The 57,671-nt window shown below is 71.8% G+C and carries 38 protein-coding genes (1 of these 38 only partly in view); 25 read left to right on the top strand and 13 right to left on the bottom strand.

Going from position 1 to position 57,671, the window contains the following annotated elements; all coding sequences use genetic code 11:
• Positions 1-302: 302 nt before the first annotated feature.
• Positions 303-1,571, top strand: a complete 1,269-nt coding sequence (locus EL266_RS12790; RefSeq protein ID WP_051280997.1) for a DUF418 domain-containing protein — start codon at positions 303-305, stop codon at positions 1,569-1,571.
• Positions 1,572-1,709: 138 nt separating this feature from the next.
• On the opposite strand, the gene wecB is transcribed toward EL266_RS12790, so the two are convergent.
• Complete coding sequence (gene wecB / locus EL266_RS12785) at positions 1,710-2,789, bottom strand: non-hydrolyzing UDP-N-acetylglucosamine 2-epimerase (RefSeq protein WP_026426502.1); 1,080 nt, start codon at positions 2,787-2,789, stop codon at positions 1,710-1,712.
• 86 nt (positions 2,790-2,875) lie between these two features.
• Between wecB and EL266_RS12780 the strand changes: the two genes are divergently transcribed.
• The 4 genes from EL266_RS12780 (at position 2,876) to EL266_RS12765 (ending at position 8,001) form a co-directional block, all read left to right on the top strand.
• Positions 2,876-3,997 (top strand): glycosyltransferase family 4 protein, encoded by a 1,122-nt coding sequence (locus tag EL266_RS12780; RefSeq protein ID WP_026426503.1) that lies wholly within the window; start codon positions 2,876-2,878, stop codon positions 3,995-3,997.
• Positions 3,998-4,011: 14 nt separating this feature from the next.
• Entirely contained in the window at positions 4,012-5,271 is a 1,260-nt protein-coding gene (locus EL266_RS12775; protein WP_232012042.1) for a glycosyltransferase family 4 protein, read from the top strand.
• A gap of 321 nt (positions 5,272-5,592) precedes the next feature.
• On the top strand, positions 5,593-6,897 hold the full coding sequence (locus EL266_RS12770) for a nucleotide sugar dehydrogenase (RefSeq protein WP_026426504.1): 1,305 nt from the start codon (positions 5,593-5,595) through the stop codon (positions 6,895-6,897).
• Positions 6,898-6,999: 102 nt separating this feature from the next.
• On the top strand, positions 7,000-8,001 hold the full coding sequence (locus EL266_RS12765) for a glycosyltransferase family protein (RefSeq protein WP_026426505.1): 1,002 nt from the start codon (positions 7,000-7,002) through the stop codon (positions 7,999-8,001).
• A gap of 102 nt (positions 8,002-8,103) precedes the next feature.
• Here EL266_RS12765 and EL266_RS12760 read toward each other — a convergent pair whose 3' ends face one another.
• A complete protein-coding gene (locus EL266_RS12760; protein ID WP_051280998.1) occupies positions 8,104-9,681 on the bottom strand; it encodes an asparagine synthase-related protein in 1,578 nt (525 codons plus the stop codon).
• A gap of 96 nt (positions 9,682-9,777) precedes the next feature.
• Between EL266_RS12760 and EL266_RS12755 the strand changes: the two genes are divergently transcribed.
• The 4 genes from EL266_RS12755 (at position 9,778) to EL266_RS12740 (ending at position 15,958) form a co-directional block, all read left to right on the top strand.
• On the top strand, positions 9,778-11,091 hold the full coding sequence (locus EL266_RS12755; protein WP_051280999.1) for an oligosaccharide flippase family protein: 1,314 nt from the start codon (positions 9,778-9,780) through the stop codon (positions 11,089-11,091).
• A gap of 90 nt (positions 11,092-11,181) precedes the next feature.
• Positions 11,182-12,477 (top strand): glycosyltransferase, encoded by a 1,296-nt coding sequence (locus EL266_RS12750; RefSeq protein WP_126412384.1) that lies wholly within the window; start codon positions 11,182-11,184, stop codon positions 12,475-12,477.
• Positions 12,474-13,673, top strand: coding sequence for a glycosyltransferase (locus EL266_RS12745; protein WP_232012041.1), 1,200 nt, complete (start codon positions 12,474-12,476; stop codon positions 13,671-13,673). Before EL266_RS12750 ends, EL266_RS12745 begins: the two co-directional genes overlap by 4 nt.
• Before the next feature lie 92 nt (positions 13,674-13,765).
• Complete coding sequence (locus EL266_RS12740; RefSeq protein ID WP_126412382.1) at positions 13,766-15,958, top strand: DUF6541 family protein; 2,193 nt, start codon at positions 13,766-13,768, stop codon at positions 15,956-15,958.
• A 53-nt stretch (positions 15,959-16,011) separates the two neighbouring features.
• Here the strand turns inward: EL266_RS12740 and EL266_RS12735 are convergent, their stop codons facing one another.
• Complete coding sequence (locus EL266_RS12735) at positions 16,012-17,193, bottom strand: glycosyltransferase (RefSeq protein ID WP_026426508.1); 1,182 nt, start codon at positions 17,191-17,193, stop codon at positions 16,012-16,014.
• 310 nt (positions 17,194-17,503) lie between these two features.
• Between EL266_RS12735 and EL266_RS12730 the strand changes: the two genes are divergently transcribed.
• From EL266_RS12730 to EL266_RS12700, 7 genes are all read left to right on the top strand, one after another.
• A complete protein-coding gene (locus EL266_RS12730) occupies positions 17,504-19,330 on the top strand; it encodes an ABC transporter ATP-binding protein (RefSeq protein ID WP_051281002.1) in 1,827 nt (608 codons plus the stop codon).
• Positions 19,327-21,978 carry a glycosyltransferase gene (locus EL266_RS12725; RefSeq protein WP_084500535.1) on the top strand — a complete coding sequence of 884 codons (2,652 nt, stop codon included), beginning with the start codon at positions 19,327-19,329 and terminating at the stop codon, positions 21,976-21,978. Before EL266_RS12730 ends, EL266_RS12725 begins: the two co-directional genes overlap by 4 nt.
• Positions 21,975-23,294 carry a glycosyltransferase family A protein gene (locus tag EL266_RS12720; protein WP_051281003.1) on the top strand — a complete coding sequence of 440 codons (1,320 nt, stop codon included), beginning with the start codon at positions 21,975-21,977 and terminating at the stop codon, positions 23,292-23,294. The genes EL266_RS12725 and EL266_RS12720 overlap by 4 nt, the downstream gene beginning before the upstream one ends.
• Positions 23,261-24,934: a glycosyltransferase gene (locus EL266_RS12715; protein WP_026426510.1), complete on the top strand. Its 1,674-nt coding sequence runs from the start codon at positions 23,261-23,263 to the stop codon at positions 24,932-24,934. The genes EL266_RS12720 and EL266_RS12715 overlap by 34 nt, the downstream gene beginning before the upstream one ends.
• 144 nt (positions 24,935-25,078) lie before the next feature.
• Positions 25,079-27,037, top strand: a complete 1,959-nt coding sequence (locus EL266_RS12710; RefSeq protein ID WP_026426511.1) for a DUF6541 family protein — start codon at positions 25,079-25,081, stop codon at positions 27,035-27,037.
• Complete coding sequence (locus tag EL266_RS12705; protein WP_026426512.1) at positions 27,037-29,055, top strand: DUF6541 family protein; 2,019 nt, start codon at positions 27,037-27,039, stop codon at positions 29,053-29,055. Before EL266_RS12710 ends, EL266_RS12705 begins: the two co-directional genes overlap by 1 nt.
• 131 nt (positions 29,056-29,186) lie before the next feature.
• Entirely contained in the window at positions 29,187-31,145 is a 1,959-nt protein-coding gene (locus EL266_RS12700; RefSeq protein WP_034514702.1) for a DUF6541 family protein, read from the top strand.
• 79 nt (positions 31,146-31,224) lie between these two features.
• Here EL266_RS12700 and rfbB read toward each other — a convergent pair whose 3' ends face one another.
• Positions 31,225-32,220, bottom strand: a complete 996-nt coding sequence (gene rfbB / locus EL266_RS12695) for a dTDP-glucose 4,6-dehydratase (RefSeq protein WP_026426514.1) — start codon at positions 32,218-32,220, stop codon at positions 31,225-31,227.
• A 389-nt stretch (positions 32,221-32,609) separates the two neighbouring features.
• Here rfbB and EL266_RS13930 point away from each other — a divergent pair, with 389 nt between their 5' ends.
• From EL266_RS13930 to EL266_RS12670, 5 genes are all read left to right on the top strand, one after another.
• Positions 32,610-35,393, top strand: coding sequence for an N-acetylmuramoyl-L-alanine amidase (locus EL266_RS13930; RefSeq protein WP_126412381.1), 2,784 nt, complete (start codon positions 32,610-32,612; stop codon positions 35,391-35,393).
• 174 nt (positions 35,394-35,567) lie between these two features.
• Complete coding sequence (locus tag EL266_RS12685) at positions 35,568-36,398, top strand: ABC transporter permease (protein ID WP_026426516.1); 831 nt, start codon at positions 35,568-35,570, stop codon at positions 36,396-36,398.
• 1 nt (position 36,399) lies between these two features.
• Positions 36,400-37,626 carry an ABC transporter ATP-binding protein gene (locus tag EL266_RS12680; RefSeq protein ID WP_034514703.1) on the top strand — a complete coding sequence of 409 codons (1,227 nt, stop codon included), beginning with the start codon at positions 36,400-36,402 and terminating at the stop codon, positions 37,624-37,626.
• Positions 37,623-39,029, top strand: coding sequence for a glycosyltransferase (locus tag EL266_RS12675; protein ID WP_197719249.1), 1,407 nt, complete (start codon positions 37,623-37,625; stop codon positions 39,027-39,029). Before EL266_RS12680 ends, EL266_RS12675 begins: the two co-directional genes overlap by 4 nt.
• Positions 39,026-39,958 carry a glycosyltransferase family 2 protein gene (locus EL266_RS12670; protein ID WP_026426517.1) on the top strand — a complete coding sequence of 311 codons (933 nt, stop codon included), beginning with the start codon at positions 39,026-39,028 and terminating at the stop codon, positions 39,956-39,958. The genes EL266_RS12675 and EL266_RS12670 overlap by 4 nt, the downstream gene beginning before the upstream one ends.
• 49 nt (positions 39,959-40,007) lie before the next feature.
• Here EL266_RS12670 and EL266_RS12665 read toward each other — a convergent pair whose 3' ends face one another.
• The 3 genes from EL266_RS12665 to EL266_RS12655 all read right to left on the bottom strand — a co-directional run bounded on the left by EL266_RS12665 (position 40,008) and on the right by EL266_RS12655 (position 46,480).
• Positions 40,008-43,190, bottom strand: a complete 3,183-nt coding sequence (locus EL266_RS12665; RefSeq protein ID WP_126412379.1) for a tetratricopeptide repeat protein — start codon at positions 43,188-43,190, stop codon at positions 40,008-40,010.
• Between the two features lie 245 nt (positions 43,191-43,435).
• Positions 43,436-43,639 carry a hypothetical protein gene (locus tag EL266_RS12660; RefSeq protein ID WP_026426518.1) on the bottom strand — a complete coding sequence of 68 codons (204 nt, stop codon included), beginning with the start codon at positions 43,637-43,639 and terminating at the stop codon, positions 43,436-43,438.
• 252 nt (positions 43,640-43,891) lie between these two features.
• Positions 43,892-46,480: a glycosyltransferase gene (locus tag EL266_RS12655; RefSeq protein WP_051281024.1), complete on the bottom strand. Its 2,589-nt coding sequence runs from the start codon at positions 46,478-46,480 to the stop codon at positions 43,892-43,894.
• A 120-nt stretch (positions 46,481-46,600) separates the two neighbouring features.
• Between EL266_RS12655 and EL266_RS12650 the strand changes: the two genes are divergently transcribed.
• The 4 genes from EL266_RS12650 to EL266_RS12635 all read left to right on the top strand — a co-directional run bounded on the left by EL266_RS12650 (position 46,601) and on the right by EL266_RS12635 (position 51,821).
• Entirely contained in the window at positions 46,601-46,993 is a 393-nt protein-coding gene (locus tag EL266_RS12650; RefSeq protein WP_026426519.1) for a hypothetical protein, read from the top strand.
• On the top strand, positions 46,990-48,468 hold the full coding sequence (locus tag EL266_RS12645) for a glycosyltransferase (RefSeq protein ID WP_026426520.1): 1,479 nt from the start codon (positions 46,990-46,992) through the stop codon (positions 48,466-48,468). The genes EL266_RS12650 and EL266_RS12645 overlap by 4 nt, the downstream gene beginning before the upstream one ends.
• A 115-nt stretch (positions 48,469-48,583) precedes the next feature.
• A complete protein-coding gene (locus EL266_RS12640) occupies positions 48,584-50,026 on the top strand; it encodes a sugar nucleotide-binding protein (RefSeq protein ID WP_026426521.1) in 1,443 nt (480 codons plus the stop codon).
• Positions 50,019-51,821: a DUF2142 domain-containing protein gene (locus tag EL266_RS12635; RefSeq protein WP_051281007.1), complete on the top strand. Its 1,803-nt coding sequence runs from the start codon at positions 50,019-50,021 to the stop codon at positions 51,819-51,821. Before EL266_RS12640 ends, EL266_RS12635 begins: the two co-directional genes overlap by 8 nt.
• On the opposite strand, the gene EL266_RS12630 is transcribed toward EL266_RS12635, so the two are convergent.
• The 6 genes in view from EL266_RS12630 to EL266_RS12605 are tightly spaced (at most 37 nt apart) and all read right to left on the bottom strand, a layout consistent with a single transcriptional unit that may run on beyond the window.
• On the bottom strand, positions 51,791-52,900 hold the full coding sequence (locus EL266_RS12630) for a glycosyltransferase family 4 protein (RefSeq protein ID WP_026426522.1): 1,110 nt from the start codon (positions 52,898-52,900) through the stop codon (positions 51,791-51,793). The genes EL266_RS12635 and EL266_RS12630 overlap by 31 nt on opposite strands.
• A 37-nt stretch (positions 52,901-52,937) precedes the next feature.
• On the bottom strand, positions 52,938-54,185 hold the full coding sequence (locus EL266_RS12625) for a lipopolysaccharide biosynthesis protein (RefSeq protein ID WP_026426523.1): 1,248 nt from the start codon (positions 54,183-54,185) through the stop codon (positions 52,938-52,940).
• Positions 54,182-55,057 (bottom strand): LicD family protein, encoded by an 876-nt coding sequence (locus EL266_RS12620; RefSeq protein ID WP_026426524.1) that lies wholly within the window; start codon positions 55,055-55,057, stop codon positions 54,182-54,184. Before EL266_RS12620 ends, EL266_RS12625 begins: the two co-directional genes overlap by 4 nt.
• Complete coding sequence (locus EL266_RS12615; RefSeq protein WP_051281008.1) at positions 55,054-55,959, bottom strand: LicD family protein; 906 nt, start codon at positions 55,957-55,959, stop codon at positions 55,054-55,056. The genes EL266_RS12620 and EL266_RS12615 overlap by 4 nt, the downstream gene beginning before the upstream one ends.
• Positions 55,952-56,992, bottom strand: a complete 1,041-nt coding sequence (locus EL266_RS12610) for a DMT family transporter (protein WP_084500537.1) — start codon at positions 56,990-56,992, stop codon at positions 55,952-55,954. Before EL266_RS12610 ends, EL266_RS12615 begins: the two co-directional genes overlap by 8 nt.
• Positions 56,989-57,671, bottom strand: partial view of a phosphotransferase gene (locus tag EL266_RS12605; RefSeq protein WP_084500569.1) — the end only. The gene runs 1,258 nt beyond the window's last position; only the last 683 of its 1,941 coding nucleotides appear in the window; the start codon falls outside the window, past its right edge; the stop codon is at positions 56,989-56,991. Before EL266_RS12605 ends, EL266_RS12610 begins: the two co-directional genes overlap by 4 nt.

The following is a 57,671-nucleotide window of genomic DNA, read 5'->3' as shown; positions in this document are numbered from 1 at the left end:
CAATCCGCCGCCTGCCCCATGCAGACGGCTTCCCGCCCCACATCCCACGACGTGACCGCGCTCTCGTCCTGAGGGAGGGCGGCTCGCCCCAACCCCTCCTCTGCGCGGTCGATGCTCGTCATTCCGGCGCCCGATGACACCGGTCTCAGGGCGGCGCGAGACTTGATAGCGCACCGGCTTCGCCCTGGGAGCCGCTCAGACTCCCGAGTCGGCGACCGATGCTGCGATCTGCTGATCAGCGCTGACGGCAGATCACGACGATCGATACCGACAGGCCGAACCGCCGGAATGAGGATGAAGCGATGAGAACGACCGAATTCACCGAGTACAAGCGCGTCATAGCCCTCGACGTGCTCAGGGGCCTGGCGATTCTCGGGACACTGCTGACGAATATCACGATCTTCGCCAGCATCGATATGGTGCCGTCCACTGACGATACGGTCAACACCGTGATCAGTCGCGCCCTGAGTCTGGTCACCGATGGCAAGTTCATCGGCCTGCTGACGATCATGTTCGGCATCGGCCTGGAGATCCAGAGGCAGTCGGCGATCCGGAAGGGCCAGTCCTGGCCAGGGACCTATCCGATTCGCGCGGGACTGCTGATACTCGACGGCGTGCTGAACTACGTCTTCATCTTCGAGTTCGACGTGCTCATGGGGTACGGGCTGACCGCGCTGGTCATCGCCGCCGTGACCGCTCGCAGCCCCAGGGCGCAGAAGATCTGGATGTGGGTGGCGCTGGTGGTTCATGTCTCAGCCATGATCGCCGTCGGCGTGCTGACCCAGATGAATCGAGAAGGGCTCAAGGAGGCCGGTCAGCAGGCCATGGCGGAATACACCCACTCCTCCTACTGGGGAGATGTGGCCTACCGGCTGGATAACTTCTTCCTCATGCGAATGGAGATCCCTGTCATCCTTCTCATGGGCGCAGCTCTCTACCTCGTGGGCGTTCACCTCTACCGCGCCGGGATCTTCGCCCCCGAGGGCGCCCGCCTGCGCAAGATCGTCATGTGCCTGTCCTTCGGCATCGGCCTGCCGCTGGACTGGACGCTGCGACTCCTCCAGGTCGAGGCGGCCGCTCCCCTCGTCAGGTACGTGACCTCGGCGAGCGTGTCCATCGGGCTCCTGGCTGCCGTCGCGGCCTTCTACGTGCGCCGTGATCGGCTCGGCCCGCTCGGCCGGATGCTCAGTGACGTCGGCCGGATGGCCCTGACCTGCTACCTGGCGCAGAACCTCATCGCCTCATTCGTCTTCTACGACTACGGCCTGGGGATGGCACGGGTGATCCAGGGCCCGTGGTCCCAGGTCTACACCCTGGCGATCTACGCGCTCATCGCCGCCTTCCTCGTCATGGCCAGCAGGTTGTGGCTGAGCTTCCACGCCCGAGGCCCGGTGGAGCTCGTGTGGCACCGGTCCTACGACCTGCTGGCCAGCAGGTACCTGCGCTGGAAGGCGGCGAGGTCACAGGCTCTCCCGGGCGGCCAGGGATCGCCGGATGACACCCATGATGCCGCACCTGACACCGCCCTGCCGCAGACCGCGGAATCGCAGCCGGCGAGCGCGCTGCAGTGACTCCGGTGACTCCTGCGACTCCGGCAACTCAGCGGGGCGGCCGGCGGGCTACTCGCCGGCCGCCGGCGGACCGCTCGCCCCACTGGTCACCGCGGGACGCGTGCCGGGCCCGTCAGGCCCGGTCCAAGGCCCGTCCTCTCACCCCAGGCGCTCGGCCAGGACCTGGGCGACGCGCTCAGCGGCCCGGCCATCGCCGTAGGGGTGGGCGCGCTCAGCCGGGGGCTCGGCGGGTCGGGGGCGCGAGGCGGCCTCCGCCAGCACGGGCCCCGGCTCGACCAGAGCGTTCCAGCCCAGCTCGACCGTCTCCACCCACTCGGTCTGGGGGCGCACGGTGGTGCAGGGAACCCGCAGGAGGAAGGCCTCCTTCTGCAGGCCGCCCGAGTCGGTGACGACCCCGCGCGCCTCCATGGCCGAGGCGATGAGCCCGGGGTAGGCCAGGGGAGAGCGCAGTCGCAGGCTGCCGGCATCGCTGAGGTCCAGGCCATGCTCGGCGCATTTGGCCACCAGGCGCGGGTGGGCCAGGAGCACCACCGGATGGTCGAGCGCCGCCAGGGACTCCAGGACGGCCCGCAGGCGGTCCGGGTCGTCGGTGTTCTCCGCGCGGTGGATTGTGGCCAGGGAGTAGCCGCCGGCCTCCAGGCCCATCTCCGCGGTGATCGGACCGGGAGCGCCGGCAACCTCGTCGCGCACCTGCATCAGCACATCGGTCATGACATCGCCGACCACCACGGTGCGCCCATCGAGGCCCTCGGCCCCCAGGTGCTCGGCGGCCGTCTGGGTGGGGGCCAGGAGCAGGTCGGCGGCATGGTCGGTCAGGACCCGGTTGATCTCCTCGGGCATGGCGCGGTTGAAGGAGCGCAGTCCCGCCTCCAGGTGAGCCACGGGGCGGTGCAGCTTGACCGCGGACAGCGCCCCGGCCAGGGTCGAGTTGGTGTCCCCGTAGACCAGCACCCAGTCGGGGCCGTGGGTCTCGATGACCTCGTCCATGGCGGCGAGCATCGCCCCGGTCTGGCGCCCGTGGCTGCCCGAGCCGACGCCCAGATGCACGTCGGGGGCGGAGATGCCCAGATCGGAGAAGAAGACATCGGAGAGCATCGGGTCGTAGTGCTGTCCGGTGTGGACGATGACATGCTCGATGCCCGCACGGCGGAAGGCGGCGTCGATGGGGGCGAGCTTGACGAACTGGGGCCGGGCTCCGACCACGGAGAGAACGCGCATGGCCCCAGACTAGCGGTCATCGGATTCCGCTCTCATGCGCCCGGCCTGCACAGCACGAGTACAGGAGGAGCCCGTAGAGTGCAGCCATGCGCGTGACTGTTGTGACCACCTGGCTGCCTACCGCCGTGGTGCCCTCCTCGGGTTCCTTCGTGGTCAGGGACTGCCGCGCCATCGCCGAGGCCGGCCAGGAGGTGCGCATCATCCACCTGGTGCCCCCTCATCAGGACGACGGAACCCGCCGCGTGACCATCGATGGCCTCCCGGTCATCCGCATCCCCATGCGCCCGGCCAACCCGGCCTCGGTGGCCCGGGCGGCGGTCGCGCTGCCCCGCCTCATCGACGGCGAGGTCCTGCACTCCATGGCCATGAGCTCCCTGCTGCCCCTGGGCGGGCTCAAGGCCGCCGGCATCCTGCGCATCCCCTGGGTGCACACCGAGCACTGGTCGGGCCTGACCAACCCGGAGACGCTGACCCCCGCCCTCAAGGCCGGCAGCATCGTGGTCGACGCCGCCCTCAAGCGCCCCGACATCGTCACCGCCGTCTGCGAGTACCTGGCCGAGCCCATTCGCCGCCTGCGCGCAGCGGCGCCCACCGTCATCGTGCCCTGCATCGTCGACCCCCAGGGCCTGGTGCCCCGGCGTCACGAGACCGGGCAGGACGACGCCGCACTGCGCCTGATCACGGTGGGCGGCCTGGTTGAGCGCAAGGATCCCCTGGCCAGCCTGGAGATCACCGCGGAGCTGGTGTCCCGGGGAGTGGATGCCACCCTTGTCCTGGTGGGCGAGGGGCCCCTGCGCGAGGCCGTCGAGGCCCGCGCCGCTCAGCCGGACCTGGCCGGGCGCGTGCGTCTGACCGGAATCCTGGGGGCCCAGGAGGTGCGCGCCGAGCTCGCCAAGGCCGATGTCTTCATCGGGCCGACCCGGGGGGACAACTTCTTCGTCTCAGCGGCGGAGGCCATCGTGGCCGGGCGCCCCGTCGTGGTCTCCGACGCCGGCGGGCAGGCCGAGTACGTCACTGAGGGCAATGGCGCCATCCTGCCGGTGGACGCCGCGCCCCAGCAGTGGGCCACAGCCGTCACGGCGCTCGCCGAGCGCCTGTCCGGTGCCACCGCGGCCGATATCGCGGCTACCATTGGCGAGCGCTTCTCCACCCCGGTGGTGGGCGCCGCCTACCGCGCCGTCCATGAGCGGGCCAGGGCGGGGGCGTGAGAGAGATGAGCACCATGACCAAGAGCCCTCTGGGGTGGCTCGCCGGCAGGGCCCGGCGCGGGGGAGTGCTGCTGGCCACGCGCATTCACCTCCCGGAGGCCGCGGCCGCCTCCTTCCGCCTCGACGGGGTGGAGCGCGCCCTGGCCGATCGCGGCGTCCCGGTGCGCGTGCTGACCACCACGCCGGGAGCCGGCCAGCACGATGAGCCCGCGGATGACCCGCGCGGGGTGAGCGTCTCGCGCTGGCCGGCGCTGCGCGACGAGTCCGGCTACCTGCGCGGCTACCTGCCCTACATGTCCTTCGACCTTCCCCTGGCCGGCCGCCTGCTCGCCCAGGCCCGCCCCGACGTCGTCCTGGTCGAGCCCCCTCCCACCACCGGGGCGGTGGTGCGCGCCATCGCCGCCCTGCGCCGCCTGCCCTACGTCTGGTACGCGCCCGATGTGTGGTCCACCGCGGCCGCCTCCACCGGCGCCCCGACGGCGGTGGTGCGGGCCGTGCGGGCCCTGGAGTCATTCGCCGTGCGCGGGGCCGCCGGCGTGGTGGCCATCAATGAGGAGGTGGCTCAGGAGGTGCGGGCCCTGGGCGCCAGGCGGGTGGCGGTGGTCCCCAACGGCATCGACACCTCGGTCTTCCGCGCCGACGGCCCGGCCCCCAGCGCCGCCGAGCGCGAGCGCCTGGGCATCACGGGCCGGTACTTCGTCTACGCCGGCACCGCCTCGGAGTGGCAGGATGCCGGGGTCTTCGCCCAGGCCATCGAGCAGGTGCGCACCAGGCACCCCGATGCCCAGGTCCTCTACCTGGGCCAGGGCTCCGACTGGCAGGCCATCGCCGAGCGCGCCGCGGCCATCGCCCCCGGGCCCGACGGCGCCCCGGCCGTGGTCATGCACGGCCTCATGCCCCCCGCGCAGGCGGCCGCCTGGCAGCGCGGGGCCGTGGCCGCCCTGGTGTCCATCAAGCCCGGGCTCGGCTACGACTTCGCCTACCCCACCAAGGTCCTGGCCGCCCTGGCCTGCGGCATCCCGGTGCTCTACGCCGGCGTGGGCCCCGTGGTCGAGGATGTCGAGGCCCACGACCTGGGCTGGACCAGCGACCATGAGCCCACCGCCGTGGCCGCGGCCATGTGCCGGGCACTGGAGGCCGGCCCGGGCGAGCCCGGCCGCGCCGAGCGCCTCCACCAGTGGGTCGAGGACAACCGCTCCCTGGCCGCCACCGGCAGGGCGGTGGCCGGCCTGCTGCGCAGCGCGGTCCTGGAGCGCCGCGCGGCCCGCAGGTGAGCGCTCGGTCCACGTGCTCGGGCCCAAAGCGCCCAGGCTCCTGAGCCCTGCCCCCGTGCCCACGGCCCGGCCCCTTTCGGGGGCCGGGCCTTTTTCTGCCCCGTGCCCGGCACCCACCGGGCGATCTGGGGTTAAGTCCGCGGCCGCTAAGCCGATCAACCCGCGCCCCGGCGCCCACCGGGCGCTCGGGCGATGCCGCGCTCGCGCACGGCCCGGCGCGTGGCAATGACGCCCGGCCCGGGTGATCCGGGACGGGGTCACGGATGGCTCGGGCTGCGGCTATCCTTGGCGCTGACGCAGTGTCTGAGGAAGGGAACGCATATGCGCATCGCCGTCGTCGCCCTGGGGAAAATCGGTCTGCCCCTGGCCGTCCAGTACGCGGAGAAGGGCCACGAGGTCATCGGGGTCGACGTCAACCCCGCCACCGTCGAGGCCGTCAACGCGGGAGTCGAGCCCTTCCCGGGCGAGGCCCACCTGGCTGAGAAGCTCGCCGCTCTGAGCCCGGCCACAGGCAACGGCGCCCTGAGGGCGACCACCGACTATGCCGAGGCCATCCCGGGCGCCCAGGCCATCGTGCTGGTGGTCCCGCTCTTCGTCGACGACGCCACCTGGGAGCCGGACTTCGCCTGGATGGATGCCGCCACCGCCTCCCTGTCGGAGCACCTGAGCCCGGGCACCCTGATCTCCTACGAGACCACCCTGCCTGTGGGCACGCTGCGCGGCCGCTGGAAGCCCATGATCGAGAGGATCTCGGGCCTTGCCGAGGGCACCGACTTCCACCTGGTCTTCAGCCCCGAGCGCGTGCTGACCGGCAGGGTCTTCGCCGACCTGCGCCGCTACCCCAAGCTCGTGGGCGGCCTGAGCGATGCCGGCACGCGCGCCGGCATCGAGTTCTACGAGCAGGTCCTGGACTTCGACGAGCGCGACGACCTGCCCCGCCCCAACGGCGTGTGGGACATGGGCAGCGCCGAGGCCGCCGAGATGGCCAAGCTCGCCGAGACCACCTACCGCGATGTCAACATCGGCCTGGCCAACCAGTTCGCCGTCTACGCGGACAAGGCCGGCTTCGATGTGGAGCGCGTCATCGAGGCCTGCAACTCCCAGCCCTACTCCCACATCCACCGCCCCGGCATCGCCGTGGGGGGCCACTGCATCCCCGTCTACCCGCGCCTCTACCTGTCCACGGACCCCGAGGCCTCCGTGGTGCGCACCGCCCGGAGCTTCAACGCCACCATGCCCCAGTACGTGGTCGATCGCGCCGTTGAGGTCCTGGGCTCCCTGGAGGGCCTGCGGGTGGCCGTGCTGGGCGCCGCCTACCGCGGGGGCGTCAAGGAGACCGCCTTCTCCGGGGTCTTCCCCACCGTGGAGGCACTGCGCGCCGCCGGCGCCGAGGTCGCGGTCCACGACCCGATGTACACCGACGAGGAGCTGGAGGGATTCGGCTGGACCCCCTACCGGCTGGGCGAGCAGGTCGACGCGGCCATCGTCCAGGCCGACCACCCCGAGTACCGCGAGCTCGGCCCCCAGGACCTGCCGGGGATCCGCCTGCTGCTCGACGGCCGCCGCGCCACCGACCCGGCCGCCTGGGCGGGCACCCCGCGCCTGACCATCGGCGGCGGGCAGTAGAGCCGACCCGAGGCCCTTCGGCCCCGGTCGCCGGGCGGATCAGCCGCCCGACGACCGGGGCCGATCTCGTGACGAAGCGCGGCCCTGTGCGAGAATGCGCCGGTGAGAGTCCTCCACGTCAATGACGTCGCCCGCATCGGCTCGGCCCTGGTCCGCCAGGCCAGGGCCGAGGGACTGGACTGGAGGCTCTACGACACCGCCCGCGTCGACCCCGCCTGGTCCCCGCGCACCCGCGCCGCGCGCCGGGCGCTGCGCGGCCTGGCGTGGGAGGCCGGACTGGCGCGCCGGGCGATGGGCGCCGCGCTGCTGGACATCCACGGCGCCACCGTCACCGCCCACACCCGCTGGCTGCGCCGGCCCTATGTCCTCCACCTGCACGGCACCGACATCCGGGTCAGGCGCTATGAGCCCGCCTACGCCGACCTGGTGCGCCGGGCCCTGCGCGAGGCCCGGGACGTCTACTACACCACCCCCGACCTGGCCGAGCACGTCCTGGACCTGGTGCCCCAGGCGACCCTGCACCCGGTCATCGTCGACATCCGGGAGGCGCCGCGCGCCAGCGGCCCCGCCGCAGGGCCCGCCCGCATCCTGTTCCCCTCCCGGTGGGACGAGGCCAAGGGCGGCGCCGCCCAGTTCGAGCTCCTGGCGGCCCTGCGCCAGGAGCTGGGGGACGACGTCGTCTTAGAGGGCCTGGACTGGGGAAGCGGCGCCGGCCGAGCGGCCGGCCGCTACGGCGTCGTCCTGCGCCGGCGCATGCGCCACGGCGACTACATGCGCTGGCTGGCCAGCGGGACCGTGGCCGTGGGGCAGATGACCGGCTGCATGGGCGTCTCGGAGCTGGAGGCCATGGCCACGGGCGTGCCCACAGTGATGGCCCTCAACGAGCGCTGGTACGACGGCGCCCACGAGACCACCCGTGATGTGCCCGTCCTGGGCGGCCCGAGTGCCCCGGACGCCCTGGTTCAGACCGCGGTGCGCGGCGTGCGCCAGGCCCTGGAGGGGGCCGGCGCGAGCGGGGCGCGGGCCTGGGTGGCCTCCCACCACGGCCCGGCCCGGGCGGTGGAGCGCCTCAGGGAGCGCCTGGAACGCCTGACGCAGTTGTGAGGCCCTGGGCCGCTGGGACCAGGCGCTGCGAGCGGCCGCTGGGACCAGCCCAGGGACCGGTCGGAGGGCCTGGTCGCAGGGGCCGCATGGGCCGACTCGGCCTCAGTCCTGCGGCACCAGGTCGGCGCCCCATCGGTTGGCCAGGAACAGTTCGCTCCACAGGCCCAGCGTGGTGGTGCCGGTGGCGAAGCGCAGCGCCTGGCGCGGACGGCTGATGCCCGTGGCGAAGGCCTCGAAGCCCATGGGGTGATCGAGCATCGCGCGCACCGAGCGGACGCGCGACAGCGCCCGGTCCCCGCCCGTGGCCCGCAGCACCGACAGCGCCAGGCGCTTGGGGACGGCGGGAAGACGAGTGCTCGCCGCCGTGTACAGCTCCTGGTCCTGCCCGGTGGCCTGGGAGAACCGCTGGCTGGTGTAGCGCGCGTACCAGGCGCGCGTGGCGGTCAGCTCCTGGGACCCGCGCAGCCAGCACTCCCAGACCTCGGTGTCGAGCATCGGCAGGGCCCAGTCGTAGCCCATGGCCTCGTAGGCCTTCATCGAGGCGTTGATGTACTTGGCCTGGCGCTCGCGGATGTTGAACCACTCGATGAGCTCCTGGGCGCCGCGCTCCCCGGTGACCGGGGCCAGCGCCTCGGTTCGCAGCAGCTCGCGGCGCAGGAGGGCGAGCCGGCCGGCGGCGCGCCCATCTCCCTGGAGAGTGGTGTGGTGGGAGGCGATGGCGGCCAGCACGCGGGCGCGGCTGGCGGCGGGGCCCAGCAGATGCTCATCGTGGGTGTTGCCCACGATCGTGTGGCCGGGCAGGATGACGGCGCCCTCATCGATGAGCGAGCGACGGCGCAGCGTCCGCAGGGCGTACCAGTCCTGGACATGCGGCAGCGAGGTCATGCCCCAGGTCTGCTCCTGGAAGCGCGCCCCCTCGGGGCCCTGCCAGACGCGGGCCATCTCGGCCACGTCCAGATCGATCCGCAGCCAGGGGATGTCCAGGGCCGCGGCGACATCCCGGGAGACGGCCCCCTCCCGATCCCCCGGCTTGCCGTAGGTGTAGGCCACGATGTCCGCGGCCCCCAGGCGCCGCAGCCAGGTCGCCAGGAGCCGGGAGTCCAGGCCCCCCGACAGCGGCAGGACGAGGCTGCGCCCGGCCGTGCGCTCCAGGAGCCGGCCGACGGCGCGATCCAGGGCCGCATCGAAGGCGGCGTCGAACTCGGCCTCGTCGGTGATCGGCTCGACGGCGTAGCGGTAGGAGTCCCAGGTGCGCTGCTCCCAGGACCCGTCGGGGCGCAGCACCACCGTGGCGGCCGACTCCGTGGCGCCCACCCCCTCGACCAGGGTCCGTGAGCCCGGGACCAGGGCCATGTGGGCGAAGGCCTCGGCGGCCTGGTGGTCGCGGCGCCAGGAGCCCAGGTGCGAGCGCATGTGCTGCGGGTCATCCGTGACGATCCACCGGGAGTCGGCATAGGCGAACAGCAGGTGGTGGGAGCGGGCCCGGTCGGTCTCCAGGACCAGGTCCTGGCCCCGGGGACGCACCACCGTCCACTGCCCGTCCCGCTGGCCGGGGGAGGCGGAGACGACGCCGGGGACCCGCTCGCCCGGGTCCCAGCCGCGCACCGGGCGCCACAGCCAGGACCCGTCGGCCGAGTTGGTCCATCCCGGGGAGGTGAGGGACAGTTGGACGTTATCCACGAGAACTCCTCCGTGCACTTGTGATGACTGCCGATGGGAAGGTGAGAGATGGCTCAGTGGGACGGATATCGGCGGGCCCCATGGTTCAATACTGGCATGGGACAGGCACTGCGCCGGCGCTGGGCGTCATTCGCGCAGGGCAGTCCCGTCGTCAGTGCCATTGTGACTCTGGTGACAGGCACGGCGGCCGGGCAGATCATCACCTTCCTCCTGCAGATCTTCATCGCGCGCGTCTACTCGGACACCGATAAGGGGATGTTCGGGGTCTACGGGTCCATCACGGGTTTCGTCGTCACCTTCGCGGCACTGCGCTTCGACCTGACGATCATTCTTCCCAAGGACGACCTCTCCGCGCGCGTCCTGGCCCGCCTGTCCCGGCGCTGCATTGTCATCGCCTCCCTGCTCACCTCCCTGGTGTGCACCGCCGGGGCGGTCCTGCTGCGCGACCACTACCACCATTCCGACACCCTCATGTGGTGGCTGATGGGCTCGGGGATCACCGTTTTCCTGGTCGCCCAGATCGCCAATGTCCAGTACTGGATGACGCGCAAGGGGCGGTTCGGGGATATCGCCCGCAACCGCGTCATCCAATCGGCCGCTGTGGCGGGCTTCCAGCTCCTGATGGGGCTGCTGCTGCACGGGGGCCTGGCGGCCATCATCATCGGAACCGTGATCGGCCAGATCATCACCCTGCTGCTGCTGCGGCGCCGCGCCCCCGAGCTGATGGCGCCGCCGGATCCGAGCGAGCCCACGATGCGGGCCATGGTGCGCCGCTACTGGAGGATGCCCCTGGTCAACGGCCCCAACGTCCTGGTGGACTCCATCCGCAACAACGGCATCAACCTCATGATCGGCGCGATCTCCCTGGCGGCGCTCGGCCAGTTCCAGCTGGCCTGGAGCATCCTGCAGGTCCCCGTGGCGCTGATCGCCGGCTCGGTGGCCCAGGTCTTCCTCAAGAAGCTCTCCGCCGTGGAGCCGGGCGACATGCTGCCCCTGGTGCGGGCGGTGCTTTGGAGGGCCATGCTGGTCAGCCTCCCGCCCTTCGCGGTGCTCTACGCGCTGGCCCCGTGGATCTTCCCCGTGCTCTTCGGGGCCACATGGGATGACGCGGGCCACTATGCGCGCGCGCTGACCCCCTGGCTGTTCATGAATGTGCTGACCTCGCCCATCTCCAACATCTTCGTGGTCACCGAGCGTCAGGGCAGGCTGCTGGCATTCGCCGTCATCTACTGCGCCGTTCCCCTGTCCTGGCTGTGGCTCAGCCCGCTTGAGATCATGGAGACAATGACGGTCCTGGGGGCGTTGATGGCGCTTCTGCTGGCGGGGATGCTCGGCATGTCGATTCTCACCGCGCGGTCCTATGATCGCGGCGCCGCCGTGGCCGGGAGCCGACATGATGCCCCGGTGTGAGGGTGCCGCCATGGCGCCATGCGATGATCGGTGCGGCAGGCCACCGGCATGCGCCGGGCCCTGCTGCAGCGGGTGGAGGAAAGGAGACCCGTGAGACCGTCGTCAGTACCGTTGGTGATTCTCACCGACCACTACCCCTTCGATGTCGGCGAGGAGTTCTTCGAGCAGGAGATCGGCTACCTGGCCCGGGCCTTCGAGAGGATCTGGATCGTGCCCATACGGGCCGGGGCGGTCAAGACTCGCCGCCTGCCGCCCCAGGCCACCGCCGTGCGCCTGCCCGGGCCCGCGCGCCCCTGGAAGCAGAGCCTGCCTCGTCTCCTTCCCCAGCTGGCCGCGGGCCCGGGCCGCATCGAGGTGGGCAATCTGCGCCGCAGCCCCACGGCCCTGGTGCGCGAGGCCCATTACGCCACCGATGTCCTGGAGCGGACCAGGGCGCTGACGCGCTCGCGCTTCTACCGTGAGGACCTGGTGGGCGGCCCCATGCTCGTCTACGCCTACTGGCTGCACACGGCCGCCGGTGTGGCCCAGATGCTCAAGGCCACCCACGGCGCCCCGGTCGTCGCGGTCTCACGGGCTCACGCCTACGACGTCGACGAGGCCGATGCCGCCGGGGGCCACCTGCCCGGGCGCCGGCGCCTGGTCCGAGGCCTCGATGAGATCTACCCGATCTCCCGCTACGCCCGCTCCTTCCTGGAGCCCTACCGCGCCGGTGAGGGCGGCGCCGGCATCGAGATCCGTCACCTGGGCGTGCCCGCCAGCCCCGCCGGCCCCGCCGGCGGGCAGGCGGCCGAGGGCCGGGACCCGGGGCTCCACCTCGTCAGCTGCTCCCACCTGGCGCCCTACAAGCGCGTCGACCGGCTCGCCGACGCCGTCGGGGTCCTGTCCCGCCACCGCCCCGTGCGCTGGACCCACATCGGCGAGCGCGATGAGGGGCGCCTGGATGCCATGAGGGATCATGCCGCCCGCGTCGCCCCCCGCGCCCGGGTCGAGCTCCTGGGCTACCAGTCCAATGAGCGCACCCGGGAGCTGCTGGCCTCCTCCGGCTTCACCATGCTGGTCAACACCTCCTCGGGGGAGGGCGTGCCGGTCTCCATCATGGAGGCGATGTCCGCGGGGCTGCCGGTGGTGGCCACCGATGTGGGCGGCACCGCCGAGATCGTCCGCGACGGGCGCAACGGCCATCTGGTCCCGGCGGCGGCCACCCCCGAGGACATCGCCCGCGCCATCGCCTCCATCGCCGACGCCCCGCCCTCCCAGCGCGCCGCCATGGGCGCCGAGGCCAGGCGCACCTGGGATGAGGAGTTCAACGCCGAGCGCCAGTACACCGCCATGGCTGAGCGCCTGGGCCGGCTCGCCGCCGCCCTGGAGGCAGGGGCCCGGTCATGAGCCCCTCCACGAGCGGATCCCAGTCCCCCGGGGCCCCGGCACCGGGCTGGCGGCTCGGGCCCGCGGCGCGGCGCCCGTGGATGGTCTTCCACGCCCCCTACCCCCTGGACCCCGATCCGACCTCGGCCTCCCGCCTGCGCCCACTGCGCATGAGGGCCGCCTTCAGCGAGATCGGCTACGAGGTCTTCGACCTCAGCGGCACGGTGCCCCAGCGGCGCCGCGCCTTCGCCGCCCTGCGCGCCCGGCTGGACGACGGGCAGCGGCCGGCCTTCCACTACATGGAGAACTCCACCCAGCCCAATGCGCTGGCCACCAGCCTGCGCAGCGGAGTCGCGCCCCACCTGGAGCAGGCGATCCTGGCGCACCTGCGCCGCGCCGGGGTGCCCCTGGGGGTCTTCTACCGGGACGCCTACTGGCGCACCCCCATGGGTCGGTCCACGGGCCTGCGCGGCCTCATCCTGCCCCTGCTCCAGCGCGCGGATCTGCGCGGCTACCGCCGCAAGCAGGTCCACTTCTTCCTGCCCTCCCAGCGGATGGCGGGGCTGGTGGGCCTCGATGAGACCGACTTCTTCTCCGCCCTTCCCCCCGCCGGGGACGAGGGCCGCATCCTGCCCCTGCCGCAGGCCGAGCAGGGCCTGCGCCTGCTCTACGTGGGAGGGCTGGGCGCGCACTACGACCTGACCGAGTTCCTCACCGCCCTGCCCGCCGCGCCGAGCGCCCACCTCGACCTGGTCACCCGCGCCGAGCAGTGGCAGGGCGCGCTGGCCGCCCAGCCCGCCCTGGCGGAGCTGGGCCTGGGGGTCCACCACCTCAGCTCCTCCGAGCTCGCCCCCCTCTACGCCCAGGCGCATGTGGGCGTCCTGGCCGTCAAGCCCTCCGAGTACCGGGACATCGCCGTGCCCGTCAAGCTCTTCGAGTACCTCTCCTACGGCCGGCCGGTCATCGCCACCCGTGGGACCGAGGCCGGGCGGATCATCGAGGCCAATGGCGCCGGCTGGGTCGTGGACCACAACCGGCAGGCCTTCATCGACCTCCTGCGCCACCTGGAGCAGGAGCCGGGCGAGGTTCGGGACAGGGCCGAGGCCGCGCGGGCCGCCGCCGCCGCGCACACCTGGGCGGCGCGAGCGCGCCAGGCCGCCCTGGTCCTGGCCCCCCAGAGCCTGGCGCTCGTGAAAGGCGGCACTCCCATCACCTGAGATCAGCGCATCCCAAGCACGTCTGGCGCCCCTGGCGACATCTCCCCGGTCACCCCTATGCCAGCGCCGAGTCACGACAGGGAGACTCCCTCATGACAGTTCTAGTCCTATGGCTCCCCCATCTGGGGCGGGCTCTGGCACTCCTGGCACTCCTGTTCCTGCCCGGTTGGGTGATGCTGCGCCTGGCCGGCATGCGCGGGCTCCTGCCCCTGGCCGCGGCGCCGCCGGTCACCCTGGCCGTCATGGCGCTGATCGGGCAGGCCTGCCACTGGATGGGGATCCGCTACTCCCTGGTGAGCCTGGGCCTCGGGCTGGCGCTGTGCCTGCTGGTGTCCTGGGGCACGGCGCGCCTGGTCCTCCAGGGGCTCCCGGCCCCGGTGCCCCAGGCCCTGCCCCGCCCCACGCGCGGGACCCAGGCCCGTGCCCTGGGCGCGGCGCTCCTGGCCGCGGTGCTCCTGAGCCTGCCCATCCTCACGCAGTGGGACCCCACCCTGCCGGCCCAGCAGATCGACTCCGTCTTCCACTACAACCTGGCCTGGACGATCACCCAGACCGGTGATGCCTCCCTGCTGACCGGCGCCTCCTGGTCCTTCAGCATGCGCGCGATCCCCGCCTACTACCCGCTGATGTGGCACGCCCTCGTCGCCACGGTGGCCAGCCCCGCCCAGGTGGTGGCGACCACCAACGCCCTGGTGGCGCTGGTGCCCCTCATCTGGACGCTGGGCATGGCGGCGCTCGCGGCCGAGGCCCTGCCCACCTCGCGCTGGGCCGCGGCCATCGCCCCGCTGACCATGGCCCTCCTGCCGGCCTTCCCCATCTACATGCTCGCCTACCGGCAGCTGTGGCCCAATGCGTTGGGCTACGCGGTGCTGCCGGCGGCACTGGCGCTGCTGTGCCGATCAGTCAGGCTCCTGCACGATACCGGGAACGCGGGGCGACGGCGCGCCCTCATCGCCCTGCTGATCTTCGTCGTGGCGCTGGGCGGTGCGGCCGCGACCTACCCCACGGCCGTCTTCTCCATCCTCCTGTCCGGCCTGCCCCTGCTGGCGGCCATCGGCATGAGCGTCAGCCGCTTCGTGGCCAACCGGATCGGGCGGCGCATCGCGGTGGGGATCCTGGCGGGGGCGGCGATCGCCCTGGCCCTGGTGTCCACGGTGGTGATCCTGGATCCCGGGATCCTGGCCAGGCTGGGGCGCGACACCTACGCGGGGACCTCCGGGCTCGGCCTGCGGCTCCAGGCCCTGGTCACGCTGTGGCCCATGGGCGGGGGAGGGGCCGGCTACCTCGTGGCCCTGGGACTCCACCTGCTGGTGACGGCGGGAGGCCTGGTCGTGGCCGTGCGCCGGCCGGGCCTGAGGTGGATCGCCTGGGCGTGGCTCCTGCCCATGGTGCTGCTGGCGGCCACCTACCTGCCGATGGGGCCGCTGTCCGCGCTGACGGGCCTGTGGTACAACGACCCCTACCGCGTCATCCCCCTGGTGCTCCCGGCGATCGGCCTGCTGTCGGCCACCGCCGTCGACGCCCTGATCGCCGCCCTGGGGGCGCGGGCCGATCGGCGGGCGGCGCTGCGGGCCGAGCCCGAGGGCGGCACTGACAGCGACGGCGAGGGAGCCCCGGGCCGCCCGGGGCTCAGGCGCCCGAGCCCCAGGGACGCCGTCGCGCTCCTGGCCTGCGCCGCCGTGCTGGTGGGCGGGCTGAGCGCGGGACCGGCCAGGCAGCGGGCCGGCCAGTCCTCCTACCCGCCCGGCTCCAGGGCCCCGGTGCACATGCTCACCACCGAAGAGGCCTCGATGATCATGTCCCTGCGGGGAAAGGCCGATCCCTCCCTCATGGTGCTCGGCGACCCCGCCGCGGGGGCCGCCTATGTCCAGCCCCTGGCTGGACTGCGCTCGGTCTTCCCACATGTCACCTACCGGTCCCTGGACTGGGATGCCCAGTACCTCGCCGAGAACTTCTCCCGCATCGGCCAGGACCCGCGGGTCTGCGAGCTGGTCAACCACTACCGGATCGGCTACTACTACGCCGATGAGCCCGGCACCGTCCCGGGGATCGATGTGCGTGAGCGCGCCCCCGGGCTCTACGGGGTGGACACCTCCCAGGGCTTCGAGCTGGTGGCCCGCGCCGGCTCGGCCTCGGTGTGGCGCATCACCGCCTGCGGCGCTCCCGACCCGGTCGGCCAGCGCGACCCGTGGGGGCTCAAGATCCCCTACGAGCCGCTGCTCGGGCCCCAGGGCAGGCCCAATGTCTTCAATGACAAGGGCGAGTTCCTCCGCGAAGGCGACTGATCCCCGCGATCCCTGCGATCCTCACTGCCAGGCCCGGCAGGCCCGGATGAGGCTCAGGCGCTTGAGGCGGTCGAGGCCTGGGCGCCGGTCAGGGAGCGGACGATGTCATGGATCGTCCCGCGCTCCTGCTCGAAGCTCAGCTCGTGCGCGGCCCGGTCGCAGGCCGCCTTGCAGCGCGTGATGGCCTCGGGCGTGAGCTCCTTGAGCGTGGAGATGATGTCCTGGACCTCATTGGTGCGGGAGGACAGCCCGATGCTGTAGGCGTCGACGACTTGCGCCATCTCGATGGTGGGCCCCACGGCGACGGCGATCCTGGCCTGCACGTAATCGAAGATCTTGTTGGGAAGGGCCAGACGCGCATTGGTGTTGAAGGGCGGGATCCAGTACATCCCGATGTCGTAGTGGTTGAGGGTTGCCGGCAGGTCCCCCGGTGGGACGGGGGCGGGGAAGTGGATCCTGCCGCATCCTGCGGCCCGGTCCTTGAGCCGGTCCAGGTAGGCCCCGCCGTCGCCCCCGGGGACCAGGTAGAGGTCCAGGGTGAAGCGCTCGTCCAGGGCGGCCACCGCATCGATCATCGCCTCGATGCGCCGCCCGGGCACCGCGCCTCCGGAGTGGACCAGGCGGATGACTCCCTGCGGCGCGGTGGGGGAGGGGGAGAGCCTGGCGTAGGGGGCGGCGTTGCGCACCAGGCGCGGGGTCACGCCGTAGCGCTCCTGGTAGAGGCGGGCGATCTCCTGGCCCACCGTCGTCACGGCCGCGCAGTGCGGCAGGTACTCGCGGCAGATGTGATCCATCAGGGGCGCGACGAGAAGGCGCCAGCTGGTGACATGCGCGCGCTCCTCGGGGGCCCACTCGTGCATGTCCGCCCACACCGGCGCCCCGTGGGCCACGGCGAAGGCGGTGGGGATGGAGCGGGCGTCGTTGGCCACGACCATGTCGAAGCGGCGCTCGCCCACCAGGTCGATGGCGGCGCGCGCGGCGGGGGCGGCGGTCTCGCAGGACCGCAGGCGCCTGGCCGCCAGGCGGGCCACGCCCGCGGGAGTCTGGGGCAGTGAGGGGGCGCCGTCGGGAACCCGCAGATGCTCGGTGACGTGCGGGGGCTGGGAACCGTACCCGATGCTCGTCACCTCGCCGACCTCCGCCAGCGCCCCGATCTCGCGAAGGACCCGGGCGTCCCGATGGATCGGGGAGAAGGAGATGACGAGAATGGACGGTCGTTGAGAATTGATATTCATGGGATCGCGATCTGCTTGTGGGAGAAGGATCAACTCCTGCCGGGGCGGTGCTCCCGGTGGACTGATCGTTGGAGCCGGTGGAGGCGTTGCGGATGCTGCCTAGCGTACCTGGCGATCAGGGGGATGCACTGGTCTCGGGTCGATAACCATGACGGCCGGGTTGACAAGGAGTATTGTTCTCGGGCATAAGCCTCCTGGGCGCGCCATCCGCCCGCCGGGCGTGTCATCCGACGGGCGCACGGCAGCGGCGCGGATGCCCGCACATCCCGGCCAGGGCGGGCGCGGCGCCGGTTAGACTCGCCGGGTGAGCATGCTGCTGCGTACCGTCAGGGACCTCCTCACCGTGCTGCCCACGGGGTCCCAGCGCTTCATCCTCACCTTCGCCGGGCTCTTCTCCGCCCTGGCACTGCTGGACATCGCGGCCCTGGGCCTGCTCGCCCTCATCCTGACCCCGCTGATGACAGGCGCGGAGATGACCATCCCGGTGGTGGGGCTGCGCGCCTCGGGAGCGGGGATGGTCTGGCTGCTGGTGACGGTCTGCCTGCTCATCGTCACCAAGGACCTGCTGGCCATTGTCATCCAGCGGGTCTCCACCAGGCGCTTCGCCGAGTTCGAGCAGGACCTGGGCGCCCAGCTCCTGGACTCCTTCTTCTACGCCCCCTGGGCGGACCGTCTCAAGCGGCACTCCACGGACCTGGTGCGCTCCACGGATGTGGGGGTGGCCTCCACGGTCTCGGGGGTCCTCATCCCCGTCACCCAGCTGGCCGGCGAGATCTGCACCTTCGGCGCCGTCATGGCGGTGCTCTTCGTGGCGCGCCCGGCGATGGCCCTGGTCACGGTGGTCTACTTCCTGCTCGTCGCGATCGTCATGTACCTGTGGGTCCTCAAGCGGGCCGTCCTGGCGGGGCAGGCCAATCGCACCTACTCGGTCAGGGCCGTGCGCCTGGTCACCGAGATGGTCCACTCCCTTAAGGAGATCACCCTGCGGGACAAGGCCGCCGAGCTCGAGCGCGTGGTCCTGGCCGAGCGGCGCAAGGCCTCGGTGGCCCGGGCGGACCAGTCCTTCCTGGGGGCCGTGCCCCGCTACATGCTGGAGATCGCCCTCATCGGCGGCCTGGCCATCGCCGCCGCCATGGGCCTGTCCCAGGGCGGTCTGAGCGAGGCCCTGTCCTCCCTGGCGCTGTTCGGGGTCTGCGGCTTCCGCATCGTGCCCTCCATCACCCGCTTCCAGACCATCATGGGCCAGACCGGCGCCAATATCCCCCACGCCGAGCGCGTCCTGTCCGAGATCGAGGAGGGTCGGGCCAACCGCGAGCGCCACGCCGAGATGCGCGCCGGCGGGGACCTGCCCGAGGGCGCCGGCGCGCTGGTCATCGACGATGTCTCCTTCACCTATCCCGGGTCGGCCGAGCCGGCGCTCAGGGACGTCTCACTGACCGTGCCCCTGGGGGCCTCCATGGCCCTGGTGGGGGCCTCGGGCTCGGGCAAGTCCACCCTGGTGGACATCATCCTGGGCCTTCAGGAGCCCACCCGCGGCCAGTTGCGGATCGATGGCACGCCCCTGAGCGAGGTGCTGCGCGCCTGGCGGGCGCGCGTGGGCTACGTCCCCCAGGAGGTCGCCCTCTTCGACTCCACGGTGGCCCACAACGTGGCCCTGTCCTGGGACACCGGGAGCATCGATGAGCAGCGGGTGCGCCGCGCGCTGCGCCGGGCCCAGCTCCTGGAGGTCATCGAGGAGCGCGAGGGCGGCATCTGGGCCGAGGTCGGCGAGGGGGGCATGCGCCTGTCGGGCGGGCAGCGCCAGCGCCTGGGCATCGCCCGGGCCCTGTACTGCGAGCCCCTGGTGCTCATCATGGATGAGGCCACCTCCGCCCTGGACACGGCCACCGAGGCGGCGGTCACCGAGGCGGTGGCCGAGCTGTCGGGCGAGGTGACGGTCATCGTCGTCGCCCACCGACTGGCCACGATCCGCCACAGCGACCAGGTCTGCTTCCTGCGCGATGCCCGTCTGGCCGCCAGCGGCACCTTCGACGAGGTGGTGGCCGCCGCCCCCGACTTCGCCCGGCAGGCGGCGCTGGCCGGACTGCTCGACGACGATGCCCCGGCCCAGGCCGGGGCGCCCAAGGAGGAATCATGACCGCGCCCACCGCTGAGCCGCAGCTGCGCCTGCCGACGATGGGCGGGCGAGGGCCGCGCGTGGCCATGCTCGTCTTCAACGACGCCCACAACGACTCCCGGGTCCTCAAGGAGGCCGCCACGCTGCGCGACGCCGGGGCGACGGTGAGGATCTTCGCCGTCTCCCGGATCCTGGCCGGCTTCCCCGAGGGGGAGGTGCCCGTGGCCCCCGGGGTGGATATCCACCGCTCGCGCGAGTTCTCCCTGGACATGATGGCCCCGGGGCTGGCCGGCCTGCGCGACCGCCTCAGCGGCAAGGAGGACCCCGCCCCAGCCCCCGCTCCTGGCGACGGCGACGGCGACGGGGGCGCGGCCCGGGCCGAGGCGCCCGGCAGGCCGGCCGGGCGGCTGCGCCGGGGCCTGGGGGTGGCGGCCTCGGCGATGGTGCGCGCCCAGGCGGACCTGGCCATGCGCGCCTACCGGAGCGTGTCCCTGTCCTCCTACTGGCTGCGCTGCGCCCGGGCCGCCCTGGCCTGGGGGCCCGATGTGGTCCACGCCAATGACGGCAACACGCTGGCCCCCGCCCTGTGGATCGTTGAGCGCTGCGGGGCCCGCCTGGTCTACGACGCCCACGAGCTGTGGCTGGACCGCAATGTGCGCGCCGACCGCCTCCTGGCCCCGCGCGTGGAGGCCGCCCTGGAGGCGCGGGGAGTGGCGCGGGCCGACGCCGTCATCACCGTCTCGCCCTCGATCGTGGAGTGGATGGCCGCCCAGTACCGCATGGCGATCCCTCCCGCCCTGGTGCGCAACATCCCCGAGGCCGGGCCCCTGCCCGACCCCGCCCGCGGGCGCCTGCGCGAGCTGGCCGGCCTGGGGGCCGACACTCGGGTCATCGCCTACGGGGGGCGCATCACCACCTCGCGCGGCATCGAGGAGACCATCGCGGCCCTGGCCCAGCTGCCCGAGAACGTCCACCTGGTCATGCTCGGCTACGGCGAGCCCGACTACCTCGAGCTCCTGGAGGACCACGCCCGCAGCCATGGCGTGCCCCACCGGGTCCACCGGGTGGGGCCCGTGGCCCCCGAGGAGGTCTCTGAGGCGCTGTCCGACGCCGATGTCTCGGTGGTCCATGTGCGCCCCACCTGCCTGTCCTACCGCTACGCCCTGCCCAACAAGCTCTTCGAGTCCATCCGCGGCGGGCTGCCGGTGGCGGCCGCTGATCTTCCCGATATCCGCGGGGTGGTCGAAGAGCTGGGTGTTGGCGAGGTCTTCTCGGGTGAGGACCCCGACGACCTGGCCGCCACCATCGCGCGGATCCTGGCCGATCCGCAGCGCTACCGCGAGGCGGCCAGGGCGGCCGCCTCGCAGCTGACCTGGCAGGGCGAGGCCGCCCGGCTCATCGGCGCCTACCGGCGGGCGCTCATGGGCCCGGCCCGGGCCCGCCTCCCCCAGGGGCCGGCCCCCGGCAGGCGCCCGCGCCTGCTCATCATCTCCTTCTCCCCGATCGCCTCCGACGCCCGGGTGCTCAAGCAGGTCCGGCTCTTCACCCCCACCCACGAGGTGACCACCTGCGGCTACGGCCCCGCCCCCGAGGGCGTGGCCCGCCATGTGCGCATCCCCGATGAGCTCATCTCCTGGCGCCTGGACCGCACCAGCCTCATCCTCAGGCGATTCGCCCACGCTCAGCGCAGCCAGGAGGTGGTCAGCTGGGTCAGTGGGCAGCTGGAGGCCGGCGCCTGGGACACGATCCTGGCCGACGACGCCGAGACCGTCCCGCTGGCCCTGTCCCTGGCCCCGCTGGGAGGCGTGCACGCCGACCTGCACGAGTACGCCCCCCGCCAGAAGGAGGGGGTGGCGCGCTGGAGGATCTTCGTCGCGCCCTATGTGCGCTGGCTGTGCCGCACCCATGTGGCACGGGCCGACTCGGTCACCACGGTGGCCCAGGGGCTGGCCGAGGCCTACCTGCGCGAGTACGGCATCCGGGCCACGGTGGTCACCAATGCCACGCCCTACCATGATCTGCCCGTCACCGAGGTGGCTCGGCCACTGCGCCTGGTCCACTCCGGAGCCGCCCTGCCGGACCGCCACCTGGAGATCATGATCGAGGCCGCCGGGGCCGCCTCTCGCGAGGTCGTGCTCGACCTCTACCTGACCCGCAACGACCCGGCCCTCATCGAGCGCCTGCGCGCCCTGGCCGCCGCCCAGCCCCAGGGGCGGGTGCGGGTGCTGGACCCGGTGCCCTACGCCGAGCTGGTCCCGACCCTGGCCCGCTATGACGTGGGGGTCTTCACCCTGCCGCCGGTCTCCTTCAACTACCGCCACGCCCTGCCCAACAAGCTCTTCGACTTCATCCAGGCCCGCCTGGCGGTCGTGGTCTCCCCGAGCCCGGAGATGGCCCGCCTGGTGCGCGACCACGAGCTGGGCGTGGTCACGCAGGACTTCACCGCCGCCTCCCTGGTGGCCGCGCTGGACTCCTTGTCCGATGAGCAGGTGGCCAAGGCCAAGCGGGCCTCGGCCCGGGCCGCCGGGGAGCTGTCCGCCGAGCGGCAGATGGACGGCTGGGTGCGGGCCATCGCCGCCCTGGACAGGCGCGCCGCCGATCACGACCGCAGCATCGTCCTGCCGCCCGCCCAGCCCCCGGCCGGGCCCACCGATGAGGAGGCCCGATGAGCAGCGCCGCGCCGACGGGCGCCCCGGTTCACCGCGCCGATCTGGGATCCCCCCAGGCGCCCGATGGCGCCCTGGTCGATGTGGTCATCGCCTGCCACAGCCCGCGGCGCCCCCTGGGGCGGGCCGTGGCCTCCGTCCTGGAGGGCAACGCGCCCGCGGCCTGCGTGACCGTGGTGAGCCACAACCTCGATGCCGCCGAGCTCGCCGCGGTGATCGGCCCCGCCCACCGCGACCGGGTCCGCTACCTGGAGCTGCACGACGGCATCCCCAGCCCCGCGGGCCCCTTCAACGCCGGCATCGCCCAGGCCCGCACGCCCTGGGTCTCCATCATGGGCAGTGATGACCAGCTGTGCCCCGGGGCGGTGGAGTCCTGGCTGGCCCTGGCCCGGGCCACGGGCGCCGAGCTCGTCATCCCCCGCCTGGCCCTGGGCGAGCCCGGGGCCACGGTCCCCACCCCCGCGGTGCGCTGGACCCGCCTGCTGGCCGCCGCCCTGAGCGGATCGAGCGGGACCGCGATGCGCCGCCTGGGCCGCCTGGACCGCCTGGGACGCCTGGCCCGCACCGATCTGGTGGCCGACCGCCTGTCCTACCGCTCCGCGCCCCTGGGGCTCATGAGCCTTCAGGCCCTGGGCCGCGAGGGCATCGGGGCCCTGGTGCCGGGCCTGTCCGTGGGCGAGGACGTGTCCTTCATGACGCAGATGCTCTCGGCCCTGCCCACGGCCTATGACGCCGTGGGGCCGGCCTACCTCATCGGGGAGGACGCCCAGGACCGCGTCACCTACGAGATCCGGCCCATCGACGAGCAGCTGGCCTTCCTGATCGACCTGGTCGCCCAGGACTGGTTCGCCGCCCTGGGCCCGGCCCAGCGACGGGCGGTGATCGTCAAGATGGTGCGCATCCACGTCTTCGGCGCCGTTCACTACCGGGATCGCCCGGAGCACTGGAGCCGGGGCGAGCGGCGCGCGCTGGCCGCCATCATCCGCGCCCTGCACCGCGCCGCCCCCGGATACGCGCGGGTGCTGTCCGTGGCGGAGACCGATCTGCTCGCGGCCTGCCTGGACCCGGGGGCTCCCGCGGCCGAGCTGATCGAGGCCTCCCGTCGCCGACGGCGCCACGGCAGCCTGCGGACCCTGGTGACCCCCGACCCGGTGTGGATGCTCGATCGGGAGGCGCCGCTGCGCTTCATGGCGGCCTCCGTGCTGACCAAGGCGCTGCCCGCGCTGCTGGCCGCAGTATCGTCAGTATCGTCGCCCCCGACGGTACGCCAAACCAAGGAGGTGCCATGGTCCGCAATGCCACCGGCGTCGTCGGCCTGATCTCCCGCGCCGCCACCACCGGCCCCGGCCTTGCCGCCCTGGAGGCGCTTGTCCTGGGGCGCCTGAGCCTGGCGCTGCGACGCGGGGCCGGCCTGCCCGGCGCGGTGGAGGTCGCCCGGCGGGCCCGCTTCCTGGCCGACCGCCAGCACTACTCGGCGGCCCGGCGCCTCCTGCACCGCGCCGCCGGCAGGATGGGCCAGCGGCCAGAGGCCGTGATCCTGCGCCTGGAGGACCGGATCGTGGACCTGGACCAGGGGCTGGTCGATCGGCGCCAGGATGACATGGTGCTGCGCGAGGCCCTCGACCTGGCCGACCAGTGCTGGGCCGTGGGCCAGGACAGCAGCGCCGTCGATCTGCTGGACGCCTGCCTGCGGCTCCTGTTCCACCCCTGCCTGCACTTCGGCCAGGGGCCCTCGGCTCTGGCCGAGGATCCCGTGGCCTTCCTGTCCCTGCTGCGCCAGAGCCGGGCCTGGCAGGAGATCACCGCCCCCATCGCCGGGGCGGACCGGGCCGGGCACACCGGACAGGCCGGGCAGGCGGAGGGCCCGGGCCCGCGCCGGGTCCTGTTCATCTCCCTGCGGAACTGGAACTTCATCGAGGACATCATCACCGACTACCAGGACGATGAGCGCTTCGAGGTGCGCCGCCGCGACCTGTCCGAGCTCGCCACCTTCCCCGAGCAGCGCGGCCTGCTGGCCGACCGGGCGGCCCTGCGCCGGGGAGGGCAGCCGCCCCGTGTTCCCGCCCCGATCGCCGAGGACCTGGCCTGGGCCCAGACGATCGTCGTCGAATGGGGCAGTGCCGCCGCCGTCTGGACCTCCCTGGTGGCTCCCTCCCATGCCCCCGGGGCGCTCCTGCTCATGAGGATCCACTCCTATGAGGCCTCCACCGCCATGCCCCAGCTCATCGACTGGTCGGCCGTGGACCGCCTCATCACCGTCTCTCCGCCCATCAGGGAGATCCTGCGCGCCAGCGCCCCCCTGCCGCAGGGCATGAGAGTCAGCACGGTTCCCAACCGCGCCCTTCTCACCGGATTCCGCCAGCCCAAGGAGCCGGGGGCCCAGCGGACCCTCGCGCTGGTCGGCTGGGCGGCACTGCGCAAGGACCCGGCCTGGGCCCTGGACGTGCTCGACATCCTGCGGGCCCAGGACCCCTCGTGGCGGCTCATGCTCATCGGCCCGGGATTCCCCCAGGACCTCACACCCTCCGAGCGCGCCTACGCCCAGGGCGTTCAGGAGCGCATCGATGACCTGAGACCGGCCGTCCAGATCACCGGCCGCACCAGCGAGGTGGCCCAGTACCTGCGCGGGGTCGGGGTGATCCTGTCCTCCTCGCGGCGCGAGGGCACTCATGAGGGCTTCATCGAGGGGGCGGCCTCCGGGGCGCTGCCCGTGGTGCGCGACTGGCCCGACGTCGCCCGCTGGGGAGGTCCGGGCCTGCTGTTCCCCTCATCCTGGGTGGTCCGCACCCCCCAGGAGGCGGCGCAGCGAATCTGGGAGCACTGCGATGACGCCGAGTACTGCCGCGCCCAGTCCCAGTGGATGATCGAGCATGCCGATTGGACGCGGGTCAGGCCCCTGTACGACGCCCTTCTCCTGGGCGAGCCCGCCGATGATCCGCCAGGCAGTGATTCTCAGTGATCAGGTGACCTCCAATGCGATCATCAAGGTGATCATGGCAACCCTTTGCGGTGTCCGATGGGGCAGTGGCCGGGGGCGGCGCTATCCTGATGCGGCACTGTCCCTCGAGTGAAGGCGCAACCTCTGGATTCTGCACCGTGGTTGATGGCACTGACCGTCCCCACTCTTCTGGTCATCCTCTACCTCCCCGGATATCTCGTTCTGCGGAGGCTGGCCGTGCTGCGCATGCAGGCGCTGGCGGCGGCCCCGGCGGTGGGATCGGCGATGATCGGCACGCTGGTCGTCGTCTACCACGTGACAGGACTGCCCTGGAATCTCCTGACCGCGGCCCTGGGCGCCGTGGTGCTGGTGGGGGCGGCCGTGGGCGCGGTGCGCCTGATGCACCGGATCCGCCCGCCGCGGCTCAGTGAGACCCGCACCCCGATCTGGTGGCCGGTCATCATCGCCGTGGGACTGGCCTTCCTCATCAGCGCCCAGGCCATGCTGCGCGGCTTCGACGGGCTGGACACCCCCATGCAGGCCTCCGACGGCGTGTGGCACCTCAACGCGGCGGCCTACGTCCGCCAGGACCAGAACGCCTACCCGGTGGGCAGCCTGGCCCCGATGTACTGGGGGCAGGTGCACTACTACCCCACCGGCTGGCACGCCCTGGTAGCGATCCTGCCCGCCGATGTGCCCACCTCGGCGAACCTGGTGGCGCTGATCGGCGCCTGCCTGGTCTGGTGCCTGGGCTGCGCCTCCCTGCTGTCGGCCTGCGTGCCGCCCACCTCCCGGCGGATCCGCGACGCCCTTCCCCTGCTGTCAGGCATCATCGCCTCGGCCATCGCCACCGCCCCCTTCGTCCTGCTGACCACCCTGTGGCCCTACGGCTGGTCGGTGTGCCTGCTGCCCGGGGTCATCGCCCTGCTCCTGGTGGCCCGCCCCCAGCGCGGGTACCGCCGGGGCAGCGTGTGGCCCCTGGGCGGCATCGTGGCCGTCGTCCTGGCGGCCATGGGCGCGGCCTTCGTGCACGGCGCCTCGGTGTTCAACCTCGCCGTCCTGGGCGTTCCCGCCATGCTGCTGGTGCTCCTGCACGAGGTGCGGCGGCGCTGGCGCCAGGGAGGGCGATCGCGCAGCGCCCTCATCGGGGTGGCCGTGGTCGTCTGCCTGGGACTCCTGGCCGGGGGATCGGTCTTCGCCGACCAGTTGGTCATGCTCGCCCGCTTCACCCGCCCCGGCGCCATGCTCGGCAACACCATGCTGGAGGCCTGGCGCGACAGCCCGATGATCTCGGCCATTCCCGACCGCGGCATGGGCGCCAGCGGGCTCAGCGCCCTGTCCGTGCTGGGGGCGCTGGTGGCCCTGGCCACCCACCGCCACCGCTGGGCGGCGCTGTGCGCGCCGCTGGCCCTGGTCATCCTGGCCGCCTCGGTGATGACCCATACGCCGCTGAGCATCCTGGCCTCCCCCTGGTACATGCAGAAGGCCCGCATCCTGCCCCTGCTGGAGATCCCGGTGCTCGTCCTGGCGGCCACCGCCGTGGAGTGGCTGTGCGCCCAGGCCCGCAGTCGCACCGGCCGCCTGCGGGTGGTGGCGGCGGCGCTGTCGGTGGCCTCCCCCATCCTCCTGGTGGTCAACACCCTGGGGCGGGAGGGCATCCACGAGCGCGTGACCGCGGTGGCCTACCAGCCCGCGCGCTCGGCCTGGACGGTCATGCTCGCCCCGGGGGAGGCCGACTTCATCCGCCGCTCAGCCGAGCTGATCCCCGAAGACGCCATGGTCCTCGGCCAGCCCACCAATGGCTCGGCCTACTACTGGTCGCTGACGGGCCGGCAGGTCGTCTACCCCTCCCTGCGCCCCTACGCCGAGCCGGATCGGCGATACGTCTCGGGGCATGCGGCGATGATGCGCGTCGACCCCCAGGTGTGCCAGGCCCTGGATCGTCTGGGCGCCCACTACTACTACACCGATGCCGACCGCTCTGAGGGCGGGGCGTCCGCCGGCGGCAAGACGCCCCAGTGGCCCAATCAGCTCAACTTCGTGCCCGAGTCGCAGCTGACCCCCGTGGCCACCGACGGGACGCACACCCTGTGGCTCATCTCCGGCTGCGGCTGGACCTCGTGATGCCCGCCGGGGCGGCCGCGCTCGTGGGGCTCACGGCCCTGGCCTTGGTCCTGCTCCTGGCGCCGGGATGGGTGATCGGCCGATGCGCGGGGCTGGGGCGCTGGGCCTCGCTGAGCGTGGCGCCGGGAGTGACCAGCGCGCTGGTGGCCGCCCAGGCCATCGCCCTGGGAGCGCTGGGGTGGCGCTGGAACGCCGCCGCCCTGCCCGTCCTGCTGGCGCTCACGGCGGCCTGCGGCCTCCTGGCCCGACTGGCCCTGCGCCGGGGATCCGGCGCGCCGATCCCGCGGGGCGGGCCAGGGTCCGTGCGCCGGGCCCTGGGCCTGCCCGTGCAGGGCCTGCGGGGCACGGCCCCGGTGATCTGCGCCGTCGCCCTGTGCATCGCGGTCATCGTGGCAGCCTGGTTGGCCGGAGTGGTCCGCGCCCAGTGGCCGGCCCAGGCCTTCGACGCCGCCTTCCACCTCAGCGCGGTGACGCAGATCCGCCAGGGCGGGGACGCCTCCCTGCTCGGAGGGCTGCGCGAGCTCTACCAGGGCACGGCCGTGTACTACCCCACGGTCTGGCACGCCCTGGCCGCACTGCTTCCCGGACCGGTCCCCCTGGCCGCCAATGCGGGCGTGCTGGCCATGGCCGTGGCCTGGCCCGCCGTGATGGCCGGCATGCTGCTGGGCGCCGAGGCCATGGCCAAATCCGCCAACCGAGCGGGGGCCGTGGCCCTGACCACTGCGCTCGTGGGCGCCCCCGTGTCCTTCACGATGCTCGTGACCTCCCTGGCGGTCTGGCCCTACGCCCTGTGCGTGCTGAGCCTGCCCGGCGCGCTGCTCATGGCCGATCGCCTGGTGCGAGGGCAGGGCAGCCGGCCGGCCACCGCCCTGCTCCTGGCCCTGACGGCGGGAGGCGCCGTGGCCGCGCACGGGGCGGGGGCCTTCTGCTTGCTCCTCCTGGCACCCGCCTGGCTGCCCCAGGCCTGGGCGGCGGTGGGGCGGCGCTGGCCACGGGCCAGGATCGGGCTCCTGGCGGCCGCGGCCATCATGGCCGGCGCGGGCATGTGGATCCTGCGCCTCCCCCTGGCCTCGGTGCTGGGCTACCAGCGCCCGGCGGGAGGCTGGTCGGGCGTGCCGGTCACTGCCGGCCAGGCCCTGGCGGACCTGCCGGCCTACGGGCGGGTCTGGAGCGCCACGGCACTGCTGGGGGCGGTGATCGCGGTGGCCACGATGGCCGGGGCGTGGATCGGCTGGCGAGTGCCCGCGGCCCGGCGCTGGGTGGCCATGTGGGCCACCGCCCTGGCGCTGACGATCATGGTGGGCGGGCCGGCCTGGTGGGGCCGCCAGCTCGGCTCGCCCTGGTACCTGCAGAAGGGCCGCCTGCTGCCCCTGGTGGCCATCCCCGCGGCCCTGCTCATCTGCCTGGCGCTGAGCCGCATGCTCGACCGACTGGCGCCCCCCGCCGGGGCGGGCCGCGGCTGGAGGCGCGCGCCCCGGCGCCTGATCCTCCTGGCGGCCGTGGCGGCACTGGTGGCCGTGGGGCGCCTGCCCCTGCATCAGGACCTGGTCGCCAGCGTCCACGATCCCGAGCGGATCCAGTACGGCACCCTGGCCACGGCCTCGGAGCTGGAGTTCATGGGCCGAGCCGCCCAGCACCTGCCGCCGGGCGCCGTCGTCGTCGCCTCGCCCTCCCGGGGAGGAACCCTGCTGTGGGCGGTCGGGGGAGTGGAGGTGGTCTACCCCGTGCGCTCGGTGCCGGCCAGCCACACCCCGCACTACCGCCTGGCCTCTGCCTGGCCCGATCTGAGCCAGGACGATGAGGAGCAGTGGCGGCAGGCCTGCGCCCTTCTCGACGGCCTGGGGGCCCACTACCTGTACACCGATTCCTCACCGGATGCCGAGGGCGCTCGTGACGGTCAGCCGCCCCTGCGCTGGGACAACGCCCTGGCCGACCGCCGGCCCGCCCGGCTCGAGCTCGTGGTCCGCCAGGGCGACTACGCCCTGTGGCGGATCTCGGCCTGCGATGGCCGGCCCTGAGCCGGGCCGCAGAGGGGAGCCGCTGAGCCGGGCCACTGAGCCGGGCCGCCGAGGGGAGCCGCGGCGAGAGTGTGGCGAGGAGTATTGGCGGCCGGTTACCGGCACTGCCGGGGGCGCATTAGCCTGGCGTCGTGTTGGAGTGGATAGGCGCGCTGACCCTGGCCGTACTTCTCCTGGCGGTCCTCGTGCTGCCCGGCTCCCTCGTGCTCGGCGCCCTGGGGGTGCGCACTGATATGGCCCTGGCCGCGGGCCCGGGGGTGAGCATCATCGTCATCACCGCCTCCACCGTCGCACTGGCCCGAGTGGGCGTGCCCTGGAACGGGGTGAGCAGCGCGCTGATCCTGGGCGGGATCAGCGCTATCAGCGCCATTGGCATGGTTGGGCGGGTGCCCGGCGCGGTCGGAGTGGCCCGGCATGCCCGCCTGCACCGCGCCGAGCACTGGCTGCGCCTGGTCATGGGCCATGCCGCCCCCATCGTGCTGGGCATCCTGCTGACGGCACTCCCTCAGCTCATCATCCTGGCCCGGGTCCTGCGATCGCCGGCGGCTGTTCTGCAGAACCATGACGCGATGTTCCACCTCAACTACATCGCCCAGATCATGACCTTCGGCAATGCCAGCCCCTTCGGCTCCTCCTGGTGGATCAACGGCGGCTCCTACTACCCCAACCTCTGGCACGCCGTGGCCGCCCTCCATTCCGGCACCCAGCCCACGGTGGCCTTCAACGTCATGGCCATCATGGTGTCCGCCCTCCTGGCGCCCCTGGGGTGCATCGTGCTGGCGCGCTCCCTGGGCGGGGGGCCACTGGCCCAGATCCTGGCGGGCGCGGCGGGATCGGGGACCGCCTGGTTCCCCGGCTACATGCTCTACCTCCACGCCCAGGCTCCCACAGCCCTGGCCATCGCCCTCATCCCCTTCTCCCTGGCTGCCGCCATACTCTGGCGCCGGGATGCCGCCAGCACGCCCATCCGCGGCGCGCTGGCCGTGGTTGCCTCCGTGGTGGGAACCGGCATCGCCCATGCCGGGGCAGGCCAGCTCCTGGTGGTCGTCTCCGCGGTGGGGGCCGTGGTGTGGAGCCTGCGGGGGCGCGCCAGCTGGCTGCAGCACCGACCCTGGGGCCCGTGGGTCCGGTTCCTGCCCGCGGTGGGCGGCGCGGCGGCGCTGGCGCTCATGGTCTCCTCCAGCATGCTGCGCCTCATGGGGGACTTCCCCCAGCTCGTCCTGCCGGTTGGGCAGACCGCCCTGCGCGCCCTGACCCTGGCCCCCATGGAGGCCGACGGCGGCGCCCTGGCCCACGCGCCCCTGGCCGTCCTGGCCCTCATCGGCCTGGTGCTCCTGGTGCGGCGGGGCCAGTGGGCGATGGTGACGGTGTGGGCCGGCATCGTCGCCCTGGACATCATCACGGCCCTGCCCCGGGGCTGGTGGAGGGCGCTGGTGGGCGCCTGGTGGAACGACGAGCACCGCATCAAGGCGGTCCTGGTGGTCCTGGCCGGCGTGCTGGCCGCCTACGCCGCTGATCGCCTCATGCGGATGTGCCTGGCCCTGGTCAGGCAGCGCTCCGTCGCCCGGCGCTTCCTGGCGGTGGGGGCTGCCGTGCTGGTGGTGGTGCCCCTGGTCGTCTCCACGGCCGGGTCCCTGCGCCTGGAGGCTCATTGGGCCCGGCTGGGATACGACCCCGACTCCCTCATCCACGCCCCCTGGGTCACCGATGAGGAGGTGGAGTTCATCAGGCGGGTGGCCCGCGAGCTGCCCGATGACGCCGTGGTCTACGGCTACCCGGGCTCGGGATCGGGCCTCATGCCGGTGCTCACCGGCACGCGCAGCGTCCACCGCGCCCTGGGCAAGGGGGGCCCGAGCGGCACCAGCGCCTACATGATCGAGCACTTCGACCAGATCGCCACCGACCCCAAGGTCTGCGAGCTCATCCGGCAGACGGGGGGAACGCCCGTCTACTACGCCGACCAGGACGTCGATGACTACGTGGTCAGCGCCGAGTACCCCGGCTATGACCAGGTGGACACCTCCCAGGGCTTCAGCCTCATCGACGCCCAGGGGACGGCCTCGGTCTGGCTGATCACCGCCTGCGACTGAGGGCCCGACTAAGGGCGCCTCTGCCCCGCGCCGCGACGCGGGGCAGAGGCGCCCTGCTGATCCTGCTTACCGGCCCTGCTTACTGGCCCTGGGCGGCGTACTTCGCCTCGACCTCCGCCTTGAGCGGGCGCCACCAGGCCTCGTTGTCCCGGTACCAGGCGATGGTCTCAGCGAGGCCGGAGCGGAAGTCGGTGAAGCGGGGCTCCCAGCCCAGCTCCTGGACGAGCTTGGTGTTGTCGATGGCGTAGCGCATGTCGTGACCGGGACGGTCGTTGACATGGTCGTAGTCGTCGGGCTCGTGGCCCATGAGCTCGAGAATGAGCTCGACGACCTCCTTGTTGTTCTTCTCACCGTTGGCCCCGATGAGGTAGGTCTCGCCGATGCGGCCCTTGTTCACGATGTCCCACACGGCGTCGTTGTGGTCCAGGACGTGGATCCAGTCGCGCACGTTCTGCCCGGCCCCGTAGAGCTTGGGGCGCACGCCGTCGATGAGGTTGGTGATCTGGCGGGGGATGAACTTCTCGATGTGCTGGTAGGGGCCGTAGTTGTTCGAGCAGTTCGAGATCGTGGCCTCGATGCCGAAGGAGCGCACCCAGGCGCGCACGAGCAGATCCGAGCCGGCCTTGGAGGCCGAGTAGGGGGAGGAGGGGTTGTAGGGGGTCTCGGGGGTGAACTTGGCGGGGTCGTCGAGCTCGAGGTCCCCGTAGACCTCGTCGGTGGAGACGTGGTGGAAGCGCGTCTTGTGGCGGCGCACGGCCTCCAGGAGGGTGAAGGTGCCCACGAGGTTGGTGCGGATGAAGGGGGAGGGGTCGTTCAGGGAGTTGTCGTTGTGGGACTCCGCGGCGAAGTGGACGACGACGTCGGCCTGGGCCACCAGCGGGTCGACGGTGTCGGCATCGGCGATGTCCCCGACCACGAGGGTGGCGCGCTCCTCCAGGCCCTCCAGGGAGCCCTGGTTGCCGGCGTAGGTGAGCTTGTCCAGGACCGTGACGGTGGCCTCGGGGAAGCGGCGCAGGGTCTGGTGGACGAAGTTGGCGCCGATGAACCCGGCGCCGCCGGTGATGAGGACGTGCATAAGAGCTGCTCCGATTCTGAAGGGCCTGGTGCAGCCGGGGCGCTGGGGGCGGGCCTGCTCGGTGCCCGGGCCGCTGGCTGGAGGATGACCGTCATCATGCCACACCGCGGCCCGTCGATGTCCGCTCGGCGGGCAGGTCCAGACAGAGACCGGATTGTGACTATCCGACACATCTGCCGGGCAAGGACCGAGATGGTGCGGAAAAGAGGGGGAGAAACATGCGGGGAGGCGCCGATGAGTGGCCCGATGGGGAGGATGGACGGTGGCCCTCGGGCATGACGGTCAGTACCGTGTCACTCGCGTACCACTCGTCCCATACGGCTCATCGGCCACCATCTGCGCGGAGTGATGCGCACCCTCACTCATCCCCGATCCGCGAAGGACCATCCATGTCGGCAACTCGCCTCCTGGGCGCAGCAGTGGCGGTTCCGCTCCTGCTCCTGGGCATCATCCCCACGGCCTCCGCCGAGCCCGACTCATCCGAGGACCCCGCCCCGGTCCAGCGCCTGAGCCTGACCACCCCCTCGGGGCAGGCCACCGACGCCGGCCGCTCCGGTCTCGATGACGCCGCGGAGCAGGACGGGGCCCAGGGCGCTGAGAATGAGGCCGAGGGGCAGGCGGATCAGGACGGGGCTGAGGAGGCCGGGAAGGCTGAGGGCGCTGAGGGCGCTGGGGGCACTGGAGGCACGGCCGAGCAGGCCGGCGCCGGCAGTGGTCCGACCATCCGCACCATCGCGGATACCGAGGTTCACGACCAGGACGACCTGGTGGCCGAGGCCGCGATCCTCACCGATCCCCTGGAGGTCAACGCCTTCGTCGTCGCCGGCTTCACGTGGTCGGGCGAGCTGCCCCAGGGCGCCCAGATCTACCTGCGCATGCGCGAGCAGGGATCCTGGTCCCCGTGGTACCCGGCGGAGACCGCTGATGGGAGCGATGAGGCCACCAGCGGCACCGCGGAGATCATCACCGGTGGGGCCGACGCCGTCCAGGCCTCCGTGGTCAGCGACGCCGATGCCCTGCCGGCCGACCTCCACCTCGAGCTCGTGCCCGCCCAGCCCGAGGGCGCCCAGGAGCTCGACCCGGCCTCGCTTCCCACCGTTGAGGCCGAGCCCACTGAGATCACCGAGGTCACGGGGGCCTCCATCGGCTCCCAGGCCCAGCCCCTCCCGCTGGCCGAGCTGCCGGACTGGGCCACCGCCAGGACCGCCCCCGCCCAGCCCGCCGATCAGGCGCCCGCCGGCCAGGCGCCCGTCGTGACGACGGCGGCCCAGACCGGCGCCGGCTCGGCGCCCTCGGGCGTCGCCACCGGCCTGCCCGTCAAGACCTGGGCCAATGGCCTGCCCGTGGGCGTGACCACCCGCGCCGAGTGGGGCGCCAACGAGGCCAACATGTCCTGGAGCCCCTCCTACGTCAGCGCCTCCCACGTCGTCGTCCACCACACGGCAGGCGGGAACTCCTACACGGCGGCGCAGTCGCCCTCCATCGTGCGGGGCATCTACCACTACCACGCCGTGACCCTGGGCTGGGGGGACATCGGCTACAACTTCCTCATCGACAAGTACGGCCAGGTCTTCGAGGGTCGCTCCGGCTCCACCCGGGCCGGGGCCGGCCAGATGGTCATCGGGGGCCACGCCCGCGGGGCCAACACCGGCACCATGGGCCTGTCCATGATGGGCGACTACTCCAACGTCACCCCCTCCTCCACCCAGATCGATGCCGTGGGCAAGATGGCCGGCTGGTTCCTGGGGCGCGCCGGGGTCAGCAACGCCAGCGGCTCAGCCAGCTTCACCATCAGGACCACCGACAAGTACCAGGCCGGCACCACGCTCTCCCTGCCCAGGATCATCGGGCACCGGGACGTGGGCGCCACCGCCTGCCCCGGCGCGAGGGGCTACGCCTCCCTGGGCACCATCCGCTCCATCGCCCAGAACCAGCTCCAGGGCGCCTCGCGCTGGGTCAACAGCGGGGGGAAGTGGTACTACCAGGACGCCAAGGGCAACAAGGCCACGGGCTGGATCTCCCACTCCGGCTCCTGGTACTACCTGGGCTCCGACGGCGCCATGGTGACCGGCTGGGCCAAGGTCGGCGGCTCGTGGTACTACCTGAGCTCCAGTGGCGCGATGGTCACCGGCTGGGCCAAGGTCGGGGGCTCCTGGTACTACCTGGCCTCCAGCGGCGCGATGGTGACCGGCTGGGCCAAGGTGGGCGGCACCTGGTACCACCTGGGCTCCAGCGGGGCCATGACCACGGGCTGGCTCAAGGTCGGGGGCTCCTGGTACTACCTGAGCTCCAGCGGCGCGATGGTCACGGGCTGGGCCAAGGTGGGCGGCACCTGGTACCACTTCGGCTCCAGCGGCGCCATGACCACGGGCTGGCTCAAGGACGGCGGCTCCTGGTACTACCTGAGCTCCAGCGGCGCCATGGTCACCGGGACCGTGAGCATCGGGGGCGTCAGGCACAGCTTCAACTCCTCGGGGGTGTGGACCGGCCAGGTCGCCCAGGCCGCCCAGGCCAGGCAGGCCGCCCAGACCGCTCAGGCCTCGCAGGTGAGGGACGGCTGGACCCAGGAGGGCAATAACATGGTGCTCCGCAAGAACGGCGCCGTGGTCGAGACCCAGGCCCTGCGCCCGATCATGTCCGGCCCCACGGCCTCCAGGGCCACGGTCATCAACAAGATGGTCTCGGTCTACGCCTCCTCGGGGCGGAGCTACCCCAGCGGCGTCATGGGCCGCGGCGGGGCGCCGACCCCCACCGCCTTCTTCACCATGGTCTACGACGAGGCCGTCGCCGAGGGCGTCAGCCCCGAGCTGCTCTTCGCCCAGGTGGTCAAGGAGACCGGCTGGCTGCAGTTCACCGGGGACGTCAAGGCCTCCCAGTTCAACTTCGGCGGCATCGGGGCGACCGGAGGCGGCGTGGCCGGCCACTCCTTCAAGGACGTGCGCACCGGCCTGCGCGCCCAGGTCCAGCACCTGCGGGCCTACGGCGACGCCAAGGCCTCGGCCGCCACGCTGAAGAACCCGGTGGTCGACCCCCGCTTCTCCTATGTGCGCAAGGGCTCGGCCCGGCACATCCAGCACCTGGGCATCCAGGAGAACCCCAGCGGCGGGGGCTGGGCCGCCTCGCGCCACTACGGCATCGAGCTGGTCCAGTTCATGACCCGCCACTTCGGCTGAGGACCCGGCTGAGCACCCGCCTGAGCGCCCGGCTGGGCCTGCCGTCGCCGCCCCGCCCACCTGCCGCCCCACCACGGGGCAGCCGGTGGGCGGGGCGTGCGCGCGGCCAGGGGCCTCGGCCTATGATGGGCGCGGATGCGCCGGCAGGCGGTGCCTCCGGACGAAGGATGTGTTTTGTCGATCATCAATGATCTGCGGGCCTCGCGTGAGCTCCTCTACAACCTCACGATGCGCGAGGTCAAGGGGAAGTATAAGCGGACCGCCCTGGGGCAGCTGTGGTCGCTGGCCAACCCGCTGGCCCTCATGCTCGTCTACTCCTTCGTCTTCGCCTTCATCATCCGCGTCCAGCCCGACCCCGGGGACCCCTCGGGCATGAACATCTTCGCGCTGTGGCTCATGTGCGGACTGCTGCCCTGGGCCTTCTTCTCCAATGTGGTCAACGGGGGGATGAGCGCGCTGGTGGGCAATGAGAACCTCATCAAGAAGGTCTACTTCCCGCGCTCGGCCCTGCTGGTGTCCAACTCCCTGTCCTGGCTCTACTCGTGGTCCATCGAGATGGCGGTGCTCGCCGTGGCCATCGCCCTGCTGGGCGGCATGCCCTACCTCTACATCATCCCCACGATCCTGCTCATGGCCCTGCTCACGCTCTTCGCCACGGGCGCCGCGATGATCATGGCCATCGCCAACGTGCACTTCCGCGACACCCAGTACCTGGTGGGCATCCTCTTCCAGATCTGGTTCTACGCCAACCCCATCGTCTACCCGGCCGCCATGGTGGCCAAGGTCTCGGACTCCCTGGGCTCCTTCCACGGGATCACGGTCCTGTCCGCCTACAGGCTCAACCCCTTCTACCACTTTATCGAGGCCTTCAGGAACCTCCTCTACGACAACCGGCTGCCCGATGCGAGCACCTGCGCCATCGTGCTCGTCCTGTCCCTGGGGGTCTTCCTCATCGGGTGGCGCGTATTCGACCGGTATCAGCCCCGACTGGCGGAGGTTCTGTGACATGACGGATGCGGCGATCACCATCGAGGGCGTCTCCAAGACCTTCCGAGTCTTCACCGAGCGCAACAACACCCTGAAGTCGGCGCTCCTGCGCCGGGGGGCCTCGGCCTACCGGGACTTCCACGCCCTGAAGGACGTCAGCCTGGAGATCCCGCAGGGCTCCACCTTCGCCCTGGTGGGGGACAACGGCTCGGGCAAGTCCACCCTGCTGAAGTGCCTGGCCCGGATCCTGGTGCCCGACTCCGGCAGGATCGAGCGGCGCGGGCGCATGGCGGCCATGCTGGAGGTGGGCTCGGGATTCCACCCCGAGCTCTCCGGGCGGGACAACATCTACCTCAACGGCTCCATCCTGGGGATGTCCAAGCAGGAGGTCGACGCCCGATTCGACGCGATCGTGGACTTCTCCGGCGTCGAGGCCTTCATCGACCAGCCGGTGAAGAACTACTCCTCGGGCATGTACGTGCGCCTGGGCTTCTCCGTGGCCATCCACACCGAGCCCGAGATCATGCTGGTCGACGAGATCCTGGCCGTGGGCGATGCCACCTTCCAGGAGAAGTGCGCCGAGAAGTTCGCCGACTTCCGGCGCGAGGGGCGCACCGTCGTCGTCGTCTCCCACTCCCTGCCCCAGCTGCGCTCCATGGCCGACCGCGCCGCCTACCTGGACCACGGCAGCCTGCGCGCCGTGGGGGAGGCCGGCGTCGTCCTGGAGCAGTACGCCGATGCGGCCCGCACCAACATCCGCACCGATGACAACGGCCGGGTCCGTTGGGGCACCGGGGAGGCCATGGTCGATCGCGTCGAGGTCCTGGGCCCCCAGGGCCCCATGACCGAGGAGGGCCTGCGCACCGGGGACCGCGTGGTGCTGCGGATCCACTACACCGCCCACTCCCGGATCCCCGACCCGAACCTGGGCATCACCATGGACACCGCCGAGGGCGAGCACCTGTGGGCCTGCTTCTCCCGGGACCAGGGGGCGCGCCTGCCCGACCTTCAGGGGCCCGGGCATGTCGACATCACCATCCCCAGCCTGCCCCTGCAGAAGGGCCAGTACTCCGTGCACGCCGGCATCGTGGGAACCGGGCCCGATGATGTGGTGGACTTCGTGCGCGAGATCGCCTGGCTGACGGTGGGCGCCGGCTCGGGGCTGGACTCCGGGGGGCCGGTGTCCATGTCCGCCCGGTGGCAGGTCCCGGCCGCAGCGGCAGTCACGGAAGGCGGGCAGTCATGAGCATGGATCAGAGCCTGGAGATGAGCGCGCAGCAGGCGGGCCCCGGCCCTCAGCGGATCATCGTGGCCACACTCGACACCCTGGGGGAGAGGATGGCCGGCCCGGCCATCCGCGCCTGGGAGATCGCGGCGCACCTCTCGCAGGAGGGCCACAGGGTGCGCCTGCTGACCTTCGCCGCCTGCGAGCGGCAGGGCGTGGGCTTCCAGACAGCCCGGGCCACCGTGGAGTCCTTCCGCGCCGAGGTCGAGGGCGCCGACATCCTCATCATCCAGGGCTACATCGCCGCCACCTTCCCCTGGCTGCGCACCAGTGGGTGCAAGATCGTCATCGACCTCTACGACCCCTTCCACTTAGAGTCCCTGGAGGTGGAGAAGTACGAGCCGATGGACCAGCGCGAGGCCGCCCTGGCCCGGGCCCTGGCCGAGCTGGGCGCCCAGGCGGCGCGCGGGGACTTCTTCATCTGCGCCTCGGAGAAGCAGAGGGACCTGTGGATCGGGCATCTGGCGGCCACCGGCCGGATCAACCCGGAGGTCTACGACGCCGACCCCTCGCTGCGCAGCCTCATCGACGTCGTGCCCTTCGGCACCTCCGACGCCGACCCCGTCCAGACCCACCACCCCATCCGGGGGCGCGTGCCCGGCATCGGCCCTGAGGACCCGGTGATCATCTGGGGAGGGGGCGTCTACAACTGGTTCGACCCGCTCAGCGTGGTGCGGGCCATCGACCTGGTGCGGGCCCAGGTGCCCACGGTGCGCCTGTTCTTCCTGGGCATGAAGCACCCCAACCCCGATGTCCCCCAGATGGACATGGCCACCCGGACCCGCCAGGAGGCCGACGCGCTGGGGCTGACGGGGACCACCGTGTTCTTCCACGAGGACTGGGTGGTCTACGAGGACCGCATCAACTACCTCATGGACGCCGATATCGGCATCTCGACGCACTTCGACCATGTGGAGACGGCCTTCTCCTTCCGCACCCGGATCCTGGACTACCTGTGGGCGGGCCTGCCCATCGTGTGCTCGCGCGGGGACTCCTTCGCGGATGTCGTCGAGGCCCGGTCGCTTGGCCGCACTGTGGAGGTTGAGGATGTCGAGGCCCTGGCCCAGGCGATCCTCGAGCTGCTCACCGACCCCCAGGAGTCCCAGCGCGTGCGCCAGCGGGTCAGTGAAGTCTCCCAGGAGTACAAGTGGCGCCGCTCCCTGGCGCCCCTGCGGGCCTACTGCGCCGCCCCCTACCGCGCCGCGGACCACGAGAGGGTGGCGCGCGGCGCCCATGCCGGGCGCATCCCCGTCATCTCCGCCGTGCGCCGCGACCTGCGCTCGACCGTCCACGTGCTGCGCACCCGGGGAGCCGGCGGCCTGGCGGAGAAGGTCCGCTGGCGCCTGGCCAGGCTGAGGCGATGACGGCGGCGGGGGGCGCCCCGGCCACGGGGGTGGCTGCCGTCGTGGTGACCTACCATCCCGGCGCTGAGGCGCCGGTGCTCATCGAGGAGCTGGCCCGCCAGTGCCAGTGGGTGATCGTGGTCGACAACGGCTCGGCGCCAGGCGAGCTCGAGCCCGTGCGCGGGGCCTGTGAGCGCGCCGGGGCGCGCCTCGTCGAGAACGGCGGCAACCGGGGGATCGCCGCCGCCCAGAACGCGGGCATCGCCGCGGCCCGGTCCCTGGGTGCGCGCTGGGTGCTGCTGTCCGACGACGACTCCGTGCCCGGGCCGGGCATGGTCGCTCAGCTCGTCGAGGCCTTCGCGGCCAGTGCCCGGGGGCGGCCGGCCCCGGTGGGGGCCGTGGGGCCGCTGGTGGGTGAGGAGCGGCAGGGCCGTGATCAGCTCGTCTACGTGGCCCGGCGCTGGGGGCCGCGGCGCGCCACGGCTGAGGAGCTGGCCCAGCCCTATCTGAGCGTGGCCTTCCTCATCGCCTCGGGCTGCCTCATCTCCATGGAGGCCCTGGATCGCGTGGGGCTGATGAACGAGGGCCTGTTCATTGATCATGTGGATCTGGAGTGGGGGCTGCGGGCGCGCCGAGAGGGCTATGAGCTGATCGTGGCCACGGGCACCGCGATGGCCCACTCATTGGGCGATGAGGTGGTGAGGATTCCTGGGCGGCGCCAGCCGGTGCATATGCACAGCCCGGTGCGCAACTACTACCTGGCCCGTAACACGCTGGCCCTCATCGGCTCGGGTCTGCTGCCGGTGGCCTGGAGGGTCGGCTACCTGGTGTGGATCGCCAAGTACGCGGCCTTCAACGCGATTATGGCCCCGCCGCGGGCGGAGCGCGCCCGGGCTCTGGCTCAGGGCCTCCTGGACGGCCTGCGAGGCCGGCGGGGGCCGAGGGCCTGAGGCGCAGTGGCCGGCAGGCCCGGGAGAGGGCTGGTCGCCGGGGGAGTGGTCAGGAGGAGGGGCCCGACTTAGGATCCTGCTCCTCAAGGGCCCGACGGGCGGCCTCGAGGTTCTCGCGGACCGCAGTGGTGCTGGGGTGGTCGGGTCCCAGGACCCGCTCGTGGTCGGCCAGTACCTGATCGAGGAGGGCGATGGCTTTGTCCTGGTCTCCCGATTCCCAGTAGGCGCTGGCCAGATTGTGACGTGAGGTCAGGGTGTCTGAGTGATCAGTTCCTAGGACCCGCTCACAGTCGGCCAGTACCTGCACGAAAAGGTCAATGGCCTCCTCAAGGCGCCCCGCTTCCTGGTAAGCGCCAGCCAGGTTGTGACGCGAGCCTAAAGAGTGCGGATGGTCGAGACCCAGGACCCGCTCACGGTCGGTCAGGGTCTCTTCAAAAAGTGTGATGGCCTCGTCGAGGTGCCCCGCTTCCTGGTAGGCGCCGGCCAGGTTGTTGCGGGAGGTCAGGGTGCCCGGGTGGTCAGGTCCCATGGCCCGAAGTCGGTCGGCCAGTACCTGCTTGAATAGACCGATGGCCTTGCCCAGGCGCTCCGCTTTCTGGTAGGTACTGGCCAGGTTGTTGCGGAAGGTCAGGGTGCCTGGGTGGTCGGGGCCAAGAACCTGCTCACTGTCTGCCAGTACCTGCTCATGCAGGGTGATGGCCTCCGCTATTCGCCCCGCCGCCTGGTAGGCGCTGGCCAGGTTGTTGCGGGAGTTCAGGGTGCCTGGGTGATCGAGGCCCAGGATTCTCTCGTGGTCGGTCAGCACTTGCTCGTGCAGGTCGATGGCCTCTTGAATGTGCCCCGCTTCCTGGTAGGCGCCGGCCAGGTTGTTGCGGGAGGTCAAGGTGCCTGGATGGTCCGGGCCCAGGATTCTCTCGTGGTCGGTCCATACCTGCTTGAACAGACCGATGGCCTCGTCCACGCGTCCTGCCGCCAGGTAGGTACTGGCCAGGTTGTTGCGGGAGGTCAGGGTGTCTGCGTGGTCGGGGCCCAGGACCTTCTCGCGGTCGGTCAGTATCTGTTGATGCAGCATGGTGGCTTTCCCCAGGTGCCCCGCTTCCTGGTAGGCGCTGGCGAGGTTGTTGCGGGAGGTCAGGGTGCCTGGATGGTTGGGGCCCAGTATTCGCTCGCAGTCGGCCAGTACTTGCTCGTACATGGTGGTGGCCTTTTCCAGGTATCCTGCGTTCTGGTAGGCGCCAGCCAGGTTGTGGTGTGAGGCCAAGGTGTTCTGGTGGGTGGGACCTAGCAGGACACCGATTGCGTTGACAATTCGATCTAACGCGATCACGCTGGAACTGACCCCGGCATGATTCGCGAGCACCTGTGTGCGGCACAGCACGTCGGCAAAGGCATCGGGCTGGTTGGCGACTGCGCTGTGGTCCGAGGTCCCGAGGGCGGCCAGGTGCTCGATGACGGTGCTGATGGTCTGGCGCTTGCTGCCGTCCTGATCGTCCTGGGATGAGTTAGGGAGGGCGGAGTCGAGCAGGGAGACCACCACGGCAGCAGCGTCAGTTAGTTCTGGTTCTATCATGTCCTCGCGGATGACGCGGGACTGCAGGCGGTGCAGGGAGACCATGTGGTCGTCATCGGCGACGGCGACCACGCTGCGCTCTCGGAGAGCCCGCAGAGCCTTGATCGCTGCATAGCTCTCCTTGCCGTCGACACGGTGGAGCCATGAGTCCGCGACACCGTTCTCGCTCATGAGGGCCAGGGCTCCCAGTTGGAGTCGAGCCAGGTGGCCCTGCTCAGTATTTTTCCTGCTCGCAGCTTTCAGTGCGCTTGTGTAGGCCAGTCTCAGGGCTTGCCAGACGGCGTCGGGGTATTGGTCGCCGTCGGAGCGATCCACCGCCTCTTCCAGAGGAACGTCGGCGAGGAATTCCATGTACGTGGCCACCCCGCAGCGATCGCCCAGGATGGTCCCTGCTGCTTGGGCCAGTGCCAGGGGCAGGTGGCCCAGGGTCTGGGCGAGTTGGTCAGCCTCCGGGTCGGTTATTCCCGGCAGGCGGTGGTGCAGGAAGTCGCGGGACTGGTCCTCGCTGAAGACCCCCACTGGGATCGTCTCCCCCAGTTCTCTGCCTTGAAGGTTCGTCGTGACGATGACTCTCACACCCGGTGCTTCGGGCACTCGATCGCGCAGGTCGTCGGCGCGCTCCAGGTTGTCGAACACAATGAGACAATCAGCCCCCGGACCCGAGTTCAGCCAGTCCACCAGTGCCTCAGCGCGCGCTGGGACGCTGTCCGAGTCCTCAACGATCTTAAGTCTCGTCGCCAGTCTGGCTAGGCCCATGTCCACGCCGCTGATCACGCCCTTGTCCGGGTCGCCGGCTGGGGAGGCGTTGATCCAGGCGACCAGGGGCCAGCCCGCATCCCAGCATTCTCGGGCGTACTTGGCGGCGATCTGGGACTTGCCGACCCCTTTCATCCCCTGCAGGGCTGAGATGGTCGCGCTGCCACCACCGCTGAGGGCCTCGCGCAGGCGGTCATACTCCGGGCGCTCCTCGAAGCCCGGTGCGGCCTTGGGGATCGAGCCGAATCGCAGTGGATGGTCGGCGTCGAGCATTGGTGTTTGTGCCGCGCCGCTGCTCACTATTGTCTTGATCTCGCGCACGTCCTCGGCGATTCCGGCCTGGCCGGCGAGAACCGCGTCGGTCTTGGCCTCGGTCCTGTCGGCTGTTGCGGTCAGGTCGTCGAGGGTATCCATGACGTAGCGCGCATGCGCCGTATCGAAGGCCGGTGAGTTCGGAGCGATGAGCATGAACTCCTCGGCCACCACCTGCACTAGTGCGTCGAAGACCGGCTCAGCGGCCTGCGCGACGTTCCGGCGCCTGCCGGTCGCGCGCTTGCGCAAGTACTCCGGGAAGGTCTCCGGGTTGCGGACCGCCGCAAGAACGGCGTCGTCATCCTGCCTGATCTCGGCCAGAAGCGCCTCGACCTCAGTGGCCGCGCCGCGCAGCTCGCGGCGGTTCTCCGCCGTCGTCTCCTGCTCCAGGCGGCGCTCCAGCTCCTCGGCGAGTCGCTTCCCCAGGCGCTGGGGATCATCTCCACTGCGCATCTGGCGCAGTCGGTCAAGGACACCCCCGCTATCTCCCAGCACGGCGGCTGCAGTACCCAGGGAGGGGTCCGCCGCGGCGGAGGCAACCCGCACCAGCAGGGCGGCCAGTTGCAATCCGACGGGAAGAAGAAGGGAGCTCACGGTCCAACCATAGCCACGGACAACCCTGTGAGTTGTTTGCTTGGACGGCCAGTTCCTGTCTTCTATCCGCGCAGGCGCCGGGGCGTAGTGCGAGCGACGCGCCTGGCCGGATGGCTACCTCGTGTGGATCGTCACGTTCGCACCCTTCAATTCGCTGTACTTCGCGCCTGCCGTTTCCGACGCCATTGTGGTGGTTTGCGCAGTGAAGTCGACGGCCTGACGCTCCTGCGCGGAGAAGTCCTCCATCAGTCGGACAGGAGGAAGGTCACCGTGTGATACTCGGAGAAGAGGGCTGCTTCATCGTCGTCGTAGTCCCAGTCCTCCTCGCGCTCCAGCGCACGCTCAAGACTGCCGAAGCGACGCTCGAGCTTGCCGACTACCTCCGACTTGCGAGCCTCGAGCTCCTCCTCGGTGAACACACGGACCAGGCCGGTTGTGGATGCGGACATGACGGGCCTCCTTCCTGCTTCCTTCACTGTAGAGGTAGCGTCAGACACGAACCAGTGCTGTTGTTTGGTGGTCCGCGTGACCGCCATCTCTGGGGCTGCCTTTCCCGACTGGGAGTCCATGGTCTTGGCAGTGGTGGCGCGTGCGGGCGCTGCCACGGTCCTCAGTCGTGGGCTTACTCTGCTTGTAGCCAGGTGGTCGCCGGCTGCGATGCGCAGCCCGACTTCCTGCTCCGCCGGGTGAGGGACAAGGGGTTACCCACGCAGACGCCGGTTCACGGCCCGAGCGGCGCGCCTGGCCGCCTCGCCGGGGCCCTGGGTGCGGGCCACCGCCACGGCCTGGCGGGCCATCCATCTCGCCTGGGCCACCGCGCCGGGCACGGCCCTGCGCGCCGCCGCGCCCGGGCCATAGGGGTCGAGCTCGACGGGGCAGGGGGCTGCGGGCTCCGGATCGGTCACCGGGCTCCAGGTCGAGTCCTGGCGGTGCCCGTCCTGGCGCACCCTGATGGCCGCCTGGGCCAGGATGCGCTCATAGACCAGGCCCTGGCTGAAGGGGGAGTAGCGCAGTAGCGCCTCGCGCCGGGCCAGCGCCCCCATGCGCGAGCGCAGGGAGGCCGAGGAGATGAGGGCCTCCAGGGCCTCCTCCCACTCCTGGGCGGTGGTGGCCAGCATCCCGGTGCGGCCGTGCTCAATGGCCTCGCGGAAGGGCTGGGTGGGCGAGACGATGATGGGCCTGCCCACCATGGCCGCCTCCAGCCACTTGATGGCGGACTTGGCCTCGTTGAAGATCGAGTCGCCGGTCAGGGGCGCCAGGTGGATATCGGTGGCCCGCAGCAGGCCCGGCAGCTCCAGCCAGGAGGTGAAGGGCAGGCGGTGGACCCTCTCGCCGAACTCCGACAGCGCCGCCGTGGGCTTGAGATGGCCGCCCAGGCACAGGTGCACATGGGGGTGGCGGCGCATCGCCGCGATGACCGCCGGCTCAACAGCCGCCCAGTCGGCGTCATGCGTCGTGGTCCCCGAGAAGTACCCGATGCGCAGTTCCCGGCCCGGCGCCGGCGAGGTGCGGATGGCGGTGTCCGAGGCCTGGGCCAGGGGGACCCCCACCCCGTTGGCGAAGCGGTAGGAGGGCATGCCGGTCAGGCGCGTGGCCTCCTGGCACAGGGTCTGGGTCGAGCCGATGAAGCCGTCGCAGGCCTCCATGGTGGTGCGGTAGCGGTCCACGCCCCGCCACCACAGGTCCTGCTCGGCGTCGCTCAGGCTCGCCAGGCCGTCGAGCTGGCCGCGAAGCGTGGAGTCGAAGATGAGGTCATCGACGTCGAAGAGCACCGGGACGGGCTCGGGGCGCTCCTTGGCCGCGGCGATGAGCTCCAGGATCCGGTCGGTGGCCGGCACCCGGTAGAGCACGATGGCCCCGGCCTCCAGAATCTCCTGCTCCAGGCGGGGGTCGGAGTAGTGGCGGATGATCGTCCTGCGCCCGCGCAGCGCCAGCGCCTCGGCCGGCAGGTAGCAGCGGTAGCGCAGGGGGGCGCCGTCGATGCCCACGATGAACAGCACCGGGTCGAGCAACTGGGCCTGGGCGCGCAGAAGGTCGGGCTGCTCACTGGCCGGCAGGGTCAGCGGCGCCTCGGGGCCGCCGTGGGCCCCGGAGGAGACCAGCTCCTCGTAGATGCCCTCCAGCTCGGCGCCCTGCTGGGTGAAGGAGCGGATGGGGGTGGCCGAGCCGTGCCCGGTCAGGGCCCGGGCCGCGGCCGGGTCATCGGCCAGGCGCCCCAGGGTCTCGGCCAGGGCCTCATCGTCCCCGGCCGGCAGGATATGGCCGTTGCGCCCCTCGGCCACGGCCTCCTCGGGGCCCAGGGTATCGGTGCACACCACTCCCAGCCCCGCGGCCAGGGCCTCGCGGGTGAGGATCGAGTGGGACTCGCGCATCACCGAGGGCAGGACCAGCAGGTCGTGGTCCCCCAGGGTCTCCAGCAGCTCCTCGGGCCGGAAGGCCGGCTGGGGGCGGAACCACGAGGGCAGGCCCTGGGCCCGGGCCTCCTCAACCCCGTAGGCGTCCAGAACCAGGCCCGCCCGCTCGCCGATGCGGCGGGCCGCCCGGGTCAGGACATCGAATCCCTTCATCTCCTGGGTGCCGCCGGCGTACATCAGGCGCAGCGGGCCCTGCCCGGTGCGCGGCTCGGGAGTCTCGCCCAGGCGCTCCAGCTGGGCGTCGGGCAGGCCGTTCTCGTTGACCACCAGGCGCCGGGGGTCAACGCCGTTGGCCTCGAAGACGCGGGCGGCCGACGCCGAGGGGGCCAGGACCAGGTCCACCGCCTCCAGGGCCCGGCGCAGGCGCTGGCGCCGCCCGGCCAGCCCGGGGGCGTCATCGCAGTCGCAGGTGCCGCACTCGGCGACCAGGGAGCAGGGCCGCATCTGGCGGTCCACGAGGAACTGCCGGGAGCAGAACCACCAGAAGTCGTGCATGGTCAGGACCACCGAGGCCCCGGCGCGGTGGGCGGCCTCGACCAGGCCCACTCCCAGGGTCTGGAGGGAGTGGACATGGACGACGTCGGGGCGCACCTGCTCCAGCCAGGCCGCGAAGGCCCGGGCGGCCCCCGGATTGTCGAAGTTGAGGGGATCGGTCCAGGCCGTCCACGGGGTGGTGACCAGCCAGGTCACGCTGACCCCGGCCTCATCGAGCTCGGTCCAGGTCTCCAAGGGCCTGCGGGAGTCATCGAGGTGACCGGCGTAGACATGGGACTCGTGCCCGGCCGCCGCCATGAAGCGCGCGACCCGCTGGGGGACCAGGGTGCCCCCGGAGATGAAGTTGGGGGGGTAGTGGGCGGACACCTGGACAATCCTCATGGCGGACATGGTACCGATCGCGCCATGGCGCTCCCCGAGTTCCGCGGATCCCGATAGGGCTTGCGGATCCCCCTGGGCGCCGGGCGGGCCGACGGGCGCTGGGCAACCCGATGAGCACTGATGAGCGCTGATGGGCGCCCCGGGGCGCCCACCCGCCGCGAGGCGATCTCCTATGCTGGGGCCATGAGCACCCATGACGCCTCCCACCGGGATGCTGCCGATTCCAGCGCCCCGGCGCCCGCGCGGGCGCCGGCAGTGCCCGGGCACGATGCCACCGCCCAGCGCAATGACGAGCTCCAGGCCCAGGTCGAGTCCCTCAAGGCCGCGGCCCTCATCCGGGCCAGCATCATCGAGGAGCAGAGCGCGCGGATCGCCGACCTGGAGGCCCACCTGCGCATGCTGGAGGAGCAGCTGGAGGCCCGCAGCCACGCCGCCCCCCGCTCCGACGCCGAGCGCGTCTACCTGGGGGTTCGGCGCCGGGCCGGGGCGCTGGTGCGGAGGCTGGCGCGATGACCGGGGCGGGGGTCGCCGTCCTGCTGCGCCGCGGCGACGCGCAGACCGACCAGGAGCAGGCCCAGGAGCAGCTCGAGGAGCTGGTGGCCGCCACGGCGGAGAGCTTCGCAGCCGTGGCCGGCCCGGATGACGAGCTCATCGAGTGCGAGAGCTGGCAGGAGGGCGCCGCCCGGGCAACCGCCCCCTACGCCCTCATGCTGCGCGCCGGGGACCGGCTCGAGCCCGGGGCCCTGCGCGCCCTGTCCGGATTCGCCCAGGCCCGCTCGGCCCGGCTGATCACCGCCGACCGGATCGAGTCCGGCCGCATCCGCCGCTGCCCGCGCTGGTCTCCGGGCCTCATGGAGCAGATGCCCTACGCGGGCCGGGCCCTGCTGGTGGACACCGGGCTCCTGGCCGGTGAGCCTGAGGCTCAGGGGCCCGGCCAGGGCCAGTCGGGCCAGTCGGTGTGGGGCCCGAGGCCACCCCGCAGCGAGTGGGACTTACAGCTGCGGCTCGCCTGCGCGGCAGGAGGCGCCGAGCACTGCCCGGTGGTGGCCCTCCACCAGGCCCAGCCGGTGGAGGTGGGGGACCTGGGGGAGCGGATCGCCACCACCCGCGAGCACCTGGAGCGGCAGGGGCGCCAGGGGCGCGGCGAGCGGGTCATCCCCGGGCCCACCGGATGGCCCCGGGTCGTGGCCGGCGAGGCGCCCACCGGAATGGTCTCCATCATCGTGCCCACCGCCTTCTCCGCCCGGCCCACCCAGGACGGCGGCACCCGGGTGCTGGTCGAGGGGCTGCTCTCCGCCCTGGCGGAGACCATCGATGCGGCCAGGACCGAGGTCGTCCTCGTCGTCGGGGAGTCCACCGGCCCCGAGCCCATCGAGCGCTGCCGGGCCCTGTGGCCCGGGCGCCTGGAGGTGGCCACCACCCGGGGCGCCTTCAACTTCGCCGCGGCCATCAACGCCGGGGCCGATGCATCCAGCGGCGATCTCCTCCTGCTGCTCAATGACGACGTCGAGCCCATCCGTCCCGGCTGGCTGGAGGACATGCTGGCAGTCCTGGGCCGCCCCGGAGTCGGCGCCGTGGGTGCCCGCCTGCTCTTCCCCGACGGCACCATCCAGCACCTGGGGGTCATCTGCCCCCCGGTGGGGCTGGCCACCCACCCCCGGGTCGGTGAGCCCGATGACCCCACCCACCCCATGGCGCAGGCCGATGTGGACTACCTGGCGGTCACCGGTGCCTGCCTGCTCTACCGCCGCGCCGACCACCTGGCCCTGGGCGGCTGGGATGAGAGCCTGCCCCTGAACTTCAACGATGTTGATCTCTGCCTGCGGATGGCCTCGGGCGGGCAGCGGATCATCTGCGTCAACAGCGTGCGCCTGCTGCACCGCGAGTCCTCCACGCGCCAGCCCAATATCCGGGATCATGAGCGCCGGGCCTACGAGTCCTGGCGGGAGCTGACCGCGGCGGATCCGCATATCGAGTACTGGGGCTGAGCGCCGAGGAATCCCGGTATCGCGGGGGCCGGGATATGATCGACGTCGGGCCGCTCCCTGCCGGGAGGCCCGGTTTCACACGCGGGGAGGCACGGGCCCCTCGGATAGGAGAGTCATGACCGTCGAGACCACCAAGCCGCTGGGCATCGAGACGACGCCGATCCCCGGCTTCCTGCGGATCGACCTGACTGTTCACGGGGACAACCGGGGCTGGTTCAAGGAGAACTGGCAGCGCGAGAAGATGGTGGCCCTGGGCCTGCCGGACTTCGCCCCGGTGCAGAACAACATCTCCTTCAACGACGAGGTCGGGGTCACCCGCGGCATCCACGCCGAGCCCTGGGACAAGTTCGTCTCGGTGGCCACCGGCCGGGTCTTCGGCGCCTGGGTGGACCTGCGCGAGGGGCCCAGCTTCGGGGCGGTCTACACCTGCGAGATCGACCCCTCGGTGGCCGTGTTCGTGCCGCGCGGCGTGGGCAACGCCTACCAGACCCTGGAGCCGAGCACCGCCTACACCTACCTGGTCAACGACCACTGGTCGCCCGAGGCCCAGTACACCTTCTTGAACCTGGCCGATGAGACCGCCGCCGTGCCCTGGCCCATCGACCTGGACCAGGCGATCCTGTCCGACAAGGACAAGGCCCACCCGCGCATGGCCCAGGTCACCCCCTTCCCGGCCGAGGCGGGCAGGCGCGTGCTGGTCACCGGCGCCAAGGGGCAGTTGGGCCGCGAGCTCATGGAGCGCCTGGGCGGCGCCGGCTACACCGCCACCGGCGTGGACCTGCCCGAGGTGGACATCTCCGATACCGCCGCCATGGACTCCTTCCCCTGGGGGGACTACGACATCATCATCAACGCCGCCGCCTGGACCGACGTCGACGGCGCCGAGACCCCCGAGGGCCGCCGCCTGTCCTGGCGGGCCAACGCCACCGGCCCGGCCAACCTGGCCCGCGCCGCCGCGTCGCACGGCCTGACCCTGGTGCACATCTCCAGCGAGTACACCTTCGACGGCACCGCCGAGGTCCACACCGAGGACGAGGCCCCCAGCCCCCTGGGCGTCTACGGCCAGTCCAAGGCCGGAGGGGACGCGGCCGTGGTGGCCGCCCCGCGCCACTACCTGGTGCGCACCTCCTGGGTGGTGGGCCCCGGCAAGAACTTCGTGCGCACCATGGCGGGCCTGGCTGCCAAGGGCGTGGAGCCCGCGGTGGTCGCCGATCAGGTCGGGCGCCTGACCTTCACCGCGGACCTGGCCCAGGGCATCATCCACCTGCTGGACACCGGCGCGGACTACGGCACCTACAACCTCTCCGGGCAGGGCCCGGTGGTCTCCTGGGCCGATGTGGCCAAGCGCGTCTACGAGCTGACCGGTCACAGCCCCGAGGCGGTCACCCCGATCACCACCGAGGAGTACTTCGCCGGCAAGCAGGTGGCCCCCCGGCCCCTCATCTCCACCCTGGACCTGTCCAAGATCGAGGCCACCGGATTCACCCCGGCCGACTCCATGGAGCGTCTGGAGGAGTACGTCGCGGCGCTGGGCGACCAGGCGGGTCTCGGTGACTGAGCAGACCCCCGCCTCCGCCGACACCCCGCCCGTCGAGCAGACCCCGCCCCCAAGGGCCCAGGGCGCTCAGACCACTGAGCCCGCTGAGCCCGCCGGGTCCGGCGGGTCCGCTGAGACTGCGCAGCCCGCTGAGGCCGTGGGGGCAGGGCAGAGCGAGGAAGCGCAGTCCGGACCGCAGGTGACCCCGGCGGCTCCGGTCGCGGGCTCGCGTCGCGGGCCGCTGGGCGTCCTGGCGCGCCTGCTTCAGAGTCGCGGATCGAGGTGGGCGGCCTCGGCCCTGCTCATCGTGGCGGTGCTCGCCACCGGGCTGAGCTGGGCCCTGGCCTCGCCCGTGGGCGGCTCGCCCGACGACGACTTCCACCTGGGCAGCATCTGGTGCCCACGGCCCGTGGAGTCCTCGGGCTGCGCCACGCGAGTCGTCGAGGGGGAGCTCCGGGTCGAGGTGCCCCAGCGCGTGTCCGAGACCGCGCGCTGCTACGCCTTCCACGAGGAGATCTCCGCGAGTTGCCAGGGCTCGGTGCCCGAGGGCAAGACCATCTACACCCGGCGCTACGACGACGGCAACTACCCGACGGGCTACTACCGCTTCCACCACCTGCTGATCGGCGACGACGTCGATGAGTCCGCCCTGGTGATGCGGGGCGCCAATCTCCTCATCGCCATGGCGCTCCTGGGCGCCATCGGCTGGGCCCTGCCCGCGCGCCTGCGCTCGCAGTACGCGCTGAGCATCATCCTGGCCTGGATGCCCATGGGCCTCTACCTCGTGGTCTCCAACAACCCGAGCTCCTGGGCGCTGACCGGGGTGCTGGCCTACGCGGCGGGGCTCTACGGTACCCTGCGCGCCGAGGGCCGACGGCGATGGTCCCTGCTGGGCCTGGGCCTGGTCGGTGCCGTGATGGCCTGCGCCTGCCGCGGGGACTCCGCCTTCTACCTGCTCGTCGTCTCCCTGGCGGTCCTCATCGGCGCCCGCCTGCGCCGCGGGATGATCATCCCGGGCCTGGCCGCCGCCGTGGTCAGCGCCATCGGCGCCTGGATGATGCTGGGCTCGGGGCAGTCCGCGGCCGTGGCCTCCTCCTCACCCCAGCCTAGCGTGCTGAGCGACAGCGAGCGGCTGCGGCTGACCATTGCCACGCTGCCGGAGTACCTCGCCGGATTCTGGGGCTGGGGGCAGCGGTGGGGCGCCGGCTGGTTCGACGTCCCCCTCGATGGGCCCACGGTGGTCATCGCCCTGAGCCTGGCGGGCTTCGCCCTGTTCGCCGGCGCCCGGGCACTGGATGTCAGGACGGTCCTATCCGCCGGCGTGATGACCGGCGCGCTCCTGGGCCTGCCCGTGGTCCTGTCCTACACCCAGGGCTTCGAGAGCATCTACGAGCTCCAGCCCCGCTACCTCCTTCCCCTGCTGGCCCCCTTCCTCCTCATCTGGCTGCGCCGCATCAAGGGCGAGGCCGTCCTGACAGGCCCCCAGGCCACCCTGCTGGTGGGGATGTCCGCCCTGGCCCACGCCTATGCGCTGCACCGCATCCTGCTGCGCTACACCCACGGGCTGCACAGCGTCGGCAAGGACGACGCCGGCTGGATGCCCATGAACCTCAACTTCCAGCCCCAGTGGTGGTGGGACATCCCGATCAGCCCCATGGCCGTGTGGGCCCTGGGCTCGCTCATGTACGCGGTGGCCCTGGTGGCCGCGCTCATGCTGGTGCGCCCCTGCGCGCCGGAGGCCTCCAGCGCGCCTGAGAAGGCGCCGCAGAAAGCCTCTCAGAAGGCTCAGCCGGCCCTGCCCGCCAGGACCTCCTGAACGATCCTGGCGTACTGGCCGGTGCGCACCGGCCAGGTCCAGGGGGCGATCAGCTCGGGGTCGGCCGCCGCCGGCGGGGCGGCGATGAGGGCCCGGATGGACTCGGCCAGGGCGGCCGGCGAGTGCCGGCGGCAGATGACCACCGGCGCCCCCGAATCGGCCAGCAGCTGGGCCCCGGGAACATCGAAGGTCACCACCCTGCCGCCCTCGGCGATCGTCTCCAGAAGCGTGGTCTGGAAGCCCTCGGACAGCACCGTGGGGTTGACCAGGGTGGCGCCGTCGAGACTGGCGCGCACCTGATCGGGGCTGACCCGGCCGGGGATCGACACGACCCCACTGAGCCCCAGCTCCCCGGCCCGCCGGCGGGCCGCCCCCAGGTCCGCGCCGTCGCCCAGGAGCTCGCCGTCGACCTCCACCCCGCTGCGGCGCAGCGCGGCCATCGCCTCTAAGAAGGTGTCCCAGCCCTTGCCGGCCACCACCCGGCCCACGAAGACCAGGTGGTGGGGGCGATCGAGGTGGTCAGCGCCGGGGCGCGGAGGGGTGATGGCGTTGTAGAAGACCTCCGCCCGAGCCCCGCTCAGGCGCTCGACGAACTGCGCCGCCTGGGGGGAGACGGCCAGGACCCGGTCAGCGGCCCGCAGCACGTAGCGACCGGCGGTCAGGTCCACCGCCCTGGAGCCGATCGCGATGAGGGGGGAGCCGGAGGCCACGAAGCCGCTGCCGTGCTCGGTGTGGATCGTGGGCAGGCCGGCCCTCCGGGCCGCCCGCAGGCCGATGAGGCTCATGGGGAAGAAGCGCGTATGCGTTGAGACCGCCTGGATGCCCTCAGCGCGCAGGAAGGCGGCCAGGCGGCCCGTGGTGCCGAGGCCCGGGTAGCTGATGACATCGGCGATGGGCAGGTGGCAGCGCCCCGTCAGGACCCTCACCTGGCCGTCCATGCGCCGGCCCGGCTCATCGGAGATGGTCAGCACATAGATCGTGTGGCCCTGCTCGGCGAGCCCGCGGGCGAGGTTCTGGATGTGCTGCTCCAGGCCGCCGGACCGGGGCGGGTAGGTGTTGGAGATGAATGCGAGCCTCATCGCTTGTGTCCTTCTTCGAAGCCGAGTCTGCTGCACCCTACCGTGACCCGCCGGCGCGGGCGGACCGGCCGGCGGCGTGGATGCCCACCGCGAACAGGACGGCCAGCAGCGTCATCGCCCCGGTGTAGGCCAGAGAGGCGCCCAGGAGCCCCAGGGGCGGGACCAGCACGGCGCACAGGGCGGTGATGATGGCGGCCGCCAGGAGGTAGGCGTACAGGGCCAGGCGCTGGCGGCGCATGGTGGCCAGGGCGTAGTAGAGGATGACCCCGGCGGAGTTCATCGCGCCGCCCGCCACCAGCACCATGAGCTCGGGGCGCATGCCGGAGACGTCCTGGCCGAACACCAGCCCCAGGATGAGGGGGCCCGCCACATAGGTGACGGCCGCGACGACGACGAAGGCGGCCAGGGTGGTGCGAAGGCCCCGCCTCATGATCGCGGTGAAGCCCCGCCAGTCGCCCTCCACCCACCGCGTGGCCATCCGTGTCAGCAGGGGGCGGAAGACCAGCAGGGAGAGCTGGTTGATGGCCACGGCGGGCATGTAGATGATCGCGAAGTAGCCCTGCTGGGCCGAGTCCAGGAAGCGGTCGATGGCGTAGCGCGGCGCATTGGCCAGGTACATGGCGATGAACAGGGCGATGAACAGGGGCAGGCACTCGTAGAGCACCCGTGCGATGGCCCTGCGGTCCCACTGCGCCGTCAGGGGGAACAGGCGCCTGGCCGGTGGCAGGAAGGTCGCCACCATCGCCACCAGTGAGGCCGCCAGCGTCACGAGGGTGGAGATGAGCAGATCCCCGGTGACCACCAGCAGCAGGCAGAAGGCCCCCGCGGTCACCAGCGTGCGCAGGAAGCTGGCCCGGCCCCCCAGGTCCAGGCGGCCCACCCGCTGGAACTCGCTGTAGAAGACGTCCTCGAAGGCGTCGAAGAGGCGCAGGAAGGCCACCAGCATGATGAGCAGGACCGTCGGGGCGTCCTTGCCCGAGATCACGGCGTAGCCGATGATCCCCAGGATCATGAGGGCGACGGTGAGGATCCTGGTGGCCAGGTAGGTGCCGAAGGAGAACCTGTGCTCCACATCGGTGACGTGGTAGGTGCGCACCTCGTACATGCCCAGGGTCTGGAACTGCTGCCCGACGGCGATGGCCAGGGCGTAGACGCCGGCGGCCTCGATCCCCACCGAGCGGGAGACCACCGAGAGCATGACGACCAGCGAGAGGGAGCCTGCCAGGGAGGCGGCCGAGTTCCACAGGTAGTCGCGCCCCAGCTGGGAGCGCTCCGAGCGGCTCACCGGGCCCCGTCCCCGGCCTCGAAGGTGCCGAAGGTGATCCGGAAGGGCTGGTGGTTGACGCGCTGCTCCACCGGCGGCAGCTCCATGTAGTCCCCGTATCCGCGGCGCAGCACGGCGTCGTAGGCGCGGGGGAGGTTGACCTCGATGTCCTCGAAGGGCACGACGACGGCGGGGAAGAGCTCATCGCGCTCCACCGCCCAGTGGGCGGGGTCGCGGGTGGAGTGGTCGGCCAGCACGGGGCTGTCCTGCCCCTCGAAGCGGCGGGCCGTGCGCTCCCAGCGCCGCTGCAGGGCCGCCGGCGTCACGCGCAGGGCGCGCAGCCCCCAGTGAACGGCGTGCATGACGGCCACGGCCACCTGACGGGCCGGGGCCGGCAGGCCGATCACCGGGCTGGGGGTCCCGCGCAGGAACAGCAGGCGGCCCCACAGCCAGGTGCCCCGGCACTGGCGCCTGAAGGCGGCGGCGTCGCGGGGGGCGGTGTCCAGGGGGAAGACGTCGACGCCCAGGGGCATGACGAAGGGGCGCCGTCGGGCCGCCTGGGAGACGAACTCGGTGCCCTCCAGGCCCAGCACGGCGAATGTCTGGGGGTAGTCGGGGGTGGTGCGCGGATCCAGGAGCCGGAAGCCGGGGCTCAGGTGGTCGGGGGCCTGGGCCAGGAAGCGCTCGTAGTCCTCGCGCGCCATGCACACATCGGCGTCGTCGTCCCAGGGGATGAAGCCATGGTGGCGCACCGCCCCGATGGCGGTGCCCCCGTAGACGGCGTACTGGATGCCCAGCTGGGCGCAGAGGCGGTGCAGCTCGGCCAGGACCAGCGTGGTGGCGCGCTGGACCTTGCGCAGGACCTCGGGGTCTGAGTATCCGGGCTGGGTCATCCGCGTGCCTCCCCGGCCCCGGGGGCCTCATCGACCCAGTGGGCGTAGGGGCCCAGGTCGATGAGGAAGGGCTCGTGGTTGCGCTGCTGCTCCTCGGGCGGCAGCTCCATGTAGTCCCCGTAGCCGCGGCGCAGCAACGCGTCGTAGGCGCGGGGGACCTTGACGGTGATGTTCTCGAAGGGCATGTCCAGAGCGGGGTAGAGCTCCTCGCGGGTGACCACCCAGTTCTCGGGGTCGCGCATGGTGAAGTCGGCCATCCGGGCGGTGGGGGTGTGCTCGTAGCGCCTGACCGCCGCGTCCCAGCGGCGCTGGAGGGCGCGCGGGGTGATGCGCAGGGCGCGCATCCCCCAGTGGGCCAGGGTGGTGGCCGTGTAGATGGCGGCGCGGGCGGGCCTGCTGGCCCCGATGAGGTAGGGCCGCGGCGTCCCGCACAGGAACAGCAGGCGCCCCCACAGCCAGCTGCGGCGGCTCATGGCCCGGAAGGCGGCCGGGTCATCGGGGATGTTGTCCACCGGCAGGATGTCGACGAACATGGGCATCCGGTAGCGCGAGTCCTTGGCGAACTGGGGAACCATGAGGGTGCCGGGCAGGACCATCTTGGTGAACATGAAGGGGAAGTCCGGGACGGTGCGGGTGCTGTCCAGCCGGAACTCCGGGGCCAGGCGGGCCGGGGCCTGGGCCAGGAAGCGCTCGTAGTCGGAGCGGGTCATGAGCACGTCGGCGTCGTCGTCCCAGGGGATGAAGCCCTGGTGGCGCACCGCCCCGATGGCGGTGCCCCCGTAGACGGCGTAGGGGATGTCCAGCTCCCGGCACACCCGGTCCAGCTCGCCCAGGATCCGGGTGATGAGGGCGTGGACGCCGCGCAGGTCCCCCTGCGCGGCGGAGGGGGCGGGGTTAGTCATGCGCGGATCCCATCGGGTTGTCGGGGAGCTCGGGCTGCTCTGGCTGCTCGGAGTCGGGCGCCCCACGGCCCTGCCCGCTGACCTGGGCCAGGACGTCCTTGGGGACCCGGGACCGCCGGGGGAGCAGATCGGTCAGGTCGGGGGTCGCGGCGAGCACCGTGCCTGCCAGGATGACGATACAGCACACCACATCCAGGACTGTGGGCACCGTCCCCAGCAGGACCAGGGCGAAGACCACCGCCCAGGCCGAGTAGGAGATGTTGAGGGCCATGCCCCTCGAGGCGCCGATATGGGCGATGGCCTGGAAGTAGAACAGGTAGGAGACCGCGCCCGCCAGGGAGGCCAGGAAGACGACCCCGACCGAGGGGGACACGGTGGCCTGGGCGGTGAAGCCGATGATGCCGGCCACGGGCGCGACGACGACCAGGTAGGACAGGCCCGAGACGGTCTGGCGGATGTGCAGGGCCGTCTCATTGTCCACCTTGTCATCGCGCATCCCCCAGGCCAGGATGACGGCCTCGGAGCCCCAGCCCAGGACGCAGGCCAGGGCGGCGACCACCCCGATAACCGGCGAGCCCGGGGTCTGCGCCGTCGAGGAGGACCAGCCGATGACGATGATCGCGGCCAGGGCCACCATGAGCGCCACGATCTGGCGGGGCCGCATCCTCTCCTTGAGCAGCAGGAAGGCCAGCAGGGTGCCCACAGCCGGGTAGAAGGTGGAGATGATGGCGGTGTAGCCCGGGCCGATGTTGTTGATGGCGATGAGGTAGCCGGTCATGCCCACGGGCCCGCCCATGACCGCCCCGGCCATGACGGCCTTGCCGCTGCCGGTCCTGGCCGCCTCCAGGGTGTGGCGCAGCCGCCCGCGCGCCCCCATGTAGACCAGGAGGATGATCGCGGAGATGGCGTCGTGGAGCAGGGCCCCGGTCAGGGAGGCCTGGCCGGCCCCCAGGAAGGGGGACATGGCCAGGGCGATGCCGAGCACCACCGTGTCCAGGCCCCACAGGCAGCCGCTGATGATGCCGAACCTCATGACCCGCTCCTCGTGCTCAGGCGGTGGCCGCTCAGGTGGGCGTCCAGCTCCTCGGCGCCGGACTCGTAGGACTCCAGCAGGGCGTCGACGTGCTCGGCGGCGTGACGGTAGTAGATGAACAGCCACATGCCCACGTCGTCGCCCTCGGCCTCCCTGGCCAGGGCCCACACGTACCAGCACCACCCGGCGAAGACCACGTAGGACCAGAAGTGGCGGCGCTCGACGGCGGTGGGCTCGCGCCCGAAGTAGGCGGTCAGGGCGGTCTGCGCCTGCTCGGGGCTCAGCTCGGAGCACACCACCAGCGTCCCGAAGTCGCTGGCGACGTCGGACATGCCGGCGTACTCCCAGTCAATGAGGTCCAGGCGCCCGGTGGCGTCCACCAGGACGTTGACGAAGGACAGGTCGTTGTGGCTGGCGACGATGGGGAAGCCATCGGCGTCGGCATGGGCCTTGAGGCGCACGACCTTGTCCCGCAGCTCGGCGTAGCCGGGCACGTCAATGGGGCCGTGCTCCTCCAGGAGCCTCTCATACCTCATCCCCTCCTGGACGAAGTCGAAGCTCCGCGACAGCTGCGCGCCGCTGGTGTGGAGGTCGCGGTTCATGCGCATGGCCTGCTCGAGCTCCCCGGGCCGGGAGGGGTCCAGGGTGTGGGCGTCGGGGATGAAGGAGGAGATCTTCC

This window comes from Actinomyces slackii (assembly GCF_900637295.1).
In the GTDB taxonomy this organism is placed as follows: domain Bacteria; phylum Actinomycetota; class Actinomycetes; order Actinomycetales; family Actinomycetaceae; genus Actinomyces; species Actinomyces slackii.
The sequence above is the reverse complement of the archived record's forward strand: the minus strand, read 5'-3'. Positions and strand labels throughout refer to the sequence as shown.

Bases quoted from the DNA above. Each gene is read 5' to 3' on its own strand.
- EL266_RS12790 (WP_051280997.1), top strand. From the start codon at position 303: ATGAGAACGACCGAATTCACCGAGTACAAGCGCGTCATAGCCCTCGAC.
- wecB (WP_026426502.1), bottom strand. From the start codon at position 2,789: ATGCGCGTTCTCTCCGTGGTCGGAGCCCGGCCCCAGTTCGTCAAGCTC.
- EL266_RS12780 (WP_026426503.1), top strand. From the start codon at position 2,876: ATGCGCGTGACTGTTGTGACCACCTGGCTGCCTACCGCCGTGGTGCCC.
- EL266_RS12775 (WP_232012042.1), top strand. From the start codon at position 4,012: ATGACCAAGAGCCCTCTGGGGTGGCTCGCCGGCAGGGCCCGGCGCGGG.
- EL266_RS12770 (WP_026426504.1), top strand. From the start codon at position 5,593: ATGCGCATCGCCGTCGTCGCCCTGGGGAAAATCGGTCTGCCCCTGGCC.
- EL266_RS12755 (WP_051280999.1), top strand. From the start codon at position 9,778: ATGGGACAGGCACTGCGCCGGCGCTGGGCGTCATTCGCGCAGGGCAGT.
- EL266_RS12745 (WP_232012041.1), top strand. From the start codon at position 12,474: ATGAGCCCCTCCACGAGCGGATCCCAGTCCCCCGGGGCCCCGGCACCG.
- EL266_RS12740 (WP_126412382.1), top strand. From the start codon at position 13,766: ATGACAGTTCTAGTCCTATGGCTCCCCCATCTGGGGCGGGCTCTGGCA.
- EL266_RS12735 (WP_026426508.1), bottom strand. From the start codon at position 17,193: ATGAATATCAATTCTCAACGACCGTCCATTCTCGTCATCTCCTTCTCC.
- EL266_RS12730 (WP_051281002.1), top strand. From the start codon at position 17,504: ATGCTGCTGCGTACCGTCAGGGACCTCCTCACCGTGCTGCCCACGGGG.
- EL266_RS12725 (WP_084500535.1), top strand. From the start codon at position 19,327: ATGACCGCGCCCACCGCTGAGCCGCAGCTGCGCCTGCCGACGATGGGC.
- EL266_RS12720 (WP_051281003.1), top strand. From the start codon at position 21,975: ATGAGCAGCGCCGCGCCGACGGGCGCCCCGGTTCACCGCGCCGATCTG.
- EL266_RS12715 (WP_026426510.1), top strand. From the start codon at position 23,261: ATGGTCCGCAATGCCACCGGCGTCGTCGGCCTGATCTCCCGCGCCGCC.
- EL266_RS12710 (WP_026426511.1), top strand. From the start codon at position 25,079: ATGGCACTGACCGTCCCCACTCTTCTGGTCATCCTCTACCTCCCCGGA.
- EL266_RS12705 (WP_026426512.1), top strand. From the start codon at position 27,037: ATGCCCGCCGGGGCGGCCGCGCTCGTGGGGCTCACGGCCCTGGCCTTG.
- rfbB (WP_026426514.1), bottom strand. From the start codon at position 32,220: ATGCACGTCCTCATCACCGGCGGCGCCGGGTTCATCGGCGCCAACTTC.
- EL266_RS13930 (WP_126412381.1), top strand. From the start codon at position 32,610: ATGTCGGCAACTCGCCTCCTGGGCGCAGCAGTGGCGGTTCCGCTCCTG.
- EL266_RS12680 (WP_034514703.1), top strand. From the start codon at position 36,400: ATGACGGATGCGGCGATCACCATCGAGGGCGTCTCCAAGACCTTCCGA.
- EL266_RS12675 (WP_197719249.1), top strand. From the start codon at position 37,623: ATGAGCATGGATCAGAGCCTGGAGATGAGCGCGCAGCAGGCGGGCCCC.
- EL266_RS12670 (WP_026426517.1), top strand. From the start codon at position 39,026: ATGACGGCGGCGGGGGGCGCCCCGGCCACGGGGGTGGCTGCCGTCGTG.
- EL266_RS12660 (WP_026426518.1), bottom strand. From the start codon at position 43,639: ATGTCCGCATCCACAACCGGCCTGGTCCGTGTGTTCACCGAGGAGGAG.
- EL266_RS12655 (WP_051281024.1), bottom strand. From the start codon at position 46,480: ATGAGGATTGTCCAGGTGTCCGCCCACTACCCCCCCAACTTCATCTCC.
- EL266_RS12650 (WP_026426519.1), top strand. From the start codon at position 46,601: ATGAGCGCTGATGGGCGCCCCGGGGCGCCCACCCGCCGCGAGGCGATC.
- EL266_RS12645 (WP_026426520.1), top strand. From the start codon at position 46,990: ATGACCGGGGCGGGGGTCGCCGTCCTGCTGCGCCGCGGCGACGCGCAG.
- EL266_RS12640 (WP_026426521.1), top strand. From the start codon at position 48,584: ATGACCGTCGAGACCACCAAGCCGCTGGGCATCGAGACGACGCCGATC.
- EL266_RS12630 (WP_026426522.1), bottom strand. From the start codon at position 52,900: ATGAGGCTCGCATTCATCTCCAACACCTACCCGCCCCGGTCCGGCGGC.
- EL266_RS12620 (WP_026426524.1), bottom strand. From the start codon at position 55,057: ATGACCCAGCCCGGATACTCAGACCCCGAGGTCCTGCGCAAGGTCCAG.
- EL266_RS12615 (WP_051281008.1), bottom strand. From the start codon at position 55,959: ATGACTAACCCCGCCCCCTCCGCCGCGCAGGGGGACCTGCGCGGCGTC.
- EL266_RS12610 (WP_084500537.1), bottom strand. From the start codon at position 56,992: ATGAGGTTCGGCATCATCAGCGGCTGCCTGTGGGGCCTGGACACGGTG.